At 67.8% G+C, this 57,671-nt stretch carries 52 protein-coding genes (1 of these 52 running past the window's edge); 29 read left to right on the forward strand and 23 right to left on the reverse strand.

Annotation, left to right across the window (positions count from 1 at the left end; translation table 11 throughout):
- Window positions 1–447: 447 nt before the first annotated feature.
- Complete coding sequence (locus AB0L57_RS27660) at window positions 448–1,089, reverse strand: twin-arginine translocation pathway signal (protein WP_364968069.1); 642 nt, start codon at window positions 1,087–1,089, stop codon at window positions 448–450.
- On the reverse strand, window positions 1,086–1,997 hold the full coding sequence (locus AB0L57_RS27665) for a hypothetical protein (RefSeq protein WP_364968071.1): 912 nt from the start codon (window positions 1,995–1,997) through the stop codon (window positions 1,086–1,088). Before AB0L57_RS27665 ends, AB0L57_RS27660 begins: the two co-directional genes overlap by 4 nt.
- A 274-nt stretch (window positions 1,998–2,271) precedes the next feature.
- On the opposite strand from AB0L57_RS27665, the gene AB0L57_RS27670 reads away from it, so the two are divergent.
- Both AB0L57_RS27670 and AB0L57_RS27675 read left to right on the forward strand, forming a co-directional pair.
- Entirely contained in the window at window positions 2,272–3,474 is a 1,203-nt protein-coding gene (locus tag AB0L57_RS27670) for a cytochrome P450 (RefSeq protein WP_364968073.1), read from the forward strand.
- Window positions 3,475–3,594: 120 nt separating this feature from the next.
- Window positions 3,595–4,392, forward strand: a complete 798-nt coding sequence (locus AB0L57_RS27675) for an SDR family NAD(P)-dependent oxidoreductase (protein ID WP_364968075.1) — start codon at window positions 3,595–3,597, stop codon at window positions 4,390–4,392.
- A 25-nt stretch (window positions 4,393–4,417) separates the two neighbouring features.
- Here AB0L57_RS27675 and AB0L57_RS27680 read toward each other — a convergent pair whose 3' ends face one another.
- Entirely contained in the window at window positions 4,418–5,458 is a 1,041-nt protein-coding gene (locus AB0L57_RS27680; protein ID WP_364968078.1) for a DUF6745 domain-containing protein, read from the reverse strand.
- A 3-nt stretch (window positions 5,459–5,461) separates the two neighbouring features.
- Window positions 5,462–5,782, reverse strand: a complete 321-nt coding sequence (locus AB0L57_RS27685) for a hypothetical protein (protein ID WP_364968081.1) — start codon at window positions 5,780–5,782, stop codon at window positions 5,462–5,464.
- A gap of 178 nt (window positions 5,783–5,960) precedes the next feature.
- Here AB0L57_RS27685 and AB0L57_RS27690 point away from each other — a divergent pair, with 178 nt between their 5' ends.
- From AB0L57_RS27690 to AB0L57_RS27715, 6 genes are read left to right on the forward strand one after another with little or no spacing between them, the layout of a single operon-like run.
- The gene (locus AB0L57_RS27690) at window positions 5,961–6,902 is read left to right on the forward strand and encodes an STM4015 family protein (protein WP_364968084.1); all 942 of its coding nucleotides are present in this window, start codon (window positions 5,961–5,963) and stop codon (window positions 6,900–6,902) included.
- Window positions 6,899–8,032 carry an STM4014 family protein gene (locus AB0L57_RS27695; RefSeq protein ID WP_364968087.1) on the forward strand — a complete coding sequence of 378 codons (1,134 nt, stop codon included), beginning with the start codon at window positions 6,899–6,901 and terminating at the stop codon, window positions 8,030–8,032. The genes AB0L57_RS27690 and AB0L57_RS27695 overlap by 4 nt, the downstream gene beginning before the upstream one ends.
- Window positions 8,025–8,855, forward strand: a complete 831-nt coding sequence (locus tag AB0L57_RS27700) for an STM4013/SEN3800 family hydrolase (RefSeq protein WP_364968090.1) — start codon at window positions 8,025–8,027, stop codon at window positions 8,853–8,855. The genes AB0L57_RS27695 and AB0L57_RS27700 overlap by 8 nt, the downstream gene beginning before the upstream one ends.
- The gene (locus AB0L57_RS27705; RefSeq protein ID WP_364968092.1) at window positions 8,852–10,201 is read left to right on the forward strand and encodes an STM4012 family radical SAM protein; all 1,350 of its coding nucleotides are present in this window, start codon (window positions 8,852–8,854) and stop codon (window positions 10,199–10,201) included. Before AB0L57_RS27700 ends, AB0L57_RS27705 begins: the two co-directional genes overlap by 4 nt.
- A 4-nt stretch (window positions 10,202–10,205) precedes the next feature.
- A complete protein-coding gene (locus AB0L57_RS27710) occupies window positions 10,206–11,084 on the forward strand; it encodes an STM4011 family radical SAM protein (protein WP_364968095.1) in 879 nt (292 codons plus the stop codon).
- Window positions 11,085–11,144: 60 nt separating this feature from the next.
- Complete coding sequence (locus tag AB0L57_RS27715; protein ID WP_364968098.1) at window positions 11,145–12,041, forward strand: universal stress protein; 897 nt, start codon at window positions 11,145–11,147, stop codon at window positions 12,039–12,041.
- Window positions 12,042–12,112: 71 nt separating this feature from the next.
- On the opposite strand, the gene AB0L57_RS27720 is transcribed toward AB0L57_RS27715, so the two are convergent.
- Window positions 12,113–13,423, reverse strand: coding sequence for a cytochrome P450 (locus AB0L57_RS27720; RefSeq protein ID WP_364968100.1), 1,311 nt, complete (start codon window positions 13,421–13,423; stop codon window positions 12,113–12,115).
- Between the two features lie 1,082 nt (window positions 13,424–14,505).
- Here AB0L57_RS27720 and AB0L57_RS27725 point away from each other — a divergent pair.
- Window positions 14,506–15,579, forward strand: coding sequence for an alpha/beta hydrolase family protein (locus tag AB0L57_RS27725; RefSeq protein WP_364968103.1), 1,074 nt, complete (start codon window positions 14,506–14,508; stop codon window positions 15,577–15,579).
- Here AB0L57_RS27725 and AB0L57_RS27730 read toward each other — a convergent pair.
- The gene (locus tag AB0L57_RS27730; protein WP_364968105.1) at window positions 15,562–17,052 is read right to left on the reverse strand and encodes a wax ester/triacylglycerol synthase family O-acyltransferase; all 1,491 of its coding nucleotides are present in this window, start codon (window positions 17,050–17,052) and stop codon (window positions 15,562–15,564) included. The genes AB0L57_RS27725 and AB0L57_RS27730 overlap by 18 nt on opposite strands.
- Window positions 17,053–17,517: 465 nt before the next feature.
- Between AB0L57_RS27730 and AB0L57_RS27735 the strand changes: the two genes are divergently transcribed.
- The 4 genes from AB0L57_RS27735 (at window position 17,518) to AB0L57_RS27750 (ending at window position 22,509) form a co-directional block, all read left to right on the forward strand.
- On the forward strand, window positions 17,518–18,306 hold the full coding sequence (locus tag AB0L57_RS27735; RefSeq protein WP_364968106.1) for a hypothetical protein: 789 nt from the start codon (window positions 17,518–17,520) through the stop codon (window positions 18,304–18,306).
- 74 nt (window positions 18,307–18,380) lie between these two features.
- Window positions 18,381–20,531, forward strand: a complete 2,151-nt coding sequence (locus tag AB0L57_RS27740) for a molybdopterin oxidoreductase family protein (protein ID WP_364968109.1) — start codon at window positions 18,381–18,383, stop codon at window positions 20,529–20,531.
- A gap of 248 nt (window positions 20,532–20,779) precedes the next feature.
- A complete protein-coding gene (locus tag AB0L57_RS27745; protein WP_364968111.1) occupies window positions 20,780–20,995 on the forward strand; it encodes a biotin/lipoyl-binding carrier protein in 216 nt (71 codons plus the stop codon).
- Entirely contained in the window at window positions 20,995–22,509 is a 1,515-nt protein-coding gene (locus tag AB0L57_RS27750; protein WP_364968113.1) for a histidine kinase N-terminal domain-containing protein, read from the forward strand. The genes AB0L57_RS27745 and AB0L57_RS27750 overlap by 1 nt, the downstream gene beginning before the upstream one ends.
- Before the next feature lie 185 nt (window positions 22,510–22,694).
- Here AB0L57_RS27750 and AB0L57_RS27755 read toward each other — a convergent pair whose 3' ends face one another.
- A complete protein-coding gene (locus AB0L57_RS27755; RefSeq protein ID WP_025347717.1) occupies window positions 22,695–22,949 on the reverse strand; it encodes a WhiB family transcriptional regulator in 255 nt (84 codons plus the stop codon).
- 234 nt (window positions 22,950–23,183) lie between these two features.
- On the reverse strand, window positions 23,184–24,191 hold the full coding sequence (locus tag AB0L57_RS27760) for a diacylglycerol kinase family protein (protein ID WP_364968116.1): 1,008 nt from the start codon (window positions 24,189–24,191) through the stop codon (window positions 23,184–23,186).
- An 82-nt stretch (window positions 24,192–24,273) separates the two neighbouring features.
- On the opposite strand from AB0L57_RS27760, the gene AB0L57_RS27765 reads away from it, so the two are divergent.
- Window positions 24,274–24,705, forward strand: a complete 432-nt coding sequence (locus AB0L57_RS27765) for a hypothetical protein (RefSeq protein WP_364968118.1) — start codon at window positions 24,274–24,276, stop codon at window positions 24,703–24,705.
- Here AB0L57_RS27765 and AB0L57_RS27770 read toward each other — a convergent pair.
- The 7 genes from AB0L57_RS27770 to AB0L57_RS27800 form a co-directional block, all read right to left on the reverse strand.
- Window positions 24,687–25,301, reverse strand: coding sequence for a GNAT family N-acetyltransferase (locus AB0L57_RS27770; RefSeq protein ID WP_364968121.1), 615 nt, complete (start codon window positions 25,299–25,301; stop codon window positions 24,687–24,689). The two genes, AB0L57_RS27765 and AB0L57_RS27770, sit on opposite strands and share 19 nt — an antisense overlap.
- A gap of 65 nt (window positions 25,302–25,366) precedes the next feature.
- Complete coding sequence (locus AB0L57_RS27775; protein ID WP_364968123.1) at window positions 25,367–26,719, reverse strand: sigma-70 family RNA polymerase sigma factor; 1,353 nt, start codon at window positions 26,717–26,719, stop codon at window positions 25,367–25,369.
- 8 nt (window positions 26,720–26,727) lie between these two features.
- Window positions 26,728–27,069, reverse strand: a complete 342-nt coding sequence (locus tag AB0L57_RS27780) for a YciI family protein (RefSeq protein ID WP_364968125.1) — start codon at window positions 27,067–27,069, stop codon at window positions 26,728–26,730.
- Window positions 27,070–27,237: 168 nt separating this feature from the next.
- Window positions 27,238–27,714, reverse strand: a complete 477-nt coding sequence (locus AB0L57_RS27785; RefSeq protein WP_364968128.1) for a GNAT family N-acetyltransferase — start codon at window positions 27,712–27,714, stop codon at window positions 27,238–27,240.
- Window positions 27,711–28,319, reverse strand: a complete 609-nt coding sequence (locus AB0L57_RS27790; protein WP_364968131.1) for an acid phosphatase — start codon at window positions 28,317–28,319, stop codon at window positions 27,711–27,713. The genes AB0L57_RS27785 and AB0L57_RS27790 overlap by 4 nt, the downstream gene beginning before the upstream one ends.
- 44 nt (window positions 28,320–28,363) lie before the next feature.
- The gene (locus AB0L57_RS27795) at window positions 28,364–29,581 is read right to left on the reverse strand and encodes a PQQ-binding-like beta-propeller repeat protein (RefSeq protein WP_364968133.1); all 1,218 of its coding nucleotides are present in this window, start codon (window positions 29,579–29,581) and stop codon (window positions 28,364–28,366) included.
- A gap of 26 nt (window positions 29,582–29,607) precedes the next feature.
- Window positions 29,608–31,185, reverse strand: coding sequence for a DEAD/DEAH box helicase (locus AB0L57_RS27800; RefSeq protein WP_364968135.1), 1,578 nt, complete (start codon window positions 31,183–31,185; stop codon window positions 29,608–29,610).
- A gap of 527 nt (window positions 31,186–31,712) precedes the next feature.
- On the opposite strand from AB0L57_RS27800, the gene AB0L57_RS27805 reads away from it, so the two are divergent.
- The 3 genes from AB0L57_RS27805 (at window position 31,713) to AB0L57_RS27815 (ending at window position 33,872) form a co-directional block, all read left to right on the forward strand.
- On the forward strand, window positions 31,713–32,762 hold the full coding sequence (locus tag AB0L57_RS27805; protein ID WP_364968138.1) for an alpha/beta hydrolase: 1,050 nt from the start codon (window positions 31,713–31,715) through the stop codon (window positions 32,760–32,762).
- 62 nt (window positions 32,763–32,824) lie between these two features.
- Window positions 32,825–33,523 (forward strand): ferritin-like fold-containing protein, encoded by a 699-nt coding sequence (locus AB0L57_RS27810; protein WP_364968141.1) that lies wholly within the window; start codon window positions 32,825–32,827, stop codon window positions 33,521–33,523.
- A gap of 121 nt (window positions 33,524–33,644) precedes the next feature.
- Window positions 33,645–33,872, forward strand: coding sequence for a DUF3107 domain-containing protein (locus AB0L57_RS27815; RefSeq protein ID WP_364968144.1), 228 nt, complete (start codon window positions 33,645–33,647; stop codon window positions 33,870–33,872).
- 70 nt (window positions 33,873–33,942) lie between these two features.
- Here the strand turns inward: AB0L57_RS27815 and AB0L57_RS27820 are convergent, their stop codons facing one another.
- Entirely contained in the window at window positions 33,943–34,605 is a 663-nt protein-coding gene (locus tag AB0L57_RS27820) for a TetR/AcrR family transcriptional regulator (RefSeq protein WP_364968146.1), read from the reverse strand.
- Window positions 34,606–35,097: 492 nt separating this feature from the next.
- Between AB0L57_RS27820 and AB0L57_RS27825 the strand changes: the two genes are divergently transcribed.
- From AB0L57_RS27825 to AB0L57_RS27835, 3 genes are all read left to right on the forward strand, one after another.
- Entirely contained in the window at window positions 35,098–36,030 is a 933-nt protein-coding gene (locus AB0L57_RS27825; protein ID WP_364968304.1) for a DUF3152 domain-containing protein, read from the forward strand.
- A 77-nt stretch (window positions 36,031–36,107) separates the two neighbouring features.
- Window positions 36,108–37,292 carry an adenylyltransferase/sulfurtransferase MoeZ gene (gene moeZ, locus AB0L57_RS27830; protein WP_364968149.1) on the forward strand — a complete coding sequence of 395 codons (1,185 nt, stop codon included), beginning with the start codon at window positions 36,108–36,110 and terminating at the stop codon, window positions 37,290–37,292.
- Window positions 37,293–37,449: 157 nt separating this feature from the next.
- Window positions 37,450–38,301, forward strand: a complete 852-nt coding sequence (locus tag AB0L57_RS27835; RefSeq protein ID WP_364968152.1) for a TIGR02569 family protein — start codon at window positions 37,450–37,452, stop codon at window positions 38,299–38,301.
- 46 nt (window positions 38,302–38,347) lie between these two features.
- Here the strand turns inward: AB0L57_RS27835 and AB0L57_RS27840 are convergent, their stop codons facing one another.
- Window positions 38,348–39,814 (reverse strand): MFS transporter, encoded by a 1,467-nt coding sequence (locus AB0L57_RS27840; RefSeq protein ID WP_364968154.1) that lies wholly within the window; start codon window positions 39,812–39,814, stop codon window positions 38,348–38,350.
- Between the two features lie 215 nt (window positions 39,815–40,029).
- A complete protein-coding gene (locus tag AB0L57_RS27845) occupies window positions 40,030–40,764 on the reverse strand; it encodes a FadR/GntR family transcriptional regulator (RefSeq protein WP_364968156.1) in 735 nt (244 codons plus the stop codon).
- Window positions 40,765–40,829: 65 nt separating this feature from the next.
- On the opposite strand from AB0L57_RS27845, the gene AB0L57_RS27850 reads away from it, so the two are divergent.
- The 6 genes from AB0L57_RS27850 to AB0L57_RS27875 all read left to right on the forward strand — a co-directional run bounded on the left by AB0L57_RS27850 (window position 40,830) and on the right by AB0L57_RS27875 (window position 48,848).
- A complete protein-coding gene (locus tag AB0L57_RS27850; protein ID WP_364968158.1) occupies window positions 40,830–42,068 on the forward strand; it encodes an MFS transporter in 1,239 nt (412 codons plus the stop codon).
- A 272-nt stretch (window positions 42,069–42,340) separates the two neighbouring features.
- Window positions 42,341–43,816, forward strand: a complete 1,476-nt coding sequence (locus tag AB0L57_RS27855) for a nitrate/nitrite transporter (protein ID WP_364968161.1) — start codon at window positions 42,341–42,343, stop codon at window positions 43,814–43,816.
- A 27-nt stretch (window positions 43,817–43,843) separates the two neighbouring features.
- Entirely contained in the window at window positions 43,844–46,390 is a 2,547-nt protein-coding gene (gene nirB, locus AB0L57_RS27860; RefSeq protein ID WP_364968163.1) for a nitrite reductase large subunit NirB, read from the forward strand.
- Between the two features lie 135 nt (window positions 46,391–46,525).
- Window positions 46,526–46,918 carry a nitrite reductase small subunit NirD gene (gene nirD, locus AB0L57_RS27865; RefSeq protein WP_364968166.1) on the forward strand — a complete coding sequence of 131 codons (393 nt, stop codon included), beginning with the start codon at window positions 46,526–46,528 and terminating at the stop codon, window positions 46,916–46,918.
- On the forward strand, window positions 46,915–48,135 hold the full coding sequence (locus AB0L57_RS27870) for a uroporphyrinogen-III synthase (RefSeq protein ID WP_364968169.1): 1,221 nt from the start codon (window positions 46,915–46,917) through the stop codon (window positions 48,133–48,135). The genes nirD and AB0L57_RS27870 overlap by 4 nt, the downstream gene beginning before the upstream one ends.
- The gene (locus AB0L57_RS27875) at window positions 48,132–48,848 is read left to right on the forward strand and encodes a sirohydrochlorin chelatase (RefSeq protein ID WP_364968172.1); all 717 of its coding nucleotides are present in this window, start codon (window positions 48,132–48,134) and stop codon (window positions 48,846–48,848) included. Before AB0L57_RS27870 ends, AB0L57_RS27875 begins: the two co-directional genes overlap by 4 nt.
- Before the next feature lie 133 nt (window positions 48,849–48,981).
- Here AB0L57_RS27875 and AB0L57_RS27880 read toward each other — a convergent pair whose 3' ends face one another.
- The 5 genes from AB0L57_RS27880 to AB0L57_RS27900 all read right to left on the reverse strand — a co-directional run bounded on the left by AB0L57_RS27880 (window position 48,982) and on the right by AB0L57_RS27900 (window position 55,284).
- Window positions 48,982–50,280: a lysine 2,3-aminomutase gene (locus AB0L57_RS27880; protein WP_364968175.1), complete on the reverse strand. Its 1,299-nt coding sequence runs from the start codon at window positions 50,278–50,280 to the stop codon at window positions 48,982–48,984.
- A 22-nt stretch (window positions 50,281–50,302) separates the two neighbouring features.
- Entirely contained in the window at window positions 50,303–51,544 is a 1,242-nt protein-coding gene (locus AB0L57_RS27885) for a hypothetical protein (RefSeq protein ID WP_364968178.1), read from the reverse strand.
- Window positions 51,523–52,806, reverse strand: coding sequence for an MFS transporter (locus AB0L57_RS27890; RefSeq protein WP_364968180.1), 1,284 nt, complete (start codon window positions 52,804–52,806; stop codon window positions 51,523–51,525). The genes AB0L57_RS27885 and AB0L57_RS27890 overlap by 22 nt, the downstream gene beginning before the upstream one ends.
- On the reverse strand, window positions 52,796–53,791 hold the full coding sequence (locus AB0L57_RS27895; protein WP_364968183.1) for a GNAT family N-acetyltransferase: 996 nt from the start codon (window positions 53,789–53,791) through the stop codon (window positions 52,796–52,798). Before AB0L57_RS27895 ends, AB0L57_RS27890 begins: the two co-directional genes overlap by 11 nt.
- A 428-nt stretch (window positions 53,792–54,219) precedes the next feature.
- Window positions 54,220–55,284, reverse strand: a complete 1,065-nt coding sequence (locus AB0L57_RS27900) for an aldo/keto reductase (protein WP_364968185.1) — start codon at window positions 55,282–55,284, stop codon at window positions 54,220–54,222.
- A gap of 117 nt (window positions 55,285–55,401) precedes the next feature.
- On the opposite strand from AB0L57_RS27900, the gene AB0L57_RS27905 reads away from it, so the two are divergent.
- The 3 genes from AB0L57_RS27905 to AB0L57_RS27915 form a co-directional block, all read left to right on the forward strand.
- Entirely contained in the window at window positions 55,402–56,232 is an 831-nt protein-coding gene (locus tag AB0L57_RS27905; protein WP_364968187.1) for a helix-turn-helix transcriptional regulator, read from the forward strand.
- 107 nt (window positions 56,233–56,339) lie between these two features.
- Window positions 56,340–56,786, forward strand: a complete 447-nt coding sequence (locus AB0L57_RS27910; RefSeq protein ID WP_364968189.1) for a VOC family protein — start codon at window positions 56,340–56,342, stop codon at window positions 56,784–56,786.
- Window positions 56,787–57,044: 258 nt separating this feature from the next.
- Window positions 57,045–57,671, forward strand: partial view of an amino acid adenylation domain-containing protein gene (locus tag AB0L57_RS27915; protein ID WP_364968191.1) — the 5' portion only. The gene runs 3,489 nt beyond the window's last position; the window shows 627 of its 4,116 coding nt (coding positions 1–627); its start codon is at window positions 57,045–57,047; its stop codon lies off the right edge, out of view.

Here is a 57,671-nt window from a genome sequence, read left to right on the forward strand (position 1 = left end):
CCGCACCGCGACGCTGACGCCTGAATTCGACCGGCTGCTTGCTCCTTCGTCGCTTGCGCAGCGGCACCCGAACGGCGAGACGGCCGCGAACCCACCCGGGTAGCACTTCCTCGGAAACGCTTTGTGCGTGCGGGGGTGCCTTGTGTGGGGGTGTCGTCTTTCGCGCCTGTTGTCGGCTATTCGAGCACGTCTGTGGACGCCCGACATGGGCGTCGGCGCGGGTGAGATCCGCTGTCCGAGCGGAACCCTCCTGCGCCGAGCTCGGTCCAGGCGCGCTGTCTCGTAAACGCTTACAAGACAGTGCACCCGGGTGGGTTTCGGCCCGCCTCGATTCTGGACTGCCGGAGCGGAGGAGCGGAGAAGGGAAGAATCGAGGCCCAGGGGGCCGAAACCCCGCGTCGGCGGAGCCGACGCAGAAAATACGGCGACGCAGAAGATACAGCCAGATCACACCGGGTCGAAGGCGGAGATCAACCATTTGCCGCCGACCTCGCGCAGCGACACCTTGACGCTGCTCGAGGTCATCGACGGATCGGGCTTGTCCTTCGTGGTCGTGGTCTGGTTGATGAACACCAGCACCACCGCGGAATCCGGATGCATCTCCTGGACCGCCGATCGCACCACAACGGCGGAGGTCTTCACCGCCTTGTCCTTGGCCGCCGGTGCCACCACCTGATCGGTGAACTGGCCGTAGTAGGTGGCGAAATCGCCGGTGAGAAAGGATTTGGCATTGGTGAGATCGCGGTCCAGGCTCTCGGGCGCGTAGGACAGGATGGCGACGGAGCCGTTCGACGCGGCCGCGCCGACCGCTCGCGCGGCACTGTCGTCGGTCTGCTGATCGGTGCGGTACTGGGTGAAGTACAGGCTGGCCGCGGTGGCCACCGCGGCCACGGTGAGGGTGCCGATCGCGCCGATCCCGAGACCCGCGCGATGCCGGCGGATCCAGGACAGGGCCGTGCGGGTGCGCCCGGTGCTCGCGGAGTGGGTGCCGGTGGATTCGGTGCCGGCGGAACAGGATTCGGCGCCGTCGGTCGTCGGTGCGGCGTCGTCGGTCGCGTCGCGGTTCTCGGATTCGGTTGCTGTGCTCACGGTACGAACTCCACCTTCGACATCTTGAGCTGTCCGTCGACTCGCTCCACGGTGACACTGAGCCGCCATGCGCGCGGTTCCTGTTTCGCCCCTGCGGAATTGGTGACCTTCGAGGTCGCCGCGACCAGGACCACGGCCGAATCCCCGGTCATCGACTGTACGGCGGCGGAGTTCACATGACCCTCGGTGGCGACCTGGGACTGCTGGATCACTTTCGCGAAATCATCGGCCCGGGTGCGGAAGTCGTCGCGGAACGTGCCGGTCGAGTCGTCGAGGACCCGTTTGACATCGTCGGCGGCGTGATTGAAGTCCAGGGAGGTCAGGCTCGTCACGCCCTGGCGGGCCGCGGCGACGAACTCGGCCTCCCGATGCTGTTGCGCGGTGACGTCGTGGTGGTGCCACAGGAGATAACCGCTGCTGCCCAGACCCGCGCACAACACCACCGCGGCCACCGTCACCCCCGCGGCGCGGCAGGTGATGTGCGGCAGCGCGATTCCGAGGCGGCGCAAGCGCTGCTTGCGGTCGTCGCGCCCGGAGTCGGCGGGCTCGTCGCCGACATCGGCCGAGACCACGGATTCGGATGTCGCCGTGGCTGCGCCCCCGGCGGCAGACGCGGCGGCCGGGGCCGGCTCGGGTGTGGTGGTCTCGTCGGCCGGGGCGGTGACGGCGGGAACATCGCTCGTCGGCGTATCGGCTTCGCCTGGTGCCGCTTCTCCGGTGTTCGCGCTCGACGCCCGGCCGCCGGTGCCGGCCGCGGCCGCGCGGTGGCGTAACTGGGCGGCCCGGGCTCGCGCACGGGCCGCCGTGGCCGTCGCTTCGGCGGCTTCTGCTTCGGCTTCGGCGGCTTCGGCGGCGAGCAGGAGATCGCCGTCGGTGTCATCCGGCGGTGACAGCTGATTACCGGACATCGCTGCGTGCTCCGTTCGTCGAGCCGGTGGCAGGGCAGGCCTGCGAGAACAATATTTCCGCGCACTGAGAACAGTACTCTACCTGCGACTGGCAGCATTTGCTGTGGATATTGCGGGATCCGGCCGTGTTCGGGGGGATTGTCATTGACTAATTTCGAGAATATTCTTCTCTCACGGTGGAGGGAGGCGCCATGACGCGAGGTCGGCGGTCGCCTGCCTGCGTCGAGTCCGCGGCGCAGCCGCAATCCGGATCAGTCCCGCAAGAGGTGAATCAGTGACCATCAGCGCGGCCAGCGATGTCCACTACGACCCGTACGACGTCGAACTCAATGCCGATCCCTATCCCATGTTCAAGCGGCTCCGCGAGGAGATGCCGCTCTACTACAACGAGCAGCACGATTTCTACCTGCTGAGTCGATTCGCCGATGTCAACGCGGGCCTGATCGACAAGGACACCTTCATCTCCGGTCGCGGCGCGATCCTGGAGCTGATCAAGGCGAATATCGAGATACCCTCCGGCGTCCTGCTTTTCGAGGACCCGCCGGTGCACACCATCCATCGCAAGCTGCTGTCGCGGATGTTCACCCCGCGCAAGATCGCGGCACTGGAGGCCAAGGTCCGCGATTTCTGCGCGGCCAGCCTGGATCCGCTCATCGGCACCGGGAAGATCGACTTCATCGACGATCTCGGCGCGCAGATGCCGATGCGCACCATCAGCATGCTGCTGGGCATTCCGGAGGAGGATCAGGAAGCGATCCGGGACTTCGCCAACGAGCAGATGCGCACCGAGGAGGGCGGGCAGATGAAGGCCGCTTCCGAGGGGATGGACTCCGGTGACATCTTCGGGCCCTATATCGACTGGCGCGTCGAACATCCCTCCGACGACATCATGACCGAACTGCTCAATGTCGAATTCGTCGACGAGACCGGCACCGAGCGCAAACTGAGCCGCGACGAACTGCTGATGTATGTGAGCGTGGTGGCGGGCGCCGGTAACGAGACCACCACGCGACTGATCGGCTGGACCGGAAAGGTACTCGCCGAGCATCCGGATCAGCGACGCATGCTGGTGGAGAACCCGGCGCTGATTCCGCAGGCCATCGAGGAGTTGCTGCGCTACGAATCTCCCGCGCCGCACGCTTGCCGCTACGTCGCCCGCGAGGTCGAGTACCACGGGCAGAAGGTGCCGGAGGGCTCGGTGATGATGTTCCTGGTCGGCGCCGCCAACCGCGACCATCGCCAATTCGCGCCCGACGGTGACGTTTTCGACATCACCCGCGCACCGCAGCCGCACCTGGCCTTCAGCGTCGGAACCCACTTCTGCCTGGGGTCGGCGCTGGCGCGGCTGGAGGGCCGGATCGCCCTCGAGGAGATCCTGAAGCGGTTCCCGGAGTGGGAGGTCGACATGTCCGCCGCGCGATTGTCGCCGACCTCGACGGTCCGCGGCTGGGAGCATCTGCCCGCGCGCACCGCCTGATTCGGCTCGCTGGGCCGCCGGTCCGGCCGCACCACTCCACACCGGTATTCGGCGCGGACATCCGCCACCGCCGATGCGATGATCGGACGCGCATTCGTTTCTGATCGTCGAGGAGTACACATGAGCTATCCGCAGCGATACGGCCCGTGGGCGCTGGTGGTGGGTGCCGCGGTCGGGTTGGGGGCCGAATTCTGCCGGCAGCTCGCCGAACGCGGCCTCGACCTGATCATGGTCGCGCTGGAGAAGGACGAACTCGACACGCTCGCAACGGAGGTGGCGCAGCGCTACGGCGTGCGGACGCAGGCGATCACCGGTGACATCACCGACGCCGACGTACTGGAATCGGTGGCGCGGCTGGTCGACGACGTCGAGCTCGGGATGATCGTGTACAACGCCGGGCTCTCGGTCTGCGGCCGGTGGCTGGACACGCCGCTGGAGCGCCATCTCGAGGTGGTCGACATCAACGTGATCGCGATGATGACCGTCCTGCACCGATTCACCCCGCCGATGATCGAACGCGGCCACGGTGCTGTGGTACTGCTCAGCTCGATGTCGGGACTGATCGGTACGCCCATGTACGGCTCGTACGCGGGCACCAAGGCGCTCACCCTCAACCTCGCCGAAACCCTGTGGGACGAATGGCGTTCGCAGGGTGTCGACGTCGTCGCGGTCATCCCCGGGCCGACCGACACACCCGGGTACCGGGCGGACGCGCCGCGGCAGATTCGCCGCTCACCGAAGGTGATGCCGGTCGGCCCGGTGGTCGCCGCGGGCCTGGCCGCACTCGGTAAGCAGCCGTCGGTCATTCCGGGTCGTGCCAACAGGTTCAGTGGCCTGCTGCTGTCGCGGTGGCTGCCTCGCAAGAAGGCCGTCGGCATCATGGGGGAGACGATGCGCGAGATCTATTCGGGGAAGTAGCCGCCGTGACACGGTGCGCGGGAGCTCAGGTCTGCCGCAGCGGCCGGTACTCCGCCGCGTCCAGACCGAAGGTCCAGGCCACACCGGCGGTTGCGGTGCGAATGGTCGGCGGCACCCGCAGCCAGTAGGTGCGATGGGTGCCGTCGGGCTCCGGGGTGGAATTGACGACCTCGACCATGACGACGTCCTCATCGTCGGGAAGTGTTATGCGCCAGAGGATTCCGGACTCGTCGCGGTCGATGGGCTCGGCGCCGGATTCGGCGAGATAGCGATCGTAGCCGTAGTGCTCGAGCAGCACACGCCGCAGTTCGGCGTTCTCCTCGGTGCGGATGCGCTCGGCGGTCAGGGTGCCGAGTTCGGCGAAGAAGCCGGCGGGTACCGGCATACCGCGCCAGGCGTGCAGGGCGAAACCGTCGGCGAAGGCCACCGCCGGGCCGTCGTCGCTGTGCAGCCGCCCGGCTTCGTCGCGGCGCAACCGGACCGGCCGTTCGCTGACCACCGCGACCCGCTCGTACGGCCACCACCAGCCCGCGGTGCGGGCCACGGTCTTCAGACCGCCGAGTTCCGTCGCGGAGTCGCCGAAGGCGGCCAGCCAGGGCGCGTCCTGCTGGCCGAGTACGGCGTCGAGGAGCAGACCGCGAAGCTCGCGTTCGGCCGCGATCCGGGCCGGGCGATCGGCCGGATCGACGGTCACCACCTGCGCAACCACGGCGTCGCGCAACCGATCCGCCAACGCACGGGTGATGTCCCACATCGGCGCGCCGGTGGCCCGCCAGTGGGCGGCCCATCCACCGGCGCCGAGCTCGTCGTGCATCCGTTGCCGCGCCGCGGCCCATGGTGCGGTCCGGATGCGTTCGCGCACCGCGATTCCCGCATCGTCGAGGGCGCGGATCGCCGCGACCGCGGCGAGCGGGGACGGCACCCACACGATGTGGTCGGGCTCGGGGAGACCCGCCTCGCGGTAGGCCGCGCGCACCCCGGCTTCGGTCACCGCTCGATCGGCCGGTCCCACCGCGGTCGCCACCGCGCGCCAGTCGGAAAGTTGCTGTACTCCGGTGCCTTCCATGAGTCAGTCCGCCACCACTCGTACCGCGCCCGGCAGGTATTCACGCTGCCGCACCACCCGGTACCAGCCCTTCGGCAGGCCGATCGCGGCATGCTCCTCGTGGACCAGGCGCCCGCCCTCGGGCAGATGCAGCACGGCGCCGTCACCGCCGGTGTGGATCAACCGGCCCGGAGCGACGATCGCATGCGCGTGCCCGGTGACCTCGCCGAGTGCCAGCACCATGCGGCCGCGGGCATCGCGCGGCTTCCCGGGGGCCTCGGTGACCGCCTGCGGCACCGACTGTTCGGCCATCGGCACGATCAGCACGTCTCCCTGTCGAAACACGAGTCTTCCCTCCTGGACCGGCACTCCGTGCGCCGGTCGTGGCATCGAAGATAGCGATCGGGTCCGACAGCTCCGGCCCGGTCGATCACGCGGTCCGGGCCGCACTCGCGGCTGTCGGTGCGACTTGGTAGAAAGCTGCTGACATCTGATCGACTCTCGCGTTCACGGAGCCACCCACATGACCGTTTCCGACCATCTCGAGACCTGGCACGGACTGCCGGTGCACGAGTTCCCCGATGCCGAAACGGCCGGCGAGCCACCCGCCGCGGGTGAGGTCGCCTGGCGCATCTCCGCCGATCCGTTCGGGGAGGGTGACGAGAGCTGGGCGGAGACCTTCGCCCGATTCCTCGGGGCTGTGGACCCGGCCGGTGTGCGCGCCCTGGTGATCGGCGTCTGGGGCGAGATGTACGACCAGAGTTCGGCGGCGGTCATCGACGAACTGCTCGCGGTCCGTGCGCGATTCACCGGGCTGCGCGCGGTGTTCCTGGGCGATGTCACCTTCGAGGAGAGCGAGATCTCCTGGATCAACCAGTCCGATGTGACCCGGTTGCTGGCCGCATTCGATCAGCTCGTGGAATTCGGTGTGCGCGGCGGTGAGTCGCTCGCCTTCCCGCCGATCCGGCACGCCGCCCTGCGTTCGCTCGTGGTGCAGACCGGCGGTCTCGACGGTGAAGTGGTACGTGGTATCGCGGCCAGTGATTTCCCGGAACTGGAACATCTCGACATCTGGCTGGGCACCTCCTGGTACGGCGGAAATGCCACGATCGCCGATATGGAACCATTGCTGCAGGGCACCCGGCTGCCCAAGCTGCGCTCACTCGCGTTGCGCAACAGTGAGATCCAGGACGAGATCGCCGCGGCCTTCGCGTCCGCACCGGTGGTGCCGCAGCTGACAGCACTGGATCTGTCCATGGGCACACTCGGTGACGAGGGGGTCGAGGCCCTGCTCGGCGGTCAGCCGCTGACCCATCTGAAAACCCTCGACCTGCATCACCATTTCATCGGCGAACCCATGCGCGCGCGGTTGCTCGCCGCGCTGCCCGGCGTCGAGGTGGATCTCTCCGAATGCGAGAGCGAGACCGGTGAGCAGGAGGAACGCTACACCGCCGTGGCGGAATGAACGATCACGGGCCGTTACGTCTCGCGGTGGCGGGCGTCGCGGGCAACCGGCGGGTTTCGCTGTTCCAGGATGCGCTGCGGCGGGCGGGAATGCCCGCCGCCCGGGTGGTCGCCTGGCGTGACATCGTCTCGGGCCGTGTGGATTTCGCGCCCGGGGAGCTTGTCCGCTGTGAATCACCGGGTGAGGATCCGGTGCTCGATCGGCTGCTGCGCGGCGTCCCCGATTCCACCCGGGTAGAAGGGACCGCGCGCTGGTACGGCCGCTTCACCGCCGCGGCGAGATCCCTGGCGGTTCGGGTATCCCACTGTGGTGCAACACTTCTCGACGATCCCGATGATCTGGCGGTGTTGTTCGACAAGCGACGCTGCCACGCCCTGCTGCGTGCCTCGGGTGTGCCGGTGCCGTTCTCGCCGACCTCGGGGGTGACCACGCCGATCGAGGGCTGGGCCGGGCTACACGACCTGCTCGATGCGGCGGGGCTGCGGCGCGCCTTCGTCAAACTCGCACACGGATCCTCGGCCTCGGGGGTGCTGGCACTGCAGACCGCCGGCTCCGGCCGGATCCAGGCCACGACCTCGGTCGCACTCGACGCCGGCCGACTGCACAATTCGTTGCGAGTGCGGCAGTACCGCACCGAGACCGAGGTCGCCGCGATCATCGATGCGCTGGCACCCGACGGTCTGCATGTGGAGCGCTGGCATCCCAAGGCATCCCAGCACGGGCGCAGTGCCGATCTGCGGATCGTGGTGGTCGGCGGGCGGGCCACCCACGCGGTGGTACGGACCGGTACCGGCCCGATGACGAATCTGCACCTCGGCGGTGCCCGGGGCGATCTGGACCTGGCCCGAACCACGACCGAACAGGCCGGCGGCCGCTGGTCGGAGGTGCTGGAACTCGCCGAGCGCGCCGCGGCCTGCTTCCCCCGCTTCTCCCGGGTGGGTGTCGATGTCCTGCCCGGTGTCGGCTGGCGGCGGTTCGTGGTCGGCGAGGTGAACGCCTTCGGCGATCTGCTCCCCGGTCTGCCCGCACTGCCCGGCAGCGGTGCCGCGGGCGACACCTACGATGCGCAGGTCGCCGCGATCCTGCGGCGATACCGGCCGATCGAAGGTGAGCACGCTGTCCATGCCTGAGCCGGACCGACCCGATATGAACGAGATCGTCGGCCGCGACGATCTGCTGCTGATCACCCTCGACACGTTGCGCTACGACGTGGCCGCCGAGCTCGCCGCCGCCGGCCGCCTGCCCAACCTCGTCCGCCACCTGCCTGGTGGCCGATGGGAGAAACGGCACGCACCAGGCAGTTTCACCTATGCCTCGCATCACGCGATCTTCGCCGGATTCCTGCCGACCCCGGCGACTCCCGGTCCGCATCCGCGATTGTTCGCCGCGCGTTTCGACGGCAGTGAGACGACCGCGAGCCGCACCTTCGTCTACGACTCCCCGGATCTGGTGACGGGGCTGGCCGAGCGTGGATATCGCACCGTCTGCATCGGCGGCGTCGGCTTCTTCGACAAGCGCGGCCCGATGGGCAGCGTGCTGCCCGGGTTGTTCCAGGACAGCCATTGGGAGCCGGAGTTCTCCGTCACGGCGCCGGCCTCGTTCGAGGCTCAGATCGATCGGGCCGAACAGGTCGTCGCGGAAACACCATCCGAGCAGCGGCTGCTGTTGTTCGTCAACGTCTCGGCGCTGCATCAGCCGAATTGGTTCCATCTGCCGGGCGCCACCCGCGAATCCGGTGACACCCGCGAAACCCACGCCGCCGCACTGGAATACATCGACCGCCATATCGGGCGGCTGTTCGCGGCGGCGAGCAGTCGCCGCCGCTGCTTCGCCATCGTGTGCTCCGATCACGGCACCGCCTACGGCGACGACGGTTTCACCGGCCACCGGCTGGGCCACGAATCGGTCTGGACCGTGCCCTACGCTCAGTTCTTTCTCGAGGCATCCCGATGACCGCACTCCCGCACACCCGGCCGTATCGGAACTATGTCTACGGCTATCCGCACAAGACGGCCTACCGTCCGCTCACCGGCGGTCTCGACCTGCGCGAGCTGTGGGCCGGTGAACCCGCGGACGCGCTGTCGCTGTACGCGCACATCCCGTTCTGTGAATTCCGCTGCGGATTCTGCAATCTGTTCACTCGTATCGGCGCACCCGACGAGCTGACCACCCGATATCTCGACGCGCTGGAGCGGCAGGCCGTCGCCGTGCGCGATGCGCTGGGGGACCGGCCGATCGGGTTCGCGGCCGCCGCGTTCGGTGGTGGCACCCCCACCTATCTGTCGGCCGCCGAGCTGGAGCGGTTGTGCGATATCGCGGAGCTGCGCACGGGTGCGGATCTGCGCGCGATCCCGCTGTCGGTCGAGACCTCACCGGGTACCGCCACCGCCGACCGGCTGGGGGTGCTCGCCGAGCGCGGGGCCACCCGGATCAGCATCGGTGTACAGAGTTTCGTGGCATCGGAGGCCCGTGCCGCGGTCCGGCCACAGCATCGTGGCGAGGTCGACGGCGCGCTGGACCGGATTCGCGCGGCGGGCGTGCCGATCCTCAATATCGACCTCATCTACGGTATCGACGGCCAGACCGAGCGGAGCTGGCGGTACTCCCTGGACGCGGCGCTGGCCTGGCGGCCCGAGGAGCTGTACCTGTACCCGCTCTACGTGCGTCCCCTGACCGGACTCGGCCGCTCGGCGTCCGGAACCGGCGGCGACGAGGACTGGGATACGCAGCGGCTGCGGTTGTACGCCTGCGGCCGGGATCATCTGCTGGCCAACGGGTACGAGCAGGTGTCGATGCGCATGTTCCGGCGTCCGGGCGCCACCCACGAACCGCCGGGATCGGAGTTCGCCGACCATGCCTGCCAGACCGACGGCATGGTCGGGCTCGGCTGCGGTGCGCGCTCCTACACGGCCGGACTGCACTACTCGTTCGATTACGCGGTGGATATGCGTGAGGTCCGCGGCATCATCGACGCCTACACGCGGACAGCGGATTTCGGACATCCGCCGGTGGGCCGGCGCATCGACGCCGACGAGGCGCGGCGCCGGCATCTGCTGCAGTCGCTGCTGCGGGCCGAGGGGATGGATGTCCGCGCCTACCGCGACCGGTTCGGTGCCGGTCCGGTCGAGCATTTCCCGGTCGAATTCGCCGAATTCGCCGAGCGCGGCTGGCTCGATTGCGGCACCGGCCCGGATCTGCTGCGCCTGAGTGCCGAGGGGCTGGCGTATTCCGATGCCCTGGGCCCACGGCTGTTCTCACCCGCGGTCCGCGCGGCCATGGCCGCCTACGAGCCGAGATGATCGGATGGATCTGAGCATTCTCTATCGAGGTCCGCTGTCCTCGTGCGATTTCGACTGTCCCTATTGCCCTTTCGCGAAGCGCCGGGACAGCCGCGAGCAGTTGCGCGCCGATCGCGCCGCCGTGGAACGGTTCGTCGCATGGGCCGGTGACCAGCACGAGGATCGGCTCTCGATTCTGTTCACCCCGTGGGGCGAGGGTCTGGTGCGGTCCTGGTATCGCCGGGCGCTGGTGGATCTGTCGCGGCTGCCCACCGTCGGCCGGGTCGCGATCCAGACGAATCTGAGCTGCCGCACCGACTGGCTCGCGGCGGCCGATCCGGATGTGGTCGCGCTGTGGTGCACCTACCATCCGGGGCAGACCCCCTATGAGCGGTTCATCGGCAAATGTGCGGATCTGGCTCGCCGGGGGATCCGGTTCAGCGTCGGCGTGGTCGGACTGCCGGAGCATCACGAGCCCGCGTTGCGATTGCGCGCCGATCTGCCCGAGCACGTCTATCTGTGGGTGAACGCTCCCGAGGGATACGACCTGACCGATGCCGAGGCGGCCCGCTGGACCGCACTCGATCCGCATTTCGGCTACAGCCGGTATCCGCACCGCTCCGCCGGATCACCGTGTCGCACCGGGGAATCGGTGATATCGGTCGATGGTGAAGGCACCGTCCGCCGCTGCCATTTCGTGCCCGAGGTGATCGGCAATCTGTATGACGGTTCCTACCGGGCGGCGCTGCGCCCGCGGCCCTGTCCGCTTGCGGTGTGCGACTGCCACATCGGATACACCCACCTCGAGACGCTCCCGCTCTACGACCTTTTCGCCGGTGGTGTGCTGGAGCGCATCCCGGTGCGCCGGTCCGGGACGGTTCATCCGAAACGTGCGATGCTCTGATCACGTGGCGCCGGTAGCCTCGGTGCCGAGACCCGCAGGCCGAACCGAAGGGAATCGTCCATGACCGAGGAATCCGCCGCCGTCCGGGGCGAGGAGTCGCCCGATATGCCCATCGTGGTCGCCGCCGACGGCTCCGAGATCTCCAATCAAGCGGTGGCATGGGCCGCGGTCGATGCGACATTGCACGGTCGCCGCCTCGACATCATCACCTCCGCGACGCTGCCCGCGAGCTTCGGCGCGGAGGTGTGGGCGGGCGGCGCGGACTGGATTCGCGAGGACGGTGAACGCATCATCACCGAGGCCCGCAGGATCGCCGGACTGGTGAGTGGTCCGCCCGAGATTCGCACCGAACTGGTCTTCGATCCCATCATTCCGACCCTCGTCGCTCGATCGGAGCAGGCGTATCGGCTGGTCGTCGGCAGCCGTGGCCGCGGTGCGGTGCGACGGGCGCTACTGGGCTCGGTGAGTTCGGCGGTGGTGCAGCGGGCCCGCTGCCCGGTGACGGTGGTGCCCGGCAATTCCGCCACCGATGTGGTGACCGCCGCGAAACCGGTGGTGGTCGGTGTGGACGGCACCGACAACAGTGTGCCCGCGATCGGGGTGGCCTTCGACGAGGCGTCGCGGCGGAAGGTGCCGCTGATCGCCGTGCACACCTGGAGCGATATCAGTCTGCCCGAGGTGGCGGTCGCCGGCTGGGACACCCTGCGCGACTCCGAACGCGCCGCGCTCTCGGAGAGCCTCGCCGGCTGGCGTGAGCAGTATCCGGATGTCGAGGTGCGGCCGGTGGTCTGGGCCGACCGGCCCGCGCGCGCCCTGCTCGCCGAGTCCGAGCACGCACAGCTGGTCGTGATCGGCAGTCACGGTCGAGGTGGTTTCACCGGCATGCTGCTGGGTTCCACCGGTCATGCGTTGCTGCAGTCGGCCGAATGTCCGGTCATCGTGGTACGCGAACGCTGAGATATTTTGGTGCGCAAGCGCTGTGACGATGTCGCCGGGCGGCGGCGATGGCCCCGCCCGGCGCTCATGTCTCAGACGGCGGAGAGCTCGCGCTCCGGCTGATCGGCCGGAACCAGGCTCACCGGCAGGGTTTCCAGGCCGCGGATCAGCAGACTCTTGCGCCAGGTCGGCGCACCCGCTCCGGGGTCGAGGGACAGCGCCGGAATCCGTTCCAGCAGCCGGGTGATCGCGACGGTGGCCTCCATGCGAGCCAGGGCGGCGCCCAGGCAGAAGTGGATGCCGTGGCCGAAGGCGATGTGCCGCTTGTCCTCCCGATCGATGTCGATCCGGCCGGCCTGCTCGAAGCGGGCCGGATCGCGGTTGGTCGCCGCCAGCGAGATCATCACGAATTCCCCGGCATCGATCTCCTGGCCGCCCAGGACGATCGGGCGGGTGGTGTAGCGGGCGGTCGCCAGATGGATCGGGCCCTGACTGCGCAGCACCTCCTCCACATAGGCGGGCACGGCCGTGCGGTCGGCTCGCAGCCGCGCGGCGATACCGGGATCGCGCAGCATCTCGTGGACCGCGTTGCCGATGAGATTGACCGTGGTTTCGTGCCCCGCGGCCAGCAGCAGCAACAGCATCGAGATCAGCTCGCTCTGGTCGAGCCGATCCCCGTCCTCCTTGGCGACGATCAGCTCCGACAGCAGATCCTCGCCCGGGCTGTCGGTACGGGCGGCGATCAGCTTCGTCATGTAGGTGAAGAAGGCGATACCCGCGGTGGTGCGCTCCTCGATCGGCGCGGAATCGTCGACGACCACCGCCGTCCAGGCACGGAAGTCGTCCTTGTCGTCGTCCGGTACGCCCAGCAATTCACAGATCACCGCGATCGGCAGCGGGAAGGCGTAGGCGTCGAGCATGTCCACCTGGGTACGGCCGCTCATCTCGTCGAGCAGTTCATCGGCGATCGCGGTGATCCGCGGTCCCAGCTCACGGACCGCGCGACCGGTGAAGGCCTTGGTGACCAGCTTGCGCAGCCGGGTGTGCTGTGGCGGATCCGAGAAGAGCATGTTGTCGTTGATGGCACCGTTGAACATGTCGGCGGCGCCGTTGCGTGCCAACACCTCCTGGCCCTGCGGCGAGCCGATCTTCTTGCTGATGCCGGGCTCCATGAAGGCCTGTTTGGCCACCTCGTGATCGACCACCAGCCGGCCGAGCACCCCGTCGATCCGGATGCGATGGATCGGGCCACGCGCGCGCAGCTCCCGGTAGATCGCATGCGGGTCCTGGTAGAAGTCGTCGGTCAGTTCGAGGATCTCGTCCGCTGCCGTCACGACCGGCGGCCCGCCGGCCAGTGGGGTGTGGCGGGTGCCGCGGGGGTATCCGGGTATGTCACGTGCCAAGGTCCTTTCGACGTTCGATCGGAATCCGACTAGCGGCCGATGCGACCGACGCCGACGACGAACCGATTGTCGGACGTGGCAAACCTGCGGCGACAGCACCGCTCCCGAGGAGCGAACGGCCCGGCGTGCATCAGCGGGTCGAGCACTTGCACTGGGTCTTTCGACCAGGAAAAGCCAACGGGGGGAACGACTTCGGTCGCCGGACAATGGATCCGACGACCGGCCGGGCTCTTCGGCACGATCATCGCACACCGGTGGCGCGGTAGGCGAACCGGTCGCGAAAGGTGATGTTTGCCCGATTTCTGCGCGCCCGGCGGGGGTGGCGAGATCCCGCCGAAGAAATTTTCCTAGGGAAACGAAGGGGTTGTGACCCCGACCAGGCGATCGCGGCCGTTGCCCGGGCCGAGCGGCAGACGTTCCGTGATGCTTCCGACCGGAAGTGAAAAGTATTGCGGAGCAAGGCAACTCGACGAAGGGTTGCGGTGCCGAGTGATGTGTCCGATTCGGCCGCGCAGGGCTGCGCGGGCACATGGTAGCTGTAAGTTAGCTACTCTTCAGTGTTACTGCCGGTCATATATTTAGAGGAACAGCTTGCTTGAAAACTGGGCGCTTGATATGTTGCCTGCGTCACTGTCGATACCGGACCGTGACCTTTGTACTCTCAGGCGCGATTCCGGCGGCTGAGAGTGATCGAACATGCTCACAAAGGAGATTCGTCAATGGGTTCGTTGACTGACGTGATCACGGCGTTGATTCCGGCGCTGGGTTCTGCTGTAGCGGGTGACGGGCTGTGGGATGTATTCCTCGGTTCGCTCGGGAACATCGTCAAGTAGACGCTCAGAACTTGGTTCGACCTTCGGGATTTCCGGCGTGGAATTCCGTTGCACGAGAAATTTAGGAGAACAATATGGGATCGCTCGTCGATATTCTCGGTCAGGGCGTTGGGAGTGCGGCCCCCATCGGCACCAATATCGTGAATGCGCTCATCACTCTCAGTGGTGGCACTCCGGCCGCCGGTAAGTAATCCAGTTGTCGACCGTGGGGGCACACTCGCTCATCGAGTGTGCCCCCACGGTGCGTTCGTGAGCCACGGTGGTGTGAGGGCGATGGTGTTGTTCGGCGGCAAGGTGACCGGTGCGGTGCGCGGGGTCGCTCATGTGTTTGCGTATGTGGTGGCAGCGGCTCTGCTCTGGGCTGTCGTCGCGCCCCCGGCCGCGGCCGCGCCCGTGGCCCGGATCGTCAGCGAAACCCCAGGCCCGGGACGGATCGTCCAATTCGGCGTCTACTCACCGTCGATGGACCGGGTGATACCGCTGCAGGTCCTGCGGGCCGCCGATACCGCGGCGCCGGCGCCCACGCTGTATCTGCTCAACGGGGCCGGTGGTGGCGAGGACGCCGCGACCTGGCTGAAGCAGACCGATGCCTCGGACTTCTTCGCCGACAAACAGGTCGACGTCGTGGTCCCGATGGAAGGTGCGTTCAGCTATTACACCGACTGGGAGCGACCCGACGAGGGCCTGGCGAACAAACTGAAGAACAACGGCCGGAACATGTGGGCGACCTTCCTCACCGAAGAGCTTCCGCCCGTGATCGATTCGGCCCTGCACACCACCGGAGCCAACGCACTGGCCGGGATCTCCATGGCCGGGACGTCGGTGCTGGATCTGGCGATCCGGGCGCCGAAGCTCTACCGCAGTGTGGCCGCCTACAGCGGATGCGCGATGACCAGCGATCCGCTGGGCCAGTCGTTCGTCTCGCTGGTCGTCGGTCTCGGCAAGGGTGATCCGCAGAACATGTGGGGCCCGACCGGCGGTGCCGGCTGGCAGGAGCACGATCCCTACCTGCACGCGGACCGGCTGCCGGATATTCCGATGTACATCTCCAGCGGCAGTGGGCTGCCCGGCCGGCACGACACCCTCGGCGATCCCGGAGTACGCGACGACAGCCGGGTCCTCGCCAACCAGGTGGTGCTCGGTGGCGGGATCGAATCCGCGGCCAACTACTGCACCGCCAAACTCGCCGAGCGCACACAGGCCCTGGGGCGCACCAACATCACCTACAACTTCCATCCGGCGGGCACCCACTCGTGGGGTTATTGGCAGGACGACCTGCACAAATCCTGGCCGATGATGTCGGCGTCACTCGGCGCCCACTGACCGCTGTTCGCCTTCGCTGTGAATCACCAGGCGCTCGGCCCGGATCGCGGCGGTGAGTTCGCGCAGCGACCGCACCAGCAGATCGCCGTAGTGTTGCGGATCGGGCAGCATCGCGGCATCGGAGCTGAAGGCGATCACCAGCTGGTCGCCCTGTGAGGTGATCAGATGGCGGAGTCCGTCGCCGTCCATGATCGGCAGCACGCCGAAGACGGTGACCGCCGGTGCGCCGAGGAATTCCAGACGCGTCGCGACCGGTGGCACATTGCTGATCGTGGTGTTGGTCAGCGGCACGGTGTCGACCTGGTCGAATGCCCGCTGCGAGCGGGCCCAGCCGGCCAGCCGCAACAGCCACGACGGTGAGGTCTGCATCCGCCCCTCGCGCACGATCACCGCATCGTCGCGGTAGCGCTGTTTCTCCCGCTCGGCCGAACCACGGATCGCGCGCAGCCGGGAGACCGGGTCGTGCAGGTCGGTGTGCAGATCCACCGACATCTGGCACAGCTGGTTGGCCGAATTCCACTGCGCGATACCGCGCATCGAGATCGGCACCATGGCCGCCAGCGTCGCGGCCGGCACCTCGTCGCGTTCGGCCAGGTAGGTCCGCAGCGCGCCGGCGACGACAGTGAGCAGCAGATCGTTGATCGTGACGCGCTCGGTGAACGCCTCCTTCGCGGCGCGGACCTCCGACAGCGGCACGGTGACCAGATCGAAGATGAGAGCCGGGGTGATCCGGCTGTTGAAACGCGTTGCCGGGCGCAATGATTCGGGCTCATGCAGCAGGTCGTCGGCGACCCGGGCGCGCACGGTGCCGGCCGCGGCGCGGGTGCGAAGCACGCCGCCCACGAACCGCGCGCACCGATAGGGCAGGACCGCGGCGGCGCGCACCGCCGCGCCGGATGCCGACCAGCCGTCCTCGACGGCGAGCAGCGGGGGATGTTCGCCGTCGGTGCCGAACAGCTTCAGCTCGAGCTCCCGCGTGGCCACGCCGTCGCCGACACTGTGATGGAACTTCAGCACCACGACCGCCACCGGTGCGGAGGTATCGGGAAAGCCGGTGACGCCGTCGAAGACGTGCAGTTCCCACGGCGGCCGGGTGAGATCCATACGGGCACCGGCGATCTCGGCCATCCGATCGCGCACGGCCGGCCAGGACTGTGGTGCCCGCCCCTCGAGTGTCACGTGATCGTCGATATCGAACTCGGAGTCGGGCACCCAGTAGGGCAGATCGAGGTCACCGGGCAGTCGTTCGAGTCGGCGGTGGAACAGTGGTGAACAGCCGAGTCGCTCCCGCATCCAGGCGCGAACCTGAGCGCGGCTGATCGGGCCGCTCGGGCTCTCGAAGACATATGCCGCGACGATATTCGACGGATGGCGGTCGAATTCGTCATAGACGAATACCGCATCTCGGGGTGCCAGTTGTTCGGCGGTGATGCGCAGTCCGCTGCCCGCCGCGCGGACCGTCTTCTTCGTCATTGCTGCTCCTGCTCGGCAATTCTTCCTCCAGCGGAGTCTACCGTTCGGTCCGAGAGCGAAGCCGGGGTCCGTGCAAATGATTTCGGGAGGCATTTTCTTTTGTCTTCGGAAATAATTGTCCGGTGACGAGTGATATCGATGCGCCGATCGCGCCCGGCTCTCCGGGTGGGGCGCGGCCGCCGGGGGCCGGACGGGTGCGCCGGGACGGATTCCATTCAGTAATATCAATTGCCTATAACAATGAATCGATGAAGTTGCGACGGTATCGATATCTCCCTGGTTGCCCGGAGGCCGGTTCGCCGGCGCGGGATCGCTCGGCTCCGATGATCCGGGGAGTTTGCCGGAGCGTTCCGCCGATCGTGGGCAGGGCCCACGCTCCCGAGTCCGGGAGGTGTGCCGTGTTGTGCGGTGGCGACGGTGCTGGCATCGTCTTCTCGCCGGGACAATTCGGGCGTGAGGGATGTGATGGGTTCTGACTCCGATCGGCCGCCGCACAAGGACACATCGCAGCCGTTCGGCCCGCCGGTGAGTTCGGGTGACTGGCTTTCGGCGCCGCCACCGCCGCCGTATCGATCACGTGAATCCCGGCCCGCGGACACACCGCCGCGGATCGTGCGGCGCGCGCCCGAACACCCGGAATGGGCCATCGATCCGGACGCCATCCAACTTGCCCTCGATACCAGGCCGCGGCGCCCGCACCGGCCCGGTGCGCGCAGGCGTTGGATCGTCGGTTGCGCACTGGCGGTCGCGGTGGTGGCCGTGGTCGCCGGGATCGTCACGACCGTCGTCGTGACCGCGCGTCCCGAATCCGGCAACCCCGCGGTGGCGGCGTCGGCCACCTCGTCGGCCGCCGTGACCACCGCGGCGCGCGGCCCGCAGATCCCCCCGTGTCCGGCCGGGACCCATGACGGCACCACCGTCGGTAACGGGGTAGGCGGAACCGTCGACGGTCCGGGGGCGATTCTCGGCTTCGAGTACTCGTACTACACCGCCCGCAGTGGCGAGCGTGCCCAGGGCTTCGTCGCCCGGGACACCGTCAACGTCGCCGACGCCGCGGGGCTTCAGCAGGCGATCGATACCCAGATCCCGGTCGGCACCACCTACTGCGTCCACATCGTGACGCGGGAGTCCAGCCTTTTCGATGTGGATGTCGAGGAGTATCGCCCCGATGGCGCCCTGACGGTCTATCGCCAGTCGGTCCGCACGGTGGTACGCGACGGCCGCGCGCTGCTGTACGAGATTCGCGACCGCTGAGCGGGTTTCGCGGGGCTGTACCGCTGTCCGCGCCACCGGTACGCTGCGAGATGTCCGCCGGGAGAGGATGAGGCATGGGTACTCGCATCGTTTCGCGACAGTGCACGCTCTGTGAGGCGCACTGCGGAATCCGGGTCACCGTCGAAGAGGATCGGGTGGTCCGGATCGAGGGGAATCCGGACGACGTCCTGTCGGAGGGCTACATCTGCCCGAAGGCGACCGCGATGGGTGCCCTGCACCACGATCCCGACCGATTGCGGACCCCGATGCGGCGGGTCGGTGACCGATTCGAACCGATCGGCTGGGACGCGGCATTCGCCGAGATCGGCCGGCGGCTGCGGCAGATCCGGCGGGCGCACGGTCCGAGTGCGATCGGGATGTACCTGGGAAATCCGGCGGCGCACAGCTCGTCGGTGATGTACGGGGTACTGCTGCGCGCGGTGCTGCTGACCCGCAACTTCTACTCGGCGTCATCGATCGATCAGTTCCCGCAGGAATTCGCCGCCTGGCGGATGTTCGGGTCCAATGTGCTGATGCCGATCGCCGATATCGACCGCACCGATCGGCTGGTGATCCTGGGCGCGAATCCGGCGGTGTCGAACGGCTCGGTCACCACCATGCCCAATGCCAGACAGCGCATCAAGCGGGTGCGCGAGCGCGGCGGCCGGGTCGTCGTCGTCGACCCGCGGCGCAGTGAGACCGCGCGGCTGGCCGATCGGCATCTCGCGGTCGTCCCGGGCGGTGACGTCCATCTGCTGCTCGCGGTGCTGCACGTGCTGATCGAGGAGAAGCTGTGTGACGAGCGCGCGGTGCGGGCCCGGTGTTCGGGCTGGGACGAACTGCGGGAGACGGTCGCGCGCTGGACACCGGAGCTGGCGGCCCCGCACGCGGGCATCGATGCCGAGACGATCCGCACCTTCGCCCGCGAGCACGCGGCCGCGCGCACGGCGGTCCTGTACGCCCGGATCGGGGTGTGCCAGCAGGTGACCGGCACACTGGTGCACTGGCTGGTCAACGCGATCAATGCGGTGACCGGGAATCTGGACCGCGCGGGCGGGCAGATGTTCGCCACCGCACCGGTGGACGCGGCTCGATACGGGAAGTACCTGCCGATGGGCCACGGCGCGTGGACCGATCGGTCCGGGCGCTACAAATCCTTCCGCTCGGAGTTGCCGGTGGCGGCGCTGGCCGACGAGATCCTGACCGAGGGACCCGGCCGGGTCCGCGCGATGATCACGTATGCGGGCAATCCGGTGTTGTCCACGCCGCAGGCGGGCCGTCTCGACGCGGCCCTGGAATCACTGGATTTCTTTGTGGCCGTGGACATGTACCTCACCGAGACCACCCGGCACGCCGACATCGTGCTCCCGCCGGTGTCCCAGCTCGAACGCGACGAGGTCAATCTGCTGTTCCCGGTGTTCAGCGTGCGCAACAACCTGCGCTACGACGCCCGGGTCTTCGATCCACCGGCCGACGGGCTCGAGGACTGGCAGATTCTGGCCCGGATGGTCACCGAGCTGGTGCCGCTGCCGGCCCGCCGGATCAGCGGCCGGATCATGAACGCGGTCTTCGAACGCCTCTCACCGCTGCGGCTCACGGCGCTCGCCGTCGCGGCCGGACCGTACGGCGTACTGCGCCGGGGCCGGTCCGGGCTCACCGTCGCCAAGGTGCGTGACCGTCCCGGCGGTGTGGATCTGGGACCGCTGCGCCCGCGCCTGCGATCGCTGATCGGCACCCGCGATCGCAAGGTCGCACTCGCACCGGCCGACTTCCGCGAGGCGGTCGCGACGCTGTTCGACGAACTGCCCGCCGCACCGGCCGCCGGATCCGGCGGCTACGACCTGCGTCTCATCGGTCGACGACATCTGCGCAGCAACAACTCCTGGTTGCACAACGTTCCGGCGATGGTCAAGGGCCGTGACCGCTGCACCGTCCTGATGCATCCCGCCGACGCCGGGTCGCGCGGTCTCGCCGACGGTGAGGCGGTCACGGTGTCCTCGGCCAGCGGGTCGATCGTGGTGACACTCGAGGTCGGTGACGAGATCCGGCCCGGCACCGTCGCGATTCCGCACGGCTGGGGGCACCGCGAACCCGGTGTGGGCTGGCGGGTGGCGGCCTCGCTGCCGGGCGCGAATGTGAATCTGCTGCACGATCCGGCGCAGGTGGATCCGTTGTCCGGTACCGCGGCGGTCAACAGCACCTGGGTGCGCGTCAGCGGGCGCTGATCCGCGAAAGTGGTTGTCGCACCGGCCGGTTCGGGGTATCGGCTGTGGCCGATCTCGCGCTGCCGGCCACTGCCGCCCTAGAGAGCCGAAGGCGGTGGCGGCGAATCGGGTCCACCTCGCGCCGGCGGTGTTCGTGACCTGGGGACGCTTCGGGGTCGAGGCATTCACCAGCTGAGCGGATTGCTGTGGCCGCCGGTGTGGTTGGCTGTAGCGTCAGCGGATACGCCGATCGACCGGAGAAGGGTGCCATGGCTGAGGAAGTGCTCGCGGAGATGGTGTCGACCGTCTTCCAGATCGTCGCCCAGGAGGGCGCGACCGTGCACGAGGGCGACACCCTGGTGCTCCTGGAATCGATGAAGATGGAGATCCCGGTGGTGGCCGAAGGACCGGGCACCGTCGCCTCGATCAATGTGAAGCCCGGCGATGTGCTGCAGAAGGGCGATCTGATCGCGGTCATCTCGTAATGTCGACCCTCAGCGATCTACTCGCCGAACACACCGACCTGCCCGGTGCGGCGGTCGACCACCTGCAACGGGTGGTGGGTGATTGGCAGCTGCTGGCGGATCTGTCCTTCGCCGATCTGCAGCTGTGGGTCGGCGTCGGGCCGGTGCCCGACGGTGCCGATGTCGTCTGTGTGGCCCAGTGCCGGCCCACCACCGCGGCGACGGTCCAACCCGACGATCTGGTCGGCACACTGGCCTCCCGTCAGGATCATCCGCAGATCTTCCAGGCCCTGAACTCGGGCGAGATCGATCGCATCGACGGTGATGCGGAGTCCACCGGTGTCTATCACCCCAGCCCCGCCCGGGTCATCCGCGAGGGGATTCCGGTGCGCTGCGGCAACGATGTCATCGCCGTACTCGGCCGCGATACCGAACTGCAACGCCGCACGGTCGGCGGCAACCTCGAGCACGCCTACATGAACTGCGCCGACGACCTGTGTCAGATGATCGCCGACGGCACCTTCCCCACCCTGGAGGATCGCACGGGCTCGCACTCCAGTCCCCGGGCCGGGGATGGATTCATCCGGCTCGACACCGACGGTCTGGTCGTCTACGCCAGCCCGAACGCGCTGTCGGCCTATCACCGGATGGGCCTGCAGAGTGAACTGGCCGGACACGATCTGGCGCAGTCGACCCGATCGCTGATCACCGACCCCTTCGATGCCCAGGAGGTGGTCACCGACATCCAGGCCGCGCTGGCCGGCAAGTCCGGGCGGCGGATGGAAGTGGAGGCCCGCGGCGCCACGGTACTGCTGCGCACCCTGGTGCTGCGCCCGCACGGGGAACTGGCCGGGGCGGCGGTCCTGGTCCGCGATGTCACCGAGGTCAAGCGCCGCGACCGTGCGTTGCTGTCCAAGGACGCCACCATCCGCGAGATCCACCATCGGGTGAAGAACAATCTGCAGACCGTCGCGGCCCTGCTGCGACTGCAGGCCCGCCGCACCGAGAACGAGGAAGCCCGGGTGGCGCTCACCGAGTCGGTTCGCCGGGTCACCTCCATCGCATCGGTGCACGAGATGCTGTCGATGTCGGTGGACGAGGAGGTCGACCTCGACGAGGTGGTGGATCGGCTGCTGCCGATCATGGCCGATGTGGCGACCGTGCACACCGCGCGGATCAAGGTGCGTCGCGAGGGATCACTCGGTGTCTTCTCCGCCGAGCGGGCGACACCGTTGGTGATGGTGCTCACCGAACTGGTGCAGAACGCGATCGAGCACGCCTTCGATGCCGGCGAGAACGGCACTGTCACAATACGTTCCGAGCGTTCGGCACGCTGGCTGGATGTCATCATCAGCGATGACGGCCGGGGTTTGCCGGAAGGTTTCAGCCTGGAGGGATCGGACCGGCTGGGACTGCAGATCGTGCGCACTCTGGTGACCGCGGAACTCGGTGGTTCGATCGGTTTGCACCCCGGGGCCGATGTCGGCACCGACGCTGTATTGCGGGTACCACTGGGTCGCCGCAACGCGCGCTGACGAAGTCCCGGCGCACTTCATAAACGTGCGTAAATCGGAAAAACGGAAACAGCTGCGAGAAATTCGGTGTGAGAAACAACCCGGTTCGAAAACAGTGAAGCCCGGCACCTTTCCGGTGCCGGGCCGAAATGCGTTACGGGCCGGGGCTGTGCAGGATCGTTTGGCCGGTAACGCTGCGCGTCGCCTCAGACGACAGTGCGCGTGCGGGTGCGGGCGTTACGCCGCTTCAGCGCCCGGCGCTCGTCTTCGCTCATGCCACCCCACACGCCGGCATCCTGTCCGGAGGACAGAGCCCAGGACAGGCAGTCGGCGGTTACGGGGCAGCGGGCGCAGACCAGCTTGGCATCGGCAATCTGCGCGAGCGCAGGACCACTGTTACCCACCGGGAAGAACAGCTCGGGGTCCTCGTCGCGACAGATGGCCTTGTGGCGCCAGTCCATTCCTCTGCTCCTTTGCATGGGCGCCGCAAGGCGCCGCTGGTTTGTGGTTCGTTCACTTGTGCGACTCGAATGTTTCCGCACGGTTGCTTGTGAATGCTTTCACGAACACCGTAGATGTCAATAGCCTTTTGGTGCACCGTGGGGAAGCTCACGCTCTAAAGCCCTGTAAAGCCGGGCCTGCGGAGTCCTTTGTACTCGCTTGTACCGGTTTTCGCAGCACAACTGCGAGGTTTCTCAGTTGTGTCGAACCGATTCCGGCTTCGGAGCCACCACTTCGAGTGCTTCGGGCACGGAGGTGAAATCCACCACGTTGCGCCGGCCGATGAAATCGCCATCGATTTGCAGCCCGACCTCGGTAGCTGCCTCGATGCGGACCGTGGGCGCATCGTCGAGGCGAAACAAATTGCGCCCCTTCGGATCTCCATTCTCGGTCAGCAGTTGCCGGGCGACCGACAGTGTAGGTGCCACTCCCATGGTTCGCATGGCGAACACGCCGAGGCCGCGTTCGAACGTCGTACCGGGGTTCGTACGGACCGGACGGTGATCCAGATATGTCCACGGACTCGTGTTGGTCACGAAGGCGTAGTGCACGTCCGGCACCGGTGGGTGATCGGGTACCCGGACGGTGATCACGGGCTCACGACGTTTGGCCCGGAAGAACTGCCGCACCGTGGTTCGCAGATAGCGTGCGGGTGTGGCGGCGTGCCCGGCCGCCCGCGAGCGGTCGATCGCCTCGCACACGTCGGCGTCGAGACCGACGCCCGCGGTGAAGGCGCACCAGCGGCCGTCGGCGACCATCAGTCCGATCCGGCGGTCGCCGCCATGGCCCGGGCGGTCGCTGTCGAGGGACAGCAGATCGATCAGCTGATTGGTCGCGGCCACCGGATCCGGCGCGATCCCCAGCGAGCGCGCGAACACGTTGGCCGAACCGCCGGGAATGATTCCGAGTCGCGGTACCACCGCCGGGGAGCGTTGCGCGGCAGTCGATTCGGTGCCCGCGCCGGTCTCGGGTAGCGGCAGGAATCCGTTCACGGTCTCGTTGACCGTGCCGTCGCCGCCGTGCACGACGATCAGATCCATCTCCGCCTCGGTGGCCCACTGCGCCAATTCGGCGGCGTGGCCGCGATGCTGGGTGTGCGCGACGATGAGCTGTGTGCGGCTCTCCAGCGCATGAGCGAGCAGATCGCGAGTGGCCGGAGTGGTCGAGGTGGCATTCGGATTCACGATCAGCAGCGTCCGCACGCGGATCAGCCTACTGAGCCGCGGCGGCCGGGAGCGCAGGCGGAGGTGACACCGGTGCCGTCGCGCTCGATACGCTGAGCGGGTGGCGAAGCAGAACGCGGACGACGACAGCACCGGCGCCGGTCTCTCCGGCGAGGCGGCCGAGGCGACCCCGGGCACGGTGCGCGGGGCGGGTGCCCTGGCGACGCTCGAGGGACTGATCGGCGTGATCATCGCGATCGTGCTGGCGATTGCGGGGCACGACAAGTCGGCCTACGGGACCGCCGCGTGGTTCGTGATTCTCGCCGGTGCGGTGCTGGCGGCCGGGATCGGCCTGCTGCGGGGTAGGCGTTGGGGCCGGGCCATCGTCGTGATCGCGCAGATTCTGCTGCTGCCCGCAGCCTGGTACATGCTCAGTTCACACCGGCTGGAGCTGGGAATTCCGGTCGGTCTGCTGGCGCTGGTGACCCTGGGGCTGATCTTCGCGCCGGCGTCGGTGCGGTGGATGGCGCAAGCCTACGACGTCGCGGACTGACGCCACATCGGCCACAGCAGCGGGCCGCCGGCGGTGGCATCGAGTTCGCCGCGCTGATCGAAACCGTAGCGCTCGTAATAGGCGATATTGCTGAACTTGCTGGACTCCAGATAGGCGGGGGAGCCGATCTCGTCGCAATGCGCGAGCCGGGGTTCGAGCAGTGCGTGCCCGTATCCCTGCCCGCGCGCGGCGGGGTCGGTACCCACGATCGCGAGATACCAGTGCGGCTCGTGCGGGTGTGCCTGTGCCATCCGCTCCGACATCTGGCCCGCCGCCGCCAGTCGCAGCCGGAACGCGCGAGCCAGTGACGGCATCATCCGCAATACTTGCGTGACCCCGGAATCCCAGGTCCCCGGTGGTGACCAGACCGCCCCGCCGGTGATGCGGCCCGCGGCGTCGAATGCCGCGTCGACAGCTCCGTGCGGTAGGTAGAGGTGGCGGATCAGCGCCTCGAACATCAGCGCCGCGCGCCGTGGCCGGCCGCGATCGGCCGGGATGCACCACTGCACCATCGGATCGTCGTCGAATGCCAGCGCCAGTACGCGCGCCAGCTCGCGCACCTCCGATGCCACGATGGGGCGAACGGTGATCTCCATCGGTCCACCCTATGCCCGGGACCGGTCGAAAACGACCGCTGAACGGCCCGCCGGCGGCTTTTCGGTCAGTCGTCCAACTCTGCCAGCCGGGCGCCGAGAAAAGCCCGCTCGGCGTCGTTCTCGGTCAGCAGCAACGCCTCGGAATAGGCCAGCCGCGCCTCGTCGTAGCGTTGTCGCCGAGCCAGAAAATGCGCCCGGGCCGCGGCGAGATATCCGTATCCGGCCAGTTGCGGCTCGCCGGACAGTTCGTCGAGCGCGGCCGATCCCGCCTCGGCTCCGTGGACCATGCCGACGGCGACGGCCCGGTTGAGTGCCACGACCGGTGACGGCCACAGATCGATCAGCACGTCGTAGAGGCCGAGGATTTCCCGCCAATCCGTCTCGTCGTAGCTCGGCGCCCGCGCGTGCACCGCGGCGATGGCGGCCTGCAACGCGTAGCGGCCGGGCCTGCGTTCCAGGGCCGCGCGCACCAGGGCCAGGCCCTGAGTGATCTCGTCGTGATCCCAGCGCGAGCGGTCCTGATCGGCCAGTGCCACCATCGCGCCCTCGCGCGAGGTGCGTGCCGCGCGCCGCGCATCGGTGAGCAGCAGCAGCGCGAGCAGCCCCGTGACATCGGGATCGCCGGGGAGCAGGGTGTGCAGCATCCGGGCCAGGTCCAGTGCGCGCTCGGTGAGTTCACGGCGGATCAGGTCGGATCCCGACGGCGCGGTGTGTCCCGTGGTGAACATCAGATGGACCACCGCGAGCACGGCCTCGACGCGCTCGGGCAGTTCGTCGGGACCCGGCACCCGGTACGGAATACGGGCGGCCGCGATCTTCTTCTTGGCGCGGGTGATGCGTGCGGCCATCGTCGGTTCGGCGACCAGGAACGCGCGCGCCACCTCCGCCGTGGTGAGCCCGCACACCAACCGCAGGGTGAGCGCGATCTGTGTCTGGGCGGCCAGTGCCGGATGGCAGCAGGTACAGATCAACCGCAACCGGTCGTCACCGAATTCCGCGTCGGGATCCGGTATCGCCGGTTCCGCGAGACCCGCTGTCACGGAAGTCTTCTCGTCGGCGATCAGGAGTGGCAACGCCCGGCGTGCGGTCGACTGCCGGCGCAGCAGGTCCAGCGCCCGGTTCCGCGCGACCGTGGTGAGCCAGGCCGCCGGGCGTCGTGGAATTCCGTTCGTGCCCCAGCGCACGAGTGCCTGGGCGTACGCGTCCTGGACGCACTCCTCGGCCAGATCGAGATCGCGGGTCACCCGCACGGTCGCCGCCAGTACGAATGCCCACTCGCGGCGATGTGCCTCGGCGACGGCGGCCGCGACCTCATCGGACCGCGGGAACGGCGGATCCGATGGTGCGCCATCCCGGCGCGAGCCGGCGCCACCCCGATGGGGGAGCGCCGGTCCACGGTCGGTCGGGTGATCGAACATGGTGTGAATCAGCCGAGTTCGCGGATCGGCCGTACCTCGACACCGCCGTGCGGCATCGGCACCCGGCGCGCGATCGCGATCGCGGCATCGAGATCGGTCGCCTCGATCAGGTAGTAGCCGCCGAGCTGTTCCTTGGTCTCGGCGAACGGTGCGTCGGTGACCACGAAATCTCCCGCGCCGTCCGGGCGCACCGAGGTCGCGGTGTGGGTGCGGTGCAGCGCGTTACCGCCGCGCAGGGCGTCGGCGTGCTGTTCGGCGAATTCCCGGTGCTCGGCCAGCATCGGGCTGTCCGGCCCCGGCTCGGGTACGGCGTTCTCGTCTTGGTAGATCAGGATCAGATACTGAGACATGGTCGGCTCGTCCTTCGAGTGGGTGGTCCGCCTCTCGGACCATTCAACTCTTCGACGCGCGGTATGCGACCGGATCGACAGCGATGCGAAAAATTCTCGGAAACGGCCGAGGCGGCCCGGGCGATCAGCACCGCCGGTTCGGCGGCAGGGCAGCGGGCGTGTGAATTCTCAGGAGCGGCCGAGCCGGTCCAGGGCATCGCCGGCCAGCCGGAAACCGGTCCACTCGTCCTGTGCCACCGCACCCAGGCCGCGGTAGAACTCGATCGACGGCGTATTCCAGTCCAGCACCGACCAGTCCACCCGGGTGTAGCCGTGCGCGACCGCCTCGCGCGCCAGTTCCACCAGCAGGGCCTTGCCCAGTCCGTGACCGCGGGCGTCCGGACGGACGTAGAGGTCCTCGAGGTAGATGCCGTGTTTGCCGGTCCAGGTCGAGTAGTTCAGGAACCAGATCGCGCAGCCGGCCACCCGCTCGGGCGAGCCCGTCGTGGCGATGTGGGCGAAGACCGCGGGCGCCGGGCCGAACAGCGCGGTGTGCAGATCCTGCGCGGTGAGGGTGCACTGTTCCCGGGCTCGTTCGTATTCGGCCAGGTCGTAGACCAATTCGACCAGGGCGGGCACATCGGCGGGAGTGGCGCGGCGGATCATCGGTCCGCTCCCGCCGGTACCAGATTGTGCGCGAGGATCGTCCGGGCCTGATGGTCGTGGCCGAGGATGCTGATCGCGGCGGTCGACAGGAAGAACCGCCGCCCCTCGCGAGCCGGGAATTCCGCCCAGCGCGCGATCAGCACCCGGGAGAAGTGCCCGTGGCCGACCAGCACCACATCGCGGGTGCGCAAGGCCGATTCGACCGATTCGAGGACGCGGTCGGCGCGGGCGGACACCGCGGTCAGGGATTCACCACCGGGCACCGCACCGGTGAAGATGGTCCAACCCGGTGCGGTCTCGCGTATCTGCGGGGTGGTCAGCCCCTCGTAGTCGCCGTAGTCCCATTCGACCAGATCGTCGTCGACGTGGGCGGTGGGCAGCCCGGCCAGCTCGGCGGTACGCACGGCGCGTTTGCGCGGGCTGGTCAGGACCAGTGGGTCGCTCAGATCGAGTCCCGTCAGCACGGATGCGGCCGCCCGCGCCTGTTCCTCGCCGCGGTCGGTGAGCGCGATATCGGTGCGCCCGGTGTGCCTGTGCGCCGCCGACCACGCGGTCTCACCGTGCCGCAGCAGCACCAGCCGATGGTTCCTGTCCGATGCACTCATGGTCTCGATCATGCCGCACCTCGGGAGGTGGCGGCGTGGGCGGATCAGCTGGTGCCGTAGAGCCTGCCGCCGCGCTGTTCGAGCACCACCGTGCCACTGACCGCCAGCGAGATCGGCTCGCCGTGGTAGTCGCTGCGGTGCAGCGGGATTCGCTTCCGCGCGGCTCCGGTCGACGGATCCAGTGCCTCGATCCCGTCGGTGACCGGGACCAGGATGGCGCCGGCCATCATGGCCGGTGAACCCGATGCGTCGGAGGCGGTCCACTGCGGTTCGAAGGTGGTGGCGTTCAACGCGATCACGCTGTTGCCGGTGAACACGAAATAGTCCGAGCCGAGCCGGGTGACGGTGCTGTTCTCGGCGAGGGGCGCGGTGAGCCGATGTGTCGCAATGGGATTGGCCGCGGTGTCGTAGACCGCGAATTCCGGTGGGGCGATGTCGTTCCCGGGCAGGTACAGCACGATCCGATTGTCCGAGGCCGCGATGACCCGGGCCTTCTCGTCGGCCGCGCCCGGTTCGGTCAGTACGTGCGAGCCGTACTCCTCCGGTGCGGAGGCATCCTTGGGAGCGGGATTGAGCACGGTGAGCCGGTCCGCGACGTCGTCCGGGCAGCGCTCGAGCACGGCCAGCCGGCTGCCGCCCGAGGTGGCCGACAGCAACCGGCAGCCCTGCCGAGGCTGGGTGCGTGGATTCACGGGCGCGTCGACGTGGCCGTATTCGAGCGTGCGGACCAGGTCCGACCGCCAGACCTCGAGCCGATCGGGCCCCTGCGCCACCATATAGGTGCCGTCGGTGGACAGCTGGAGCCGCGAATCCATATAGCTGCTGCGCGCGGTGCGCCGCTTCCCGTCCGCGGTGTCGAGCATGGTGGTCTGGCTGCAGCCGCGGCTGTCGCGATAGGTCGCGATGGCGGTGGCGAATTGGCTCTCCACCGCACACAGCGGAATATCGCGCCGGTATCTCCAGACCTGGTGCCCGTCGGCCGGATCGAGTCCGCTGACGGTGCCGCCGTCACCGGTGACGGCGACACCGCTCGAGGTCAGTGCCCGGGAGGCGGCCCCGTCGGGCGCGTGCCAGCGTTCGGTGAGCGTTTCCGGCAACCGGTCGGCGGCGGGCGCCGGGGAGGCCGGATGCGCCGCGGGATCGGATTCGGTCCCGCGGGCAGCGCTGTTCGCCCAGACGACAACGACCGCGATCACCACGACGACGACGATCGCGACTGCGGCATAGAGGTCGGCGCGCGTCCGCCGCTCGGGTGCGAGCACGTCAGCGAGACTAACCGATTCGGCGGTCAGACCGACGCGGCAGTCTGGTCCGCATCGGTGGTCGTGGCGTCGGAGCCGGAGTCGCCGGCGCCGCTGTCACCGGAGCCCGCGGTGGGCTTGCGCCGCCGCCGGCGACGACGCCGAGCGGGCTTGTCGCCCTCCGCCGAGTCGTCCGAAACCGGCTGCGCCGCAGTGGAATCCGAATCCGCGGTGTCTTCGGCCGAGGTGGCATCGGCACCCTCGATGACCGGCTGGCCCGCACGGGTGCGACGGCGGTTGCGCTTACGCGGTTGCCGGGCCTCGCGCTCGACCACCACGGCGTCGGCTTCGCGCACCGGGGTGCGGCGCAGCGTTCCGGTCGCACTCTCCGGGATGCCGAGATCGTTGCGCAGATGCTCCGACCGGGAGTATGTCTCCACCGGTTCCGGAATGCCCAGTCCCAGTGCGGAATTGATGCTTTCCCAGCGGTGCAGCTCGTCCCAGTCCACCAGGGTGACCGCGACGCCGGTGCGACCGGCGCGGCCGGTGCGGCCGATCCGGTGCACGTAGGTCTTCTCGTCCTCCGGGCACTGGTAGTTCACCACGTGGGTGACATCGTCGATGTCGATACCGCGCGCGGCCACATCGGTGGCGACCAGGACATCGATCTTGCCCTTGCGGAATTTGTCGAGTGCCTTCTCGCGGGCGATCTGGCCCAGATCGCCGTGTACCGCGCCGACCGCGAAACCGCGCTCGGCCAGATCGTCGGCGACCTTCTGGGCGGTGCGCTTGGTACGGGTGAAGATCATGGTGGCGCCGCGGCTCTCGGCCTGCAGCACGCGTGCGACCAATTCGCTCTTGTCCAGCGCGTGTGCGCGGTAGACGAATTGCGCCGTGCGGTCGTGCACCGCCGAGTCGTGCGGTTCCTCGGCCCGGATATGGGTCGGCTTCGTCAGGAACGTACGAGCCAGTGTGATGATCGGCCCCGGCATCGTGGCCGAGAACAACATGGTCTGGCGCTTGTCCGGAACCATCGACAGAATTCGCTCGATATCCGGCAAAAAGCCCAGATCGAGCATTTCGTCGGCCTCGTCCAGGACCAGTACGCCGACCTTGCCGAGGATCAGATGTTGCTGCTCGGCCAGGTCCAGCAGGCGTCCGGGCGTGCCGACGACCACGTCGACACCCTCGCGTAGCGCCGCGATCTGCGATTCGTACGGCCGTCCGCCGTAGATCGAGGTGACCCGAAGCGGGCCTCGTTCATCGACCACGTATTTGGCGGCATTCTCCAGATCCTTGGTGACCTGAATGCACAACTCGCGCGTCGGCACGATGACCAATGCACGCGGGGTGCCGTCCAATGCGGCGGTGCCGGAATCGGTCGTGGAAATTCGGTGCAGCAGTGGCACGCCGAATCCGAAGGTCTTACCCATACCGGTGCGGGCCTGGCCGATCAGATCGTCGCCGGCCAGCGCGAGGGGCAGGGTCAGCTCCTGGATCGCGAAAGTACGTTCGATTCCGATCTCGCCGAGTGCGCGCACGATTTCCGGGCGCACTCCCAATTCGGCGAATGTCGGCGGGGTGTGGGTGGTGTCGAGTTCCGCCGTCAGCAGCGTGTCCGACAACCCGGGTTCTTGTTCTACGGTGATCTTGCTCAGGGTTCGTGCCTTCCTCGTGTGAATCGCATCCAGCGCGCACGAGGTGGATCGGGACCGGGAATTCCGGGTCACCACTTTCCGGCGTTTCCACCTGCACTCTCGCCATCTGGGACGTGGCCCGGGCGCGGCGCTGAGGTGTCGCGGATCTGGTGCGCGCACATTTTCTGCGGGCTTCGGTTACCCCTGTCGCGCCGCCTGGAACGACCGGTTCGATATGCCGGTCACGATATGGCGGCGCGAAGCAAAATTTCCGTTGCCCACAGAGATTGTAGCGTGATACCTTTCTGCGCTGGTTTTCCGCTGCGGGTTCGGGGTTCGGGGTTGACCGTTCCGCCGTGTGGCGCACGGTAATTCATCGTGGTCCGGAAGAAATTCGCCACCGATTCGAGCGGGGGATTTCATCATCGCCGTGCGGCGAGTCGAGGGGGCGATCCGGACCGGCGTGGCCCGGACCACATATCTGAGACGCTGTGTCACACGATAAGTTGGTCGATGTGAGCTTGGCAGACACCGTGGGCGCCGCGGCCCGCAACGCCTGGGCGCTGACCTTCGGCGACGGCATCGAATCTCCCGACCCGGCCCCCTCGACGGTGCTGTGGGACGAACCGCACCGGCTGCTGCGCCGATACGACATCGATCCCGGCGGGCCGCCACCGGCCGATGACGCCGCGGTGCTGCTGGTACCGCCGCTGGCCGCCCCCGCGGTCTGCTTCGATCTGCGTCCGGATCAGAGCATGGCCCGGTTCCTGCTCGAGATCGGTCGCCGCCCGTATCTGGTCGATTACGGCGAGATCGGTTTCGCCGATCGCCGCATGGGCTTCGAGGACTGGTTCGACGACATCCTGCCGGAAGCCGTCCGGCGGGTATCGGCCGATCGTGACGGCGCACCGGTCGACCTCGTCGGCTGGTCGCTGGGCGGAGTGCTGGCGCTGCTGACCGCCGCCGCCGACGCGGCCCTGCCGATCCGCTCGATCACCGCGGTCGGCGCGCCGCTGAACTACAACCACGTCAGCGGGGTACCGCAGGTCCGGGCACTGGCTCGGATCGACGGCGGCCTGACCATGTCGACGCTCATCCGCGCGGCCGGCGGCGTGCCGGCACCGCTGACCCGCATCGCCTACCGCGCCGCGGCCTGGGACCGCGAACTGCGCCGGCCGCTGTTCCTGGCGAACAACCTCGCCGACTCGGCGACCCTGGCCCGGATGGAGACCATCGACCGGTTCCAGGCGCAGTTGCCCGGCTATCCCGGCCGCTTCTACAACCAGCTGTGGAGCCGATTCATGCTGGCCAACGACATCGGCAAGGGTGTTGTCCACATCGGGGCGCGGCCGATCGCGCTGTCGGAGGTCACCGCGCCGGTGCTGCTGGTGGGCGGGCCGCAGGACGTGATCGCGCCCGCCGCCGCGGTGGCGCACGGCCGCACCACCTTGACCGGTGCGCGCGAGGTCCGTTACGAGACCGCGCCCGGCAGCCATCTGGGCATCCTGATCGCTCGCGACAGCACGTGGGGCCATCTCGAGAAGTTCCTGCGGGACCAGGGGTGAATCGGGCCGCGTCGTGACGCTGGACCACCGCCTCCGGGCACGAAACCACTAGGCTGGACCGCATGGCTGCAAACACATCTGGCGCGCTGGGTGTTTCGACCGAATCCGACTCTGGAATTCCCGCCGATCATCTCGGTGTCACCGATCTGTTCGCGGTACTCGCCTACGGTGAGATCTCCGCGTTCTACCGCCTGGCGGAAGAGGCGAAACTTTCGCCCACGCTGCGCGGCAAGGTCGCGGTGGCGAAGATGGCGGCCGCCGAAATGGCGCACTTCGACACGCTCGAGCAGGCACTGCAGGGCCGTGGTGTCGACGTCTTCGACGCGATGGCGCCGTTCGTGCGTGCCCTCGACGCCTATCACGCCTCGACCGACCCCTCGACCTGGCTCGAATCCATGGTCAAGTTCTATGTCGGTGACGGAATCGCGGCGGATTTCTACCAGGTGCTCGCCGACTCGCTGGCACCGGAGGTGGCCACCGTGGTCCACGATGTGCTGGCCGAGACCGACCACTCGGAATTCGTCGTCGAGGAGGTGCGCCGGGCGGTCACCGTCAGCCGCTCCGAGCGTGATCGGCTCACGCTGTGGGGGCGCCGCCTGCTCGGTGAGGCCATCACCCAGGCGCAGTACGTGATGGCCCAGCGTGACGAACTCACCGAGCTGGTACTCATCGCGACCGGCGACCTCAACGGTGTCGCCGCCCTGTTCGAGCGGATGCAGAACTCGCACGCCGAGCGCATGCGGGTGCTGGGCCTGGCATGACCGGTCGCAGCGGCCTGACCGGCCCGGAGTGTTCGCTGAGAGCACAGGTGGGCGCATCGTCGCGGTCGGGTGTACTGCATTAGCCTTGGCACGACAGCATCTGGACTCTAGGAGGTTGGCCGTGGAGGTCAAGATCGGCATTTCGGATAGCCCGCGGGAACTGGTGATCGCCAGCTCGCAGACCCCTGAGGAGGTCGAGGCGCTGGTATCCGGCGCGCTGAGCGGCTCGGGCAGTGTGCTGGCCCTGGAGGACGAGAAGGGCCGCAAATACCTGATCCAGGCCAGCAAGGTCGCCTACGTCGAGATCGGCACCTCCACCAGCGGCCGCGTGGGCTTCGCCGCGGTGTGATCGCCGCCTCTCCGGAGCGTGTGCAAAGGCCCGGACCTGCTCAGCAGGTCCGGGCCTTTTCTCATGTATCTCAGCGCTGGGACAGTGGCACCCGCGACAGACCACCCCAGCAGAGCTGGACGGTGGTGTCCACGGCCTCTTCCTTGGGAATCGGCCGGTCCGCCTCGAGCCAGTACCGGGCGGTGATCTGGCTGGCGCCCACCAGGCCCACGGCGAGGATGCGGGCGCGGTACGGGTCCAGGCCGGAGTCGTGCGCCACCAGGTCGAAGACGGCGTCCACGCAGGCCTCGGTGGCCTGCTCGACCCGGCGCTGCACCTGCGGTTCGCTGGTCAGGTCGGATTCGAAGACCAGGCGGAAGCCCTGGGTGTCGTGATCGACGAAGTCGAAGTACGCGGCGACCGCGGCGCGAACGCGCTGACGGTTGTCGGTCGTCGAGCGCAGCGCCTGGCGGACGCTGGAGACCAGGGCATCGATGTAGTTCTGCAGCACCGCCAGGTACAGCTCCAACTTACTCGAGAAGTGCTGGTACAGAACGGGTTTGGAGACACCGGCGCATTGCGAGATCTCGTCCATGCCGGCGGCGTGATAGCCGCGTAGTACGAAAACCTCGCTGGCCGCGGCGAGCAGTTGAGCACGGCGGGCCTCGCGGGGTAGGCGGGTTCCGCGCTTGCTCGGTGCCATGGCCTCGGACGACGTACGTGATGACGTCATCCGGTCCACGAGGTCAGTCATTTCGGTTCTCCCAATCGATTCCCGGCGGGAATGTGGATGTGCATAGGTATCCAAGGAACGATACTCGTTCGTGACCCACCGCGCTGCGGGTCGGTGCACTCGACGATAAGCCGACCGACGTTCCTGCCGTTGTGGTATTCGAATAACTTCCCACATCTATTGGCAACTTGTCAGTAACTGACCGCCGTGAGAAATCTCGCACAGCGGTGAGATTTCTCGCAACCCACCCCGCTCGGGAGCGGTATTTAGGTGGGCTCGAGCAGGCTGTGAGACTCTGTTGCGGTGAGCGACGAAAGGGGTAGACCGACCGGTGGGCCCGATTCGCCACGTCCGGCCGGTGCCGTGGTCGCGCGTGTGGAGTCCGCCGGGGACCCGCCGCCGAACCCGCAGCAACCCGCCGACCTCCCCGATCGCTACGGTCCGCCGGCCCCGAATTCCGACACCGGTGAATACGCTCCCGGTGCCGACGGAGTCGATCGTTCCCATCAGCCGCTGCGTGCGAAATGGGATCCGACCGGGGCCGATGAATCCTCGAATCGTCCACGCCCGGAACGCGATACGAAAAAGCAGAGTGCGCTGGGACGATTCGTCTCCGTATACGGCTGGCGAGCTTACGCCCTGCCGGTGCTGGCGGTCATCACCGTTCTGGTGGTGGTGGACGCTGTCAAGGGGGCTGGCGGAAATTCTGGAAGCGGCACCCCAGCACTGGGAAAACTCAGTCAGAACACCAGTAATGCGGGAATCATCGGCGCACCGCCCAGGGGGGACGGGAAATTCGGTGATCTGCCCTCGGGTGCGCTGCCCGCGGGCGGGCCGTACACCGAGGCCGGGGCCGGTACCTGGCATGTCGTCCCCGGCACCACGCCGCAGGTGGGCGCCGCGCAGGAGCATCTGTTCACCTACACCGTCGAGGTCGAGAACGGGGTCGACACGACCTCACTGGGCGGCGACGGCGCAGTTGCCGAAATGGTTCAGACCACCCTGGCCAACCCCAAGAGCTGGACACACGATCCGCGATTCGGATTCCGCCGGATCGACAACGGCGAGCCCGATTTCCGGGTTTCGCTGACCTCGCGGAAGACCACCAAATCGTCGTGCGGATTCGAAATCCCGATCGACTCCTCCTGCTACAACTCCGATCTGGATCGCGTGGTCGTGTCGGAGGTGCGCTGGGTGCGCGGGGCCACCGCCTTCGAGGGCGATATCGGTTCCTATCGGCAGTACCAGATCAATCACGAGGTCGGCCACGCCATCGGCTATCACGAACATCAGCCCTGCGAGACCGACGGCGGGCTCGCGCCGGTGATGATGCAACAGACCTTCGGCACCCGGAACAACGACATCGCCATCCTGGATCCCCAGGGTGTGGTGCCGATGGACGGCAAGAAGTGCCGCTTCAATCCGTGGCCGTATCCTCGCGGTTAGCAACGGGAAGAACGGCCCGATTCGCCGTGTTGTACCCACCAGCCCTATCGGCGAATTCGATTCGAGGAGTCTGCGACGTGTCATCACCACTGTCCCTGCCACCGCTGGTCGAGCCGGCCGCGGAGCTGACCAGGGATGAGGTCGCCCGCTACAGCCGGCATCTGATCATTCCCGATCTCGGGATGGATGGGCAGAAGCGGTTGAAGAATGCCAAGGTGCTGGTGATCGGCGCCGGTGGTCTCGGCTCGCCCGCGCTGCTGTATCTGGCCGCGGCCGGCGTCGGAACCCTGGGCATCGTGGAGTTCGACGAGGTCGACGCGTCGAATCTGCAGCGCCAGATCATCCACGGCGAATCCGATATCGGCCGCAGCAAGGCCGACAGCGCCCGGGACTCGATTCTGGAGATCAATTCCGGAATCGACGTGGTACTGCACAAGATTCGGCTGGAGCCGGAGAACGCGGTCGAGCTGTTCGCACAATACGACCTGATCGTCGACGGTACCGACAACTTCGCCACCCGCTACCTGGTCAACGATGCCGCGGTGCTGGCCGGTAAGCCCTACGTCTGGGGTTCGATCTACCGGTTCGAGGGCCAGGTCTCGGTGTTCTGGGAGGATGCCCCCGACGGTCGCGGCATCAACTACCGGGATCTGTACCCCGAGGCGCCGCCGCCGGGGATGGTTCCCTCCTGCGCCGAGGGCGGCGTACTGGGCGTGCTGTGCGCGTCGATCGGTTCGGTCATGGTCACCGAGGCGATCAAGCTCATCACCGGTATCGGGGAGACCTTGCTGGGCCGGCTGATGGTCTACGACGCACTGGACATGAACTACCGCACCATCAAGCTGCGCCGCGATCCCGAACGGCAGCCCATCACCGAGCTCATCGACTACGAGGCGTTCTGCGGTGTGGTGTCCGAGGAGGGCCAGGCCGCCGCGATCGGTGCCACGGTCACCGCCCGGGAGCTCAAGGACATGCTCGACGCCGGTAAGGATGTCGCGATCATCGATGTCCGCGAGCCGGTGGAGTGGGACATCGTCCGCATCGAGGGCGCGACCCTGATTCCCAAGGACCGCATCCTGTCCGGTGAGGCGCTGGCCGATCTGCCGCAGAACACTCCGATCGTGCTGCACTGCAAGACCGGTATCCGGTCCGCGGAAGCGCTGGCGGCGCTGAAGCGCGCCGGCTTCTCCGACGCCACCCACCTGCAGGGCGGAATCATCGCCTGGGCCAACCAGATCGATCCCTCACTGCCGGTCTACTGAGGTCCGCGACAACGGTTGGACCCGGGGGTACCCGCGGGACGGCCTGGCATCGTCGGAAAAGCCGGGGGCGGCGGACAAGCCTCGATAACGCAACGGAGTTCCCGAACGTCCAGCGTGGTTGCCCGGGTGGACAAGTTCCGGGAGTTACGGTACGGCCGTGACATCAGTCGAACCTCCGGAGCATGTGCGCGCCACATTCGGGCTGCGCGAGGTGTCCCCGGTCGCCCTGGGCGACTGGGACGGTGGGTGGCGATGCGGGGATGTGGTGCTCAGCCCGGTGGCTGATCATGCCCGCGCGGCATGGTCGGCCAAGGTCCGCGAAACCTTGCAGGTGGACGGGGTGCGTCTGGCACGGCCGGTGCGCGCCACCGACGGCCGCTACGTGGTCTCCGGGTGGCGTGCCGACACCTTCATGGACGGCACCCCGGAACCGCGTCACGACGAGGTGGTCTCGGTGTCGCTGCGCCTGCACTACGCCACCGCGCAGCTGGAACGTCCGCGATTCCTGATCCAGGCGCCCATCGCACCGTGGGTCGATGTGGATGTGTTCGTCGCCGCCGACCGCGCCGCCTGGGAGACGGTGCCGTTGCGCACCCTGCGGGCGGGTGGCATGTTGTCGGCGACCTCACCGGACGGCCGCCACAGCATCGATATGCTCGCCCAGCTGGCGACGCTGCGCAAACCGGTGCAGACGCCGTCGCAGCTGGTGCACGGTGATCTGTTCGGCACGGTGCTGTTCGCGGGCGGGCAGGCTCCCGGATTGACCGACATCACCCCGTACTGGCGCCCGGCGTCGTGGGCGGCCGGGGTGATCGTGGTCGACGCACTGTCGTGGGGCGGCGCCGATCCGGGATTGCTGGAACGGTGGTCGGATCTGCCGCAGTGGCCGCAGATGTTGTTGCGCGCGGTCATGTTCCGGCTGGCGGTGCACGCCCTGCATCCGCGATCGACCGCGGAAGCCTTTCCGGGGCTGGCGCATACGGCCGACATGATCCGCCTGATGCTGTAGGGGCCCGCCGATCGAGTGATCAGCGGGCCTCCTGGCATTCCGGGTGTCACACACCCGCGTGCGCGAGTGAGGGCATCCGTGCGATGGCGAACGACGAGCGCAGGTAGAACCACCAGGTGATACCGCCCATCACCAGGAACGCCACCACGTACGCCCAGAACGCCGGTGCCATTGCGCCGAAGTGGAGATTGGATTCCCGCAGCGCCTGCTGCAGTACCCAGCCGCCGGCCGCGCCCACCGCGCCGACCACACCGATCGCCGCACCGGCCTGCCTTTTTGCCGCGGCCGTCGCCGTGGCGGGATCCTGGCCGCTTTCCGCGGCGCGGCGCTTGGCCTCGGCGCCGAAGATGGACGGGATCATCCGGTAGGTGGACCCGTTACCGACGCCGGTGAGCACGAACAGCAGGAGGAACGCAATCAGGTACAGCGGAAAGTTTTTCATCGACAGGGCAGCAACGATCAGGGCGGTGGCCGCGGCCATGCCACCGAACACGTAGGCGGTGATCCGGGCCCCGGTGAATCTGTCCGCGATCGCGCCGCCGACAGGACGGCTCAGCGACCCGACGAAGGCACCGAGGAATGCGAGATTGCCGATCGTCGACATCCAGCCGATCTTCGCCAGATCCGGGAACGTGGATTTCAGCAGGGTGGGAAAGGCGAAGGAGAAGCCGATGAACGAGCCGAAGGTGCCGACGTAGAGCACGGCCATGATCCAGGTGTGCGGGTTGGTCAATGCGAGCCGATAGGAGCTGCCGTCGGATTTCGCGCCCGTGATCGAATCCATGTAGCGCAGCGCGCCGAACATCGCTATCAGGATGAACGGGATCCACACCAGGACCGCGAGGGTGATCCCGAACCGGTAGCCGGCGGGGTCCTCGGCCAAAAGATGCGTGCCCAGGGTGATGATCAGCGGGACCAGCAGCTGGGTCTGTGCGACACCCATGTTGCCGCCCGCGGCATTGATTCCGAGCGCGGCGCCCTTCTTGCCCTCGGGATAGAAGAAGTTGATATTGGCCATCGACGAGGAGAAGTTGCCGCCACCGACACCGGCGAGTGCGGCCAGCAGCATGAACACCCAGAACGGCGTCCCGGGCTGATTGACGAAATAGACCAGGCCCAGCGTCGGCAGCAACAGCATGCCCGCACTGAACACCGTGAACGCGCGTCCGCCGAATTTCGGGATGGCGAAGGTGTACGGCACGCGCAGCGCGGCGCCGACCAGGGTGGGCGTGGAGGTCAGCAACAGCGAATTGCCCACGGCGTCCGGGCCGCTCAGATAGTGGAAACCGGCCGAGCCCATCGCGGTCACCACGCTGGCCCACAGCACCCAGATACTGAACCCGAGATTCTCGGAGAATACCGAGAATGCCAAATTCTTTCGGGCGGTTCGCTTTCCGCCGTTCTCCCAGAAGTTCTCGTCGTCGGGTTCCCAGTGGTCGAGCCAGCGTCCGCGGGCTCGGTATTCGAACCCGGGGGTCGATGTGCCGGTCACTGCGGCGTCGGTGGCTGTCATCGGCGCGTCCTCTCGAAGGGGGCGACCGCCCTCATCAATGGTGTGACCCGGTGTGACGCCGGGCCGTGCGGTCGGATCCAACGGTAGGAATGCGCGATTACGCCCGGTTCACCCACGATGACGTTCGCAGCAAATCTCGCTCACGACGTCTCGCACATGACGGTGACGAATCGTTTACCAGGCGTGGATTCCCCGCCGGGGACGAACGGAATCGCTCAGTTGTCCGCCGGCGTGCCGACGACCGGGTCCGGCGGCACGTCGCCGTGGGTGGAGGCGCCCAGCGGCGGACTGGCGTATTCGGCGATGAGTGATCCCAGGAAACAGTTGGCGGCGCGGGCGGCGCGTTCGCTGTCGCCGTCGATCACCGCGTGTACGAGTTCGGCGTGCTCGTCGTGATAGTCATCACCGTATCGCGTTGTCCGGGAACGGATCACGTCTTCGATCACCGGAAGCAGGGAATCGTAGAACTCGAGGTACACGGCATTGTGGCTGGCGGCGACGATGGCCCGGTGCAGGGCGACGTCGGCGTCGACGGCCGCGGCATTGTCGGTGTCCCAGGCCCGCTGCCGTCGTTCCAGCAACCCCAGCAGTGTGCTCACATCGCCCTCGTCGCGGCGCAGTGCGGCGAGCCGGGCCGCCTGCACATCGAGTGCCTGGCGCAGTTCGAGTACATCGCGTTCGCCGGCGTCGGCGAAGTACTTGGTCAGGGTGCCGCCGAGGTCCGAGGCGGCGATGACGTAGGTGCCCGACCCCTGCCTGCGTTCCAGCATTCCGGCGTGGACGAGTGCCTGGACCGCCTCGCGCACGGTGTTGCGCCCGGTGCCGGTGAGTTCGGTGAGCTCCGGCTCGGTCGGGATGCGCGATCCGATCGCCCAACGACCCGAACGGATTTCAGCGCGCAGTTGTTCGGTGACCTGAGCGATGAGGCTGGTGCGCCGGACTGGTTGCACGGCCAATAGAGTACCCCTCCTCACATTTCTTGCTTGCTTTCATCCAATCATCCTATGATTTCGCGGTGACTGTCACCAATCAACAGCCGAGTACCGAGACGCGGCGCCGTGCCCTGACCGAGGGCCGGATTCTGGTGCTGGTCGCGATCGTGCTCTCGGCGCTCACGTTGCGGGTGGCGGTCACGGCCTTCACCCCCCTGGCCGAGCGGATCGGTGGCGACATCGGCTATTCGACCGCGATCGTCGGCGTCTTCGGCATGATTCCGACGGCCATGTTCGCCCTGGCCGGGCTGATCACGCCGATCTTCGTACGGCGGCTCGGTCTGGAGCGGACCGCACTGGTGGCCATGCTGCTGACCGGCGTCGGCCAGCTGACCCGCGCGTTGGTGCCCGACACCTGGGAGCTGCTGGGACTGTCCGCCATCGCCCTGGCCGGGATGGGGATCGGCAATGTCGTGATCCCGCCGCTGGTCAAGCGATACTTCGCGGATCACCTCGCGGTGATGAGCTCGGTCTACATCACGATGGTGCAGATCGGAACGGTGATTCCGGCGCTGATCGCGGTCCCGGTGGCCGATGCGGCCGGGTGGCGCATCTCGCTGGCGGTGTGGGCTGTGATCGGCTTCGCGGCCACACTGCCGTGGCTGGGGGTGCTGCGCGACCGGCGCGGACGCGATCGGGTCGACACCACCGCGATGCCGGCGACGCCGGACCAGCGGGCGGGCAACATCTGGCGATCACCGCTGGCCTGGGGTATGGCGGCCATGTTCGGCATGACCTCGCTGATCACCTACTCCATGTTCACCTGGCTGCCCAAGATCCTCGCCGATGCCGGTGCGGATGCCTCCTTCGGCGGCACCATGGTGGCCTTCTTCTCCTTCATCGGACTGGCGGCCGCGCTCACCGCGCCCTCGTTCACCGCGCGGATCCGCAATCCGTTCCCGGTCGTGATCGTGTGCGCCGTCGCGTTTTTCGCGGCCTTCGCGGGACTGCTGATCGCGCCGATGAGTGCGCCGTGGCTGTGGGTGTTGCTGCTGGGTATGGGGCCGAGCACCTTCCCGATGGCGCTCACGCTGATCAATCTGCGCACCCGTACCCAGGCCGGTTCGGCGGCGCTGTCCGGATTCACCCAGGGCATCGGCTACACCGTCGCGTGTGTGGGGCCGCTGCTGTTCGGTGTGCTGCACAGTGTGGTCGGTGGCTGGGGTGTGCCGTTCGCCCTGCTGGCGGTGGCCGTGCTGGTGTTGCTGGCGGGCGCCTGGCAGGCATGTAAACCGCGCATGCTCGAGGACACCTGGCACTAGGTGTCCCGCGGTACGCCGCGGGCCCGGTTCACCGCTCGGGTTGCGCCGCGGTGAGCCGGTGGCCATGATGGGACTTCACCGACTCGCGCTGTGACCGTCGGCACTTTGTGACGTGCGGAAACCCTTGTGTCATATGGGCGAAACACAGCCGGGGTCCTCACCGGGAAACCCCCGGAATCGTGAGCAACCGTTGATTTACGCGTCATGTGGCGCAGCATCGCGGCAATACCCGTTTCCTACCTTGGGGCCAACCGGAATTTCAGGAGGCCCCGTTGAGCACGCTGACGCGTAACCACGACATCGAGCATTGGGATGCCGAGGATGTCGCGGCCTGGGAGGCCGGCGGCAAGGACATCGCCCGTCGCAATCTGATCTGGTCGGTCGTTGCCGAACATGTCGGATTCTCGGTGTGGTCGATCTGGTCGGTGATGGTGCTGTTCATGCCGACCGAAAAGTTCGGCATCGATGCCGCCGGGAAGTTCTTCCTGGTCGCGATGCCGACACTGGTCGGCGGCATCCTGCGCATTCCCTACACCGTGGCCACCGCCCGCTTCGGCGGCCGCGACTGGACGATCTTCAGTGCGCTGATGCTGCTGATCCCGACGCTGCTGACGCTGTACTTCATCAACCAGCCCGGCACGTCCTACACCACATTCATGGTGGTGGCCGCGTTCGCCGGCTTCGGCGGCGGCAACTTCGCCTCCTCGATGACCAATATCAACGCCTTCTATCCGCAGCGGCTCAAGGGCTGGGCGCTGGGGCTGAACGCCGGTGGCGGCAATATCGGCGTCCCGGTGATCCAGCTGATCGGCCTGCTGGTGATCGCCACCGTCGGCAACTCCTACGCCTCGATCGTGTGCCTGGTGTACCTGGCTTTCATCGCTATCGCCGGTATCGGCGCCGCGCTGTACATGGACAATCTGCGCAATCAGAAGGCGGATCTGGGATACATGCTGGAATCGCTGAAGGTGCCGCAGTCGTGGGCCATCGCGTTCCTCTACATCGGCACCTTCGGATCGTTCATCGGATTCAGCTTCGCCTTCGGACAGGTCCTGCAGATCGGCTTCAAGGCCGGCGGCGACTCGGCCACCCGGGCCGGCCTGCACGCCGCACAGATCGCTTTCATCGGCCCGCTGCTCGGTTCGCTGGCCCGCCCCTACGGCGGTAAGTGGGCCGACCGGTTCGGTGGCAGCCGGGTGACGCTGTTCGCATTCACGGGCATGATGGCCGCCGCGGTCGTGGTCGCCGTCGCGAGTGTGGCCGCCGATCGCGACAACGGGGTCGCCTCCGGCGCCACGATGGCCGTCCTGGTCGCCGGATTCATCGCACTGTTCGTGCTCTCGGGCATCGGCAACGGGTCGGTCACCAAGATCATCCCGTCGGTGTTCGACGCGAAATCCAAGAGCCTGCGGGCGAGTCCGGCCGAGCAGGCGGCCTGGTCGCGCAACACCTCGGGTGCGCTGATCGGTTTCGTCGGCGCCATCGGAGCGCTCGGTGGAGTGGGTATCAACCTGGTGCTGCGGTCGTCCTACGCCTCCACCAATTCCGCCACCACGGCTTTCTGGGTGTTCCTGGCCTTCTACCTCGTCTGCGCGATCGTCGTCTGGGCGGTCTTCCTCCGGCGGCCCGGAATCTCCTCGCCGCGAACGGAATCCGGTCCGATCGCCGAGGCCGAGGCGCTGGTCCTCGATGCCGAGCGGGCCGCGAAATCCGGCCACACCCCGTCCACCACCGCGGCTCGCGGCTGACCAGCACGACAGTATCGGAGGCCAGTCATGAACACGACAGTCGAACCCGCACAGCGCAAGACCGTGGTGGTCGTCGGCCACGGCATGGTCGGGCACCGGTTCGTGGAGGCCCTGCGCTCCCGCGACGAGGCCGGCGGCTGGCAGGTCGTCGTCCTGAGCGAGGAGAGCGTGCCCGCCTACGACCGCGTCGGACTCTCGTCCTATGTCGGCAGCTGGGATCCGGCCGCCCTGGCCCTGCCGGGCAACGAGTACGCCGGTGATGCGCTGGTGGATCTGCGGCTGGACGTGCGGGCCGAGGAGATCGACCGCGCCGGCCGCAAGGTCACCACCTCCTCGGGTGATGTGATCGGTTACGACGCACTGGTGCTGGCTACCGGATCGTATGCGTTCGTTCCCCCGGTCCCGGGACACGATCGGCCGGAATGTTTCGTCTACCGCACCCTGGCGGATCTCGACGGGATCCGGGCCGCCGCCGAGACCGCCGGGCCGGGCGCGGTCGGCGTGGTCGTCGGTGGTGGTCTGCTGGGCCTCGAGGCGGCCAATGCGCTGCGGCTGATGGGGATCACCCCGCACGTGGTCGAATTCGCGCCGCGGCTGATGCCGGTACAGGTCGACGAGGGCGGTGGGGCCATCCTGGAGAAGCTGGTCACCGATCTGGGCCTGCACGTGCGCACCGGGGTCGGTACCTCCGCCATCGAACAGGCGGAAGATGGTGCGGGACTGCGGGTTACGCTGTCCGACGATTCGACCATCGACGCCTCGCTGGTGGTCTTCTCCGCCGGTGTGCGGCCACGCGATCAGATCGCCCGCGATGCCGGGCTCGAGGTCGGTCCGCGCGGCGGTGCGGTTACCGACCTGGGCATGGTCACCTCGGATCCGCACATCTTCGCCGTCGGTGAGGTCGCGGCCGTCCAGGGCACCTGCTACGGCCTGGTCGCCCCCGGCTACACCACCGCCGAGATCGTCGCGGACCGGCTGCTCGGCGGGGCGGGGGAGTTCCCCGGCGCGGATCTGTCGACCAAGCTGAAGCTGCTCGGCGTGGACGTGGCCAGTTTCGGTGACGCGCACGCCACCACCGAGGGCGCGCTGTCGGTGGTGCTGCACGACGCTGCCAAGGGCACCTATGCCAAGCTCGTGCTCTCCGACGACGCCAAGACCCTGCTCGGCGGCATCCTGGTCGGCGACGCCTCGCAGTACGCGGCGCTGCGCCCGCTGGTCGGCAGCGAACTGCCGGCCGAACCGGCCGCGCTGATCTCGCCCGCGGGTGCCGAACTGGGCGCCGACGCGCTGCCCGACGAAGCGCAGATCTGCTCGTGCAACAACGTGTCCAAGGGGGCGATCTGCGCTGCGATCGCGGACGGTGCCTGCGATATCGCCGGGGTCAAGAGCCACACCGCCGCCGGAACCTCCTGCGGCGGTTGCGTTCCCATGCTCAAGAAGCTGCTCGAACAGTCCGGCGTCGAGATGTCGAAGGCGTTGTGCGAGCACTTCGCCCAGTCGCGGTCGGAACTGTTCCAGATCGTGCAGGCCACCGGGATCCGCACCTTCTCCGAACTGATCACCAAGCACGGCAACGGAATCGGCTGCGACATCTGCAAGCCGACCGTCGCCTCCATCCTGGCCTCCACCTCGAGCGATCACATCCTCGACGGTGAGCAGTCCGCGCTGCAGGACACCAACGACCACTTCCTGGCCAACCTGCAGAAGAACGGCACCTACTCGGTGGTGCCGCGGATGCCCGGCGGTGAGGTCACTGCCGAGCAGCTGATCGAAATCGGCCAGATCGCCAAGGATTTCGGCCTCTACGTGAAGGTCACCGGAGGCCAGCGCATCGACCTGTTCGGTGCCCGGGTCGAGCAACTGCCGCAGATCTGGCAGCGGCTGGTGGACAAGGGGATGGAATCCGGTCACGCCTACGGCAAATCGCTGCGCACGGTGAAGAGCTGTGTGGGGTCGACCTGGTGCCGCTACGGACAGCAGGATTCGGTGGGTATGGCCGTGCTGCTGGAGAAGCGCTACCGGGGCCTGCGTTCGCCGCACAAGCTCAAGCTGGCCGTGTCGGGGTGTGCGCGGGAATGCGCCGAGGCGCGCGGCAAGGATGTCGGCGTCATCGCCACCGAGAACGGGTGGAACCTCTACGTCGGCGGTAACGGCGGCCTGACGCCCAAGCATGCGGTGCTGCTGGCCGGTGATCTCGACGACGAGACGCTGGTCCGCTACATCGACCGCTACCTGATGTTCTACATCCGCACCGCCGACCGGCTGCAGCGCACCGCACCGTGGCAGGAATCACTGGCGGGCGGGTTCGAACACCTGAAGCGGGTCGTGTGCGAGGACTCGCTCGGTATCGCCGCCGATCTCGAGGCGGCGATGGCCCGCCACGTCGCCGGTTACAAGGACGAATGGGCCGCTGTACTGGAGGATCCGCAGAAACTGTCACGCTTCGTGACCTTCGTCAACGCACCGGAGCAGGCCGATCCCACGATCGCCTTCGACGACAGCGGCGCGCGTAAGGTGCCGGTATTGCTCGGTTTGCCAGATATGCCGGTAACTACTGCCACGCCCGAGAAATAGCTGTGTAATCGTGTGGAAACAGGACACGGGTACCTATTGGGTAAGGCGTTCATCAGAGGGCCGTCGATGGATCGTTGTTCGCCATCATCGGCCCGACCGGGTGCGGGTGTCCCGCACAAGCACAGGAGATTGCCGATGACCGTTATCGACACACCCGGGTTCACACCGGCCACGACCGCGGGCTGGACCTCGGCCTGCCGGCTGGACCATCTGATTCCCGGCCGCGGCGTGGCGGTACTGCTGCGGGGCGGGCGGCAGGCCGCGCTGTTCCTGCTGCCCGACGGCACGCTGTATGCCGTCGGCAATATCGATCCCTTCGGGCGGGCCGCGGTGATGTCGCGCGGTATCGTCGGCGATCGCGCCGGTGTGCCGGTGGTGGCCTCGCCACTGCTCAAGCAGGCCTTCTCGCTGATCGACGGGCACTGCCTGGACGACGACTCGGTGGCGCTGCCGGTCTACGGCGTGCGGGTCGCCGACGGCGTCGTCGCGGTGTCCAACGAACCGCTCTACAGTGGCGGTACCCCGTGACCGATGCGATCGGATCGAAACCTCTGGACGGCTTCACCATCGGGGTGACCGCCGCCCGCCGGGCCGACGAACTGGCGACACTGCTGACTCGCCGCGGCGCGAATATCGTCTCCGCTCCGGCGATTCGCATCATCCCGCTGGCGGACGACAACGAACTCGAGCGGGTGACCCGGCAACTGGTGGCCGACCCGCCCCGGATCGCCGTGGCCACCACCGGCATCGGCTTTCGTGGCTGGATGGAGGCGGCCGAGGGCTGGGGGCTGGCCGAGAATCTGCGGACCACACTGGCTTCCACCCGGCTGCTCGCGCGCGGTCCCAAGGCGAAAGGTGCCATTCGCGCCGCCGAACTGCGTGAGGAGTGGTCGCCGGCCTCGGAGTCGTCGGCGGAGGTGCTCGACCACCTGCTCGCCGAGGGCGTCGAAGGGGTGCGGATCGCGGTGCAGCTGCACGGTGCCACCACCGAATGGGAACCGGTTCCCGACTTCTGTGAGGTATTGCGTTGTGCTGGAGCGGATGTCGTGCCGGTTCCGGTGTATCGCTGGGTCCCGCCCGACGATCGGGTGCCGATGGATCGGCTGATCGAGGGCGTGGTGACCTCGGCCCTGGACTGCGTCACCTTCACCAGTGCGCCCGCGGTGGCCTCGATGTTGATGCGGGCCAAGGAGACCGGCTTGCTCGAGGGGATTCTGCAGGCGATGCGCACCCGCGTGCTGCCCGCCTGCGTCGGGCCGATCACCGCGGCGCCGCTGGAGGAACTGGGTGTGTCGGCGACCATGCCCGGCCGGGCGCGACTGGGCGCCCTGGCCCGCCATGTCGCCGAGGAACTTCCCCGGCGCGCCAATCGCATTCACGCCGCCGGGCACGAGTTGAGTGTGCGCGGGGGATGTGTGGTGGTCGACGGTGGGGTACGCCAGCTGGCCCCCGCGCCGATGGCGCTGATGCGGGCCCTGGCCCGGCAGCCCGGCCGGGTGGTGTCGCGGGAGGATCTGCTGGCGGCTCTGCCCGGCGGCGGTGACGACACCCACGCCGTGGAGACCGGAATCGCCCGTCTGCGTGCGAGTCTCGGTACTCCCAAGGCGATTCAGACGGTGGTCAAGCGCGGTTACCGGCTGGCCCTGGATCCGGCGGAATGTGTGGACAACAATCCTCGCCCGCCGACGGGGCACGCACCGTCGGTGCGACCGCAACGACCGGCTCCGGTGGCGGGGGTGTGGTGAGCGCCCCCGCGCTGGTGCTGGTCGCGCACGGCACCCGCAGCGCCAGAGGTGTGCGGATGATCGGCACGCTCGCCGATGCGGTCCGGGCCGAACTCGCGGGTTCGGACACCGGACCACAGGTGTGTACCGCCTTCGTCGACGTACTCGGGCCCACTCCCGCCGAGGTGCTGCGCGAACTCGATGGCGGGCCGGCCGTCGTGGTTCCGGCCTTCCTGGCCTCCGGTTACCACGTATATCAGGACGTTCCGCGCGAGGTCCGCGACAGCGGCCATCCGAATGTGGTGGTGACCCCGGCGATGGGCCCGGACGCGATGCTGGCCCGGGTCATGCGGATGCGGTTGCGCGAAGCCGGTATGCGCCGGGGTGACGCCGTGGTGCTCGCGGCGGCGGGCTCCTCGGATGCCCGTGCGCGCCACGATGTCCGGCGGGCCACCGCACTGCTGGCCGACGAGCTGGGCGGCCCCGTCCACACCGCATACATCGCCACCGGCGAACCGCGGGTGGCGGACGTTGTCGCGGCGCTGCGGGAATCCGGTCGGCAGCGGGTGTTCGTGAGTTCGTATCTGCTGGCACACGGACTGTTCCAGCAGCGCCTGCGCGAATCGGGCGCCGACGGGGTCGCCGAACCATTGGGAGCGCATCCGGCGATCGTCCGGCTGCTGCACGACCGGTATCGCACCGGTGCCGACGAATATCTTTCCACCGCTGCGTGATTCGAGTTCGTTCACGCCACCGATCGATTCGGGACGGGCTCGGTCGCGGCCGCGCGGACCGATCGACCCGCGGCGGTGGTGGTGGAAGCGAGCGCCGGCCCCCGGAGTACCGGAGGCCGGCGCTCGATCCTCGTCAGTGACCGCAGTACACAGCAGCCCGATCGCCCGAGCGGCCCGGGATTTCGCTGCCCGGTGCGGGCTCGAGATCGTCGAACCAGCACGCGTCGCGGTCGTAGCGTGCGAAGAACTGCCGGCCGACCAGTGCGGGGTCGCGCGCCTGGAGCACGCGCAACGCGAGAACTCGCTCGCCATGGATGGTCGGGGCGCCGTCGACGACGATCTTGCCGATATGAGTCGACATCACCGGGCCGCGGGCGGTGCGGGCCAGCCCCGAGACCCGGGATACCGCGTCCACGTAGATGCGCAGGGCTCGGGTGAGGGGTACCTCGAAATAGCTGCGTGCGCCGGTGTCCCGCTCGACGAACATGTAGTACGGAACGATGCCGGCCACCACACACTGCCGCCACAACCGCGCCCACGACTCGGCGTTGTCGTTGACATGCGCGACCAGCGGGGCTTGCGCCCGGATCACCGCACCGGTCGCGCGCACCCGCTCGATGGCGCGCTGCGCGGCCGCGGTCTCCAGTTCCCGCGGATGCGAGAAGTGGGCCATCACCGCCACATGCCTGCCCGCCGCGACGCACTGTTCCAGCAGTCGCAGCAGATCGTCCGCATCGGGGTCGCTGGTGAAGCGGGCGGGCCAATACGACAGCGCCTTGGTCCCGAACCGCAGGGTGGTGACGTGTTCCAGGTCCGCCGCGAGGAACGGTTCCACCCAGCTGCGCAATACCGCGGTCCGCATGATCATCGGGTCGCCGCCGGTGAACAGCAGGTCGGTCACCGCCGGATGCTCGCGCAGATATCCGGTCATGCGGTCCGGCGCCGACAACGCTTGCCGGGTCTCCGAACCGACGAATTGCGCCCAGCGAAAGCAGTATCCGCAATAGGAATGACAGGTCTGGCCCTGCGACGGGAACACCAGTACCGTCTCCCGGTATTTGTGCTGCAGACCCAGCACCGGCTCGCCGCCGAGCGTCGGCACGTTGTCCTCGAGCTGACCGCCGGGATGCGGATTCATCGCGTGTCGTGCCGCGGCGACGGTCTCGGCGAGTGCCGCGGGCGCCGCACCCGTATCCAGCAGTCCGGCGACAGCGGTGAATACGCTGGGCGGCAGCATATCTCGATGCGGGAAAGTCAAGCGGAACATCGGATCGTCGGGCGCGGCCGACCAGTCGATGAGCTCATCGGCGACGTAGTCGTTGATCCGGAAGGGCAGCACGGCGGATACGACGCGCAGATCTCGCAGGTAGGCATCGGACATACCGCGATGCCGGGCCAATTCCGCCAGCCGGTGGCCGGTGAACAGTTTCATCGTCCTCCCCCTCGGGTCGATGTCAGGATGGTTGCACCCGAGTCGCGGACCCGGTGAATTCAGCTGTGGTGCAATCCATTCGGAACCCGGACAGGGTGTGGCGGATCGCGTCGATGACCGAGGCGGAGGTGTCACCGCGGAACCGGAAACTCGCGCCGATGTCGACATATCCGACCGTTTCGGTGATGGTCTGCCCGACTGCAGGGATCGCGTAATGGTAGGGCTGGTGGTCTCGCGCCACCTCGAACCGCGTGGCCGTCACCACGCACGGTGGCGATACGGGCGGCCGTATCAGCAGCTGTCCGGCGGCCTGTTCGGGCAGAAGGGGCCGAGTGTCCGGGGCACGTCCCATTTGGATGTCCAGTGCCGCGCCGACCAAGTCGTAGCCGTGTACCTCCCGCCAGAGATGCGTGAACGCCGCGCCGGGTATCCGTCCGCCGATTTCCACCAGCTGTAGCTGCGGTGATCCAGGCTGCCCCAGGAAGAGCTCGAGGTGGAATACCGTGGGTACTCCCGCGCTCAGCGCGGTCAGTACGGTGCTCGCGAATGCCGCCAGCCGTTCGTTCAGTGCGGGATCATCGATATCGACCGACCCCCAGCTGTTCGCGCCGTCGGCGAAGTCCAAGGAGCTGTGAAGGTATCGCGTACCGCGCCAGGGTCCGAGTTCGGTGCCGGTCCACACACCATCGACGGTGCCGGTGTCGTCGGGGCAGAAGCTTTGTACGAGAAAGGGTTCCGAACTCAGATCAGGGAGATCGTCGAGATCGCCGGCGGTTGACAACGCGACGATGTCGCGGCTGCCGGCGCCGAGTCTGGGCTTGACTACCACTGGAAAACCGTATTCCCGGGCAAAGGCCGATATCGCCGCGGCGGCCGGTGCGTCGGCGAACGCCGGTGTCGCGACCCCGGCCGCCACTGCTCGCTGGTACATGACCAGCTTGTCCCGGAACGGGAGTGTGTGCGCGGGCAGGTCGCCTTCGATGCCGAACTCCGACCTCAGGCACGCGGCCACGAGCAGATCCGCCTCGCTGATCGCCACGATGCGCTCGGGCACGCCGTGACGGTCGACGAGCCGGCGGACGGCGTCGTCGACGGGATCGGTGCCGTCGAAAACCGCCACCTCGACCGCCGCATCGTGAGGGATGCGGTGGAGAACCTGTGCGGCGCAGACATAAGTGACGATGTTGGCGGTGTGGTCGATGCGCTCGAGGTACGGCGCCATCGGACCGCGCGAGCGGTGAATTACGAGGATGTGGGGGCGCATTGGTCACTCCTGTCGAATGTGTTCAACCGGTGCGCGGTACGGCCGAGCACGCCCGCCCACACCAGAACGGTGGATATGGCGATGAACACGGCGGCGCCGGCGAACACCGGGCGGGGGTTGTCGCCGCACAGCCCGGTGAGCAGTCCGGTCAGCGCCGTCCCGGCCGCCGCGGCCGCGAGCACGAGTGATCGGGCCGTGCTTGTGACCCGGCCGAGCAGTTCCCTCGGCACCACCTGCTGACGCAACGTGCGGACCACGACGACCACCACCATGGAGGACCCCGCCAGCAGCGCATTGGCGAGGGCCAGCCAAATCGCGCCGGGGGCGAGGCTCACCAGCGTCAGCCCGGCGGCCGTGAGCAGCATGCCCGTCAGACAGGCCGGGATCGGTGACAGTCGCGGTCCGGCGGTGGCCGCGAGGAGTGCGCCGAGTGCCCCGCCGACGCCGCCGCCGGCCACCGCGAGACCGACGAGAACCGCGGACAGGCCGAGGCGTTCACGGGCGAAGAACGGAATCAGCGTTTCGGCACCGAGACCGAGAGCGGTCACCGCCTGCAGCAAGGTGATACCCGCGACCAGACGTGAGGTCACCAGATACCGCACCCCGATCCGCAACTCGGCGCCGATGGAACCGAGCGTCCCTCTGCCAGGGGACGCCCGCCGCTGCTGGTCCACAGGTGATGCGGCGCTGCCGGATTCGGTGTCGGGCAGCCCGCGGTATGTGCGCCACACCGTGATCAGCGAGACCGCGAAGGTCCCGGCATTCACCAGCAGCGCCGCCTGGTGGCCCGCCGCGGCCACCAGAACCCCCACCGCTGCCGGACCGAGCACGAGTGACAGCTGCCCGGAGGTCTCCAGAAATCCGTTGGCACGCATCAGCCGGGTCCCGGCGTACAGGTCCCGTACCGCGACCGCCAGCGCGGTCTCGAAGAACACCCCGGCGACCCCGACGACGCAGGCCAGACCGAGGATCACCGCGACCGGGCAGCCATTCACCGCGACCGCGACGGCCAGCAGCAGAAATACCACCATCCGCACCACATCGGCGGCGATGAGTACCCGCCACGGATCGGCCCGGTCCACCAGGGGCCCCGCGGGCAGTCCGGCGATCAGATAGCCGATCACGCGCGGAGCGGCGGCCAGCGCCGACAGCAGCGGGTTACCGGTCAGCTGCAACACCAGCAGTGGAATGGCCAGCACGGCCAGACCGTCGCCGAGCAGCGAGATGGATTGGCCGAACAGGAAGAGCCGGTCACCGCCCATCGCCCCGGACCGTCCACGTGTAGCCGGCCAGGCGTTCCAGGTGTGAGCCGTGCTCGGTCTTCAGGCCCCATTCGAGCGTGCCGTAGTCGATGCGTTCGATGCCGCGCCGTAACGCGGCCTGGACCTGTGCGTGGAAGCACGTCACGAAGTAGGCGCCATATGCCTCGGGCAGATGTCCGCACCACAACTGCCGCAACGTGTTTCCGTTCCGCAGGCCGTGGGTGAAGCCGACGACTCTCCCCGCCCGCTGTACCGCCGTCACCACGATGTCCTCGGGCCGGTAATGCGTGAGCATCCGATCCAGTGCCGCGGACTGCGTGGCGCGATCGGCGGCGGAGTTGTACTTGCGCAGCAGATCCAGACGCAGGTCCAGCACATCGTCGCGAACCTCGGCCAGATCGACCTCACCGACCGTCATGTCCTTCTCGGCGAGGCGGCGCTGGATCCGGCCGAGACCTTTGCGTCGTGGCCGCGGCAGCTGCCGCAGGTATTCGTCCATGTCACCGAAGGTCATCGGCAGCACACAGGTCGGGTACAACTGCACCTGCTCGGCGCCGAATGCGGTGAGGGCCCGGCGCAGTGGCTCCTGCCGCTCGGGTATGTACAGGAACGAGACCGACCGCGCGCCGTGCTCTGCGGCCCAGACGTCCACCGCGATCAGAGCCTCCCGCAGTATCGCCGGGTCCACGACACCGGAACCCGCTGCCGCGCAGGAATATCCGGGCAGGGTCACCAATACGGATGGATACAGCGCGGTGATGTCCGGTGTCACGGCCGGAGTCGATCGTGGCTCGGGCGACGGGAGATCGCCGCGGAGTACGGCCGCGATGTCGAACCGGGCATCCGGCGGTGGTGACTCCAGCCAGCGGGCGTGCAACCCGATCCGCGCCCGTCCGTCCACGGAGACGACCAGCCATCGGGGTTCGCCCGGAAGGAGTGGCCCCATGGTCTCGAGCCAGCGGATCGACACGGTGTATTCGGACACTTCCGCTGCGAGATCACCCCATTCGGGGGGCCGAGTGATTGTGACTTTCGAGTCGACACGCATAGCTCACCTGCACATCACGGGGAAGGTGATCCAGGTGGCCCACCAACTCTTTACGCGACCTTACTTAGCGGCACTTTATTTAACGTACCGCTAATTACTGTAGCAGTGCTCACTGGCTCGGCAAGGGGTGATGGTGGTCGACATGGGCTCGTATCCTGTTCAACTGCAATTGAATACGTAATTCGCCCCTGAATCGGCGACGTCGGTGGAGGCGTATCCGCACGGACTCGTGCCCGATTTGGTCAATATGCCGCTATATGACGACTCATTGTTTCTGGCGTATGAGTACTGGTTGCCGCCCATCGCGCACAGCCGACACCGAACCCCTCCGTACCCGCCGTGGAGAGGCCCGGTGCCGGGACGGATCACACCCGGGCCGCGATGGTGAGGTCGCCGTTGATGACCGTGCGAGTCATCTCGCGGGCGAGCATGTTGTGCGGGAATCCGGGTGCCACGGCGCTGGCGTCATTCAGCCGATCCAGCTGGGCCGCATCGAATTCCACGTCCAGCGCGCCCAAGTTGTCGGCCAGCTGCGCGGGGGTGCGGGCGCCGATGATCGGTGCGGTCACCGCCGGGTTCTGCAAGGTCCAGGCCAGGGCGGTCTGTGCGGGTGTGTGGCCGAGTTCGGTGGCGACCTCGGCGACCACGTCGGCGATCCGCAATCCGCGCGGGGTCAGCGATCCGTTGGCGGCGGCGACGTCGCGGCGGGTGCCCTCGGGTGCTCCGGTGTTCGAGGCGTCCAGATCGGCCGCGGTGTACTTGCCGGTCAGCACTCCGCTGCCCAGTGGCGACCACGGGATCACGCCGAGCCCGAGTTCGCGAGCCATCGGAAACAGGTCGTGTTCCACCGTCCGCTCGATCAGGCTGTATTCCACCTGCAGCGCCACCAGTGGTGACCATCCGCGCAGATCGGCGATGGTTTGCATGCGGGCCACCTGCCACGCGGGGGTGTCGGAGATGGCGACGTAGAGCACCTTGCCCTGCCGGACCAGATCGTCCATTCCGCGCAGTACCTCCTCGACCGGGGTCGTGAAATCCCAGGCGTGCAGGTACAGCAGATCGATGTAGTCGGTGTTCAGATTGCGGAGGCTGGCCTCGACGGAGGCGAACATCGATTTGCGGTTGTTACCGCCGGAGTTGGGGTCGCCGGGCCGGCGCAGCATCGTGTATTTGGTTGCCAGTACCAGAGATTCGCGGCTGTCCTTGGTGAACTCGCCGAGCAGCCGTTCCGAACTGCCGTTGGTGTAGACGCTGGCGGTGTCGATGAAATTGCCGCCACGCGAGACGTAGTCGTCGAAGAGTTTGCGTGCGTCGTCGCGGTCCGCGCCCCAGCCCCAGTCGGCGCCGAAGGTCATCGTGCCCAGGGCCAGCGGGGAGACCCGCAGCCCGGAACGGCCCAGCAGCCGGTAGGTGTCGAGGGTGAGCGCCATGGTGTCCTCCTGTGGTGGATCCGATCTCGACGTCGAGTCTGCGGGGCAGCGGCGGACGCGGTAAGGGAAGAATCTTCCTGGGATCGCCGGTACCAGGCTGGCCGTAGGATTGAGGCGATGACCGGCACGGTGGAGGTAACCCAGGAGCTCGGGGCGTTCCTGCGCACCCGGCGTGAACGACTCGACCCGAGCGAATTCGGCATGCCGCGACGACGGCAGGTCCGCCGCACGCCGGGCCTGCGCCGCGAGGAGGTCGCGGAGCTGGCGGGAGTCAGCATCGACTACATCGTGCGCCTGGAACAGGGCCGTGGCCTGCGCCCCTCGCCCGAGGTACTGGATGCGCTGGCCCAGGCGCTGCGCCTGGCACCCGACGAGCGGATCTATCTGTTCGATCTGGCCCGGCAGCGGCCCCCGGACGACGGCAAACCGGCCACGGTCGCCGCACCGGAACTCGCCTGTCTGGTCACGACACTGGCACCGCTGCCGGCCATGGTGATCAACCACCGCTACGACATCCTGACGTGGAATTCGCAGATGTCGCGGCTGCTGCTGGATTTCGACACCCTGCCGCCGCGCCAGCGCAATTCCATGTGGTTGTGCCTGCTGTATCCGCAGATGTGTGACTTCTACGCCGACCGCGAGCGCACCGTGCGAGAGGGGATCGCGGGGCTGCGGGCCGCGTGGGCGGCCCATCCCGAGGATCGGGTCCTTGCCGATCTGATCGATGAGTTCCGCACCGGCAGTGCCGAATTCGCCGAGCTCTGGGAGCGCCGCGATGTGCGGGTCCAGGGCCGTGGGAGCAAGACGATGCGGCATCCGCGGGTGGGCGTGGTGACGGTGTCGTTCGAGGCGCTGATCCCCATGCAGGACCCCGATCAGCGACTCATCATCTACCGCGCCGCGGACGAATCCAGCCAGGCGGCACTGGACCGGCTCGCGGAGCAGTAGGGCTCGTCGGAAAGTCTCGGAAAAATATTCGAGAAGTGTGTCGAATACGGGTGAACAGCTCCGACCGAAGGGTGAACGCACCTTCCGAACAACCCACAGGAGTCATCATGACCAGCGTCAACACCTTCCTCTGGTACGACAACGACGCCGAGGCCGCGGCCGAGTTCTACACCGAGGCCGTCCCCGGCTCCCGGATCACCGGCATCACCCGCAACCCCGACGGGTCGGCGTTCATCGTGACCCTCGACCTGGCCGGACACGCGGTGACCATGATGAACGGCGGGCCGGGGCATCCGTTCACCGATGCCGCGTCCATCCAGGTCGTGGTCGACGGGCAGGACGAGGTCGACCGGCTGTGGACGACGCTGACCGAGGGCGGCGAGCCGGGCCCCTGCGGGTGGCTCACCGATCGCTACGGGCTGTCCTGGCAGGTCGTGCCGGCCGAGCTGCCGGAATTGCTGAGCGGTGACCACGCCGCCGCGGCCGCTGCGGCGCTGCGGACCATGTCGAAGATCGATCTGTCCGCGATCCGCGCCGCGGCCGCGGCGCGCTGAGCATAAGGCCACACACCGTGACGGCGGCCAGTCACGCGAGCCGCGGTGTGTGGCCGTTTCGCGCGCGGGTACCCGAATCAGGTAGACGAATGCCGTAGGTTTGCTCGAAACCCTGTGGACGCATGCTGCCCGAATGTGTCGAGGAGGCCCTGTGAGTGACAATCGCGAAGCGGCTCGCTGGGCCGACCGGGTGCGGGTGTCCCGCAGGTTACGGGGCCCTGTGAGTGACAATCGCGAAGCGGCTCGCTGGGCCGGCCGATGACTCGGGTCGGAGACCTCCCTGCCCGGCCCGATCTCGGTGGTCCGGCCGACTTCCCGTTGTCGGAGGCGCAACTTCGCTGGTGGGTGGCTCAGCAGCTGTATCCGGATCTGCCCGATACCGTCGCGATGTATCTGGATCTGGTGGGCCCGTTGCAGGTCGGTGCGTTGCGGGCGGCGGCCGTCGCGGCGGCGAGCGAATTGCAGTCCCCGCTGGTGCGGTTCCGGATCCGTTCGGGTGGTCCGCGCCAGTTCCTGGATCCCGAGGCATTCGCCCCGATGGCGGTGGTGGATCTGTCCGGTGCCGCCGATCCGGTGGGTGCGGCCCGGGCGCGAATGGCGGCCGACTACGAGATGCCGCTGGATCTGCTGGGCGACCGGCTCACGGTGGCGACGTTGTATCGGGTCGGTAGCGATCGGCACCTGCTGTATCTGCGCAGCCATCACATCGCACTCGACGGTGTGGGCGCGGCGGCGGTGCTGCGCCGGACCGCCGAAATCTACGCGGAGACAACCGGATTCGGACCGGTCCGTCGCAGTGCCCGGGCGCCGCTGTCGATCGCCGAACTCGTCGCGGACGAGGCCGCGTACCGCGATTCGGACCGCGCCCGGGTCGATGCCGCCTAC

It is taken from the genome of Nocardia sp. NPDC052254 (assembly GCF_040679495.1).
Taxonomy (GTDB): domain Bacteria; phylum Actinomycetota; class Actinomycetes; order Mycobacteriales; family Mycobacteriaceae; genus Nocardia.

Bases quoted from the DNA above. Each gene is read 5' to 3' on its own strand.
- AB0L57_RS27695 (WP_364968087.1), top strand. From the start codon at position 6,899: ATGAACGATCACGGGCCGTTACGTCTCGCGGTGGCGGGCGTCGCGGGC.
- AB0L57_RS27810 (WP_364968141.1), top strand. From the start codon at position 32,825: ATGGCTGCAAACACATCTGGCGCGCTGGGTGTTTCGACCGAATCCGAC.
- AB0L57_RS27665 (WP_364968071.1), bottom strand. From the start codon at position 1,997: ATGTCCGGTAATCAGCTGTCACCGCCGGATGACACCGACGGCGATCTC.
- AB0L57_RS27675 (WP_364968075.1), top strand. From the start codon at position 3,595: ATGAGCTATCCGCAGCGATACGGCCCGTGGGCGCTGGTGGTGGGTGCC.
- AB0L57_RS27690 (WP_364968084.1), top strand. From the start codon at position 5,961: ATGACCGTTTCCGACCATCTCGAGACCTGGCACGGACTGCCGGTGCAC.
- AB0L57_RS27890 (WP_364968180.1), bottom strand. From the start codon at position 52,806: ATGGGCGGTGACCGGCTCTTCCTGTTCGGCCAATCCATCTCGCTGCTC.
- AB0L57_RS27775 (WP_364968123.1), bottom strand. From the start codon at position 26,719: ATGTTCGATCACCCGACCGACCGTGGACCGGCGCTCCCCCATCGGGGT.
- AB0L57_RS27780 (WP_364968125.1), bottom strand. From the start codon at position 27,069: ATGTCTCAGTATCTGATCCTGATCTACCAAGACGAGAACGCCGTACCC.
- AB0L57_RS27745 (WP_364968111.1), top strand. From the start codon at position 20,780: ATGGCTGAGGAAGTGCTCGCGGAGATGGTGTCGACCGTCTTCCAGATC.
- AB0L57_RS27740 (WP_364968109.1), top strand. From the start codon at position 18,381: ATGGGTACTCGCATCGTTTCGCGACAGTGCACGCTCTGTGAGGCGCAC.
- nirD (WP_364968166.1), top strand. From the start codon at position 46,526: ATGACCGTTATCGACACACCCGGGTTCACACCGGCCACGACCGCGGGC.
- AB0L57_RS27880 (WP_364968175.1), bottom strand. From the start codon at position 50,280: ATGAAACTGTTCACCGGCCACCGGCTGGCGGAATTGGCCCGGCATCGC.
- AB0L57_RS27715 (WP_364968098.1), top strand. From the start codon at position 11,145: ATGACCGAGGAATCCGCCGCCGTCCGGGGCGAGGAGTCGCCCGATATG.
- AB0L57_RS27750 (WP_364968113.1), top strand. From the start codon at position 20,995: ATGTCGACCCTCAGCGATCTACTCGCCGAACACACCGACCTGCCCGGT.
- AB0L57_RS27885 (WP_364968178.1), bottom strand. From the start codon at position 51,544: ATGCGCCCCCACATCCTCGTAATTCACCGCTCGCGCGGTCCGATGGCG.
- AB0L57_RS27735 (WP_364968106.1), top strand. From the start codon at position 17,518: ATGGGTTCTGACTCCGATCGGCCGCCGCACAAGGACACATCGCAGCCG.
- AB0L57_RS27700 (WP_364968090.1), top strand. From the start codon at position 8,025: ATGCCTGAGCCGGACCGACCCGATATGAACGAGATCGTCGGCCGCGAC.
- AB0L57_RS27730 (WP_364968105.1), bottom strand. From the start codon at position 17,052: ATGACGAAGAAGACGGTCCGCGCGGCGGGCAGCGGACTGCGCATCACC.
- AB0L57_RS27785 (WP_364968128.1), bottom strand. From the start codon at position 27,714: ATGATCCGCCGCGCCACTCCCGCCGATGTGCCCGCCCTGGTCGAATTG.
- AB0L57_RS27900 (WP_364968185.1), bottom strand. From the start codon at position 55,284: ATGGCGCTCACCCTCGACACCTACCGGCTGCTGGGCCGTTCCGGGCTG.
- AB0L57_RS27840 (WP_364968154.1), bottom strand. From the start codon at position 39,814: ATGACAGCCACCGACGCCGCAGTGACCGGCACATCGACCCCCGGGTTC.
- AB0L57_RS27705 (WP_364968092.1), top strand. From the start codon at position 8,852: ATGACCGCACTCCCGCACACCCGGCCGTATCGGAACTATGTCTACGGC.
- AB0L57_RS27770 (WP_364968121.1), bottom strand. From the start codon at position 25,301: ATGGAGATCACCGTTCGCCCCATCGTGGCATCGGAGGTGCGCGAGCTG.
- AB0L57_RS27710 (WP_364968095.1), top strand. From the start codon at position 10,206: ATGGATCTGAGCATTCTCTATCGAGGTCCGCTGTCCTCGTGCGATTTC.
- AB0L57_RS27910 (WP_364968189.1), top strand. From the start codon at position 56,340: ATGACCAGCGTCAACACCTTCCTCTGGTACGACAACGACGCCGAGGCC.
- nirB (WP_364968163.1), top strand. From the start codon at position 43,844: ATGAACACGACAGTCGAACCCGCACAGCGCAAGACCGTGGTGGTCGTC.
- AB0L57_RS27905 (WP_364968187.1), top strand. From the start codon at position 55,402: ATGACCGGCACGGTGGAGGTAACCCAGGAGCTCGGGGCGTTCCTGCGC.
- AB0L57_RS27680 (WP_364968078.1), bottom strand. From the start codon at position 5,458: ATGGAAGGCACCGGAGTACAGCAACTTTCCGACTGGCGCGCGGTGGCG.
- AB0L57_RS27820 (WP_364968146.1), bottom strand. From the start codon at position 34,605: ATGACTGACCTCGTGGACCGGATGACGTCATCACGTACGTCGTCCGAG.
- AB0L57_RS27790 (WP_364968131.1), bottom strand. From the start codon at position 28,319: ATGAGTGCATCGGACAGGAACCATCGGCTGGTGCTGCTGCGGCACGGT.
- AB0L57_RS27755 (WP_025347717.1), bottom strand. From the start codon at position 22,949: ATGGACTGGCGCCACAAGGCCATCTGTCGCGACGAGGACCCCGAGCTG.